Genomic DNA, 51,094 nt, shown 5'->3' with positions numbered 1-51,094 from the left:
ATCCGAAATACCTCGGCCAGCGCCCACACGAATTACTTGGTTAACTTTTTAAAGAGCGTTTGAGCTGCTGCTCAATCAAGGCCGCGTATTCTACATCGATCCGCCACCTTGTCAACCACTTTGTTTCGAAACACTTAAAAACCAAATTTTCGAAACTTATCAAGCGGTTAAAACCTTCAGAACCCGGCGTTGTCTGCCTTGTCCCTCAGAAGTGGTGCGCATTCTACAGCCCTCAGGAAAACTGTCAACGGCCAATTTGAACTTTTTTGAAAAAAGTTCCGGAACAGCCCTCAGGCCGTAATGACCACACGCGCTATCTTCTTCTTGCCCGCCTGAATCACTGCCTCATCGCCGGCAACAAACATACGCTCACCTTCAAACTGGGCTCCATCTACATAGACAGCACCGCGACCGAGCACATCCTTGGCCGCCGCACCATTCTTAACCAACCCGGACAGACGCAATACAGCAGGCATCGGCAGCTGGCCCTGCCCCTCCAGCGAAACCTCAACAACAGGCACATTCTCGGGGATGTCGCCCAGCGCCACCCTGTTACCCGCAGAATTGTGCGCAGAGGCCGCCGCCTCGGCACTGTGAAAACGGGTAATCAGCTCTTCAGCCAACAATTTCTTGTAGTCCTGCGGGTTGCCACCCTTCTCGACTTCCTGCCGGAACCCCTCAATTTCAGCCATCGGCCGGAAGCTGAGCAATTCGAAATAGCGCCACAGCAACTCATCAGGCATTGATAACAGCTTGGTGTACATCTCGCCGGGGGCATCGCTTACACCCACATAGTTGCCGAGTGACTTCGACATCTTCTGAACACCGTCCAATCCCTCCAGGATAGGGACGGTAAGAATCGCTTGCGGCTTCTGGCCATAGTGCTTCTGGACAATGCGCCCCATCAGCAGGTTGAATTTCTGGTCAGTTCCGCCCAACTCGACGTCAGCCTCCAACGCAACCGAGTCATAGCCCTGAACCAGCGGATAGAGGAATTCATGAATGGCGATCGGCTGCTCTGAACGGTACCGCTTGGTAAAGTCGTCGCGCTCCAGCATCCGTGCAACTGTGTATTGGCCAGCAAGGCGTATCATGTCGGCGGCACCCAGCTTCTTCATCCATTCGGAGTTGAAAACAACGCGGGTCTTTTCCTTGTCCAGAATCTTGAACACCTGCTCTTTATAAGTCATGGCGTTTTCGAGCACCTGCTCTTCACTGAGCGGAGGGCGGGTAACGCTCTTACCAGAGGGGTCACCGATCATGCCGGTGAAATCTCCGATCAGAAAGATAACCTCATGCCCCAGATCCTGAAACTGGCGCAACTTGTTGATCAGCACAGTATGGCCAAGGTGCAGATCCGGTGCGGTCGGGTCGAAACCGGCCTTAACTCTGAGCGGGCGCCCCTCTTTCAGCTTCGCGACCAGATCCTCTTCCGGGATCAGCTCATCAATACCCCGCTTGATTATCGCCAACGCCTCATCAACAGATGCCATGAAACCCTTACCTCACTTGTAACATTAAAAGAAGAGACCGGTTACAGAGCTCTACAAAACAACTCTGTGCGTTACCGGCGCCCCTGATACAGTAGCCTTGTACAAAAACCAACCAATCAAGAGCGGGAAAAGCGCGAATTATACCAGCGGCAGGCTCAATTGTGCGATCAGGCAAACCCCTCATCGTAATGTTGGACACTGTTGCATTTCTGTTCTATGCGTTAATCTGTAGGACTACTCCTGATCTGGCGCATGAACAAGCCGGTACAAATCGCTGGACTACCGATCAAAACGGGTGAGCCAAGTGCTGAAAACAATCCCCAAAACACACATTACTCTGGCCGCAGCTGCCACAGTAATCTTCTCCGCCGCCGCATTGATGAGCCCAAGTGCCGATGTTGAGGCGAAGCGCATGAGTTATGCAGTAGACCTGGAACAGGGCCTGGTGACTGACGAAAAACCCGCTTTCACCACCAGTCCGACCACGACCACCCCTGCCCATGAAGAAACTGCCCCGAACCTCGCATCAATCGCAAGCTCCGAAGTTGCTGCCTCCGGGGAGGCTGCACCGGAACCTGTCAAAGCCGAGCCAAGCCTTGAGTGGCAGAACTTCACCATTAAAGCCGGTGACACTCTTTCCACCTTGTTTCGAAAAGCGGGCTTTAATGATGGGCTGATGCTCTCGGTCATCCACGGCGAAGGTGAAGCAACCAAGCTTCAGCGGCTGTATGCCGGTGAAGACATTCGCTTTGCTGTCGATACCGATGGCCAACTGGCAGGCATTGAACTCCAGCGAAGTCTTCTGGAAACACTGAAAATCACGAAAACCGATGACGGCTTCAAGGGTGAGACAGTGGTTCGGGAGCCTGAAGCCCGGCCTGCTTTTGCGACCGGCGAAATAGATGGTTCGCTATATCTGGCCGCCAGAGACGCAGGGCTGGACGACCGGCTGACCATGGAGTTGGCAGGCATATTCGGCTGGGATATCGATTTTGTCTATGACGTCCGGAAAGGCGACAGATTTGAACTGGTTTATGAAGAGCTTTACCTGGATGGCGAGAAATTCGACACCGGGCGCATTCTTTCCGCTCGATTCGTAAATCGGGGGGAGGAAAACGTCGCACTCCTTTACACCGACTCCAGCGGCGATACCGACTATTATTCGCCGGACGGTAAAAGTATGCGCAAGGCATTCCTGCGGGTACCGATCAACGCCCGCGTATCGTCACCGTTCAACCTTCAGCGCCGCCATCCGGTGCTGGATGTTGTCCGCCCACATGAGGGTACCGACTACGCCGCACCCCCAGGCACGCCAATCAAGGCGGCTGGCAGTGGCAGGGTCAAGTTTGCGGGCTGGAAAGGCGGTTATGGCCGGACGGTTGTTTTGCAACACGGTGATAACATCACCACGCTCTACGCTCACATGAGCCGACTGGGCAAAGGCATGAAAAACGGCAAACGGGTCAAGCAGGGTGAAACCATTGGTTATGTGGGTTCTTCAGGTATGGTCACCGGCCCTCATCTACATTATGAATTCAGGGTCAATGGCTCGCCAAGGAACTCCCGCACAGTGAAGCTGCCCGATGCCAAGCCTGTGCCAGCGGCAGAAATGGCCCGTTTTCGCAAACATACCGAGCAAATGATGGCGCAATTCAGCACCTTCCAAGAGAGCAGTCAACACCTGGCACTGGCAACAGGCAACTAAGCATGGCCTACTGGTTAGGGATGATGTCAGGCACCAGCATGGACGCTGTTGATGCGGCTCTGGTGTCCTTTCAGGATCAGTCCATTACGCTGCATGCAAGCCACTCCCTTGCGTATCCGGAACAGCTTCGGCACAGGCTGTCACTTGCAGTCCGAAACCATGCAACCCCGGATGAAATGGGCGAACTCGACAGCCTCGTAGGCCAGCATTTCGCCAGCACAGCCAGCGGCCTTATCGAAAAGAGCGGCATTGCTGCGTGCGATATCAAAGCCATCGGAAGCCATGGGCAAACCATCCGCCACCAGCCATCCGGCAGCGCTCCATTCTCCATGCAGATCGGCAACGGCGCCTGGCTGGCAGAACAAACACGGATAGTCACGGTTTCTGATTTCCGAAGCCGGGATATTGCAGCAGGCGGCCAGGGTGCCCCCCTGGTTCCTGCGTTCCACCGCTGGCTTTTTGGCTCGGAATCCCAGGATCGGTGTATTCTTAACCTTGGTGGCATTGCCAATATCACCTGGCTACCGGCCGCAAACAGGCTGCCGATCACCGGCTTCGATACCGGCCCCGCCAATGCCCTTATGGACGCCTGGTGCCTGGATCAGACCGGCCGCCACTTTGATGAAAATGGCAACCTTGCCCGCGAAGGCGTCGTGGATCAGGCGTTGCTGACCAGCATGCTTTCCGATGCCTATTTCGACAGGCCAGCCCCGAAAAGTACCGGTAAGGAGCGCTTCAATATCGATTGGCTGCGAACACACTTGCAGCGCTGCGACGTACCGCCATCCGCCGAAGATGTACAACGTACGCTGCTACAGCTGACTGTGGTTTCGATTCTTCGCCAACTTCCGCAAGATTCACCGGATATGGCCGTTTTTGCCTGTGGTGGCGGCACCATGAACAAGCTACTGATGAGCGAGCTGCGTAATGGGCTGGGCACCATTTCGCTGCACACAACGGAAGACCTTGGTTTGGATCCGCAATGGGTAGAGCCCGTTGCTTTTGCCTGGCTCGCCCGTCAGGCGCTGGAGGGTGCATCTGGAAATGTGCCCGAGGTAACAGGTGCCTCGGGCGAGAGGATACTCGGCGCGATTTATCCGGCCTGATTCAGATAGAGAAGGAGCTCCCGCAACCACAGGTTGAACTGGCATTCGGGTTCTGCACCACAAACTGAGACCCCTGAAGCCCTTCCTGATAATCAATGGTAGCACCCACGAGATACTGGTAACTCATTGAGTCGACCAGCAGCTTCACGCCGTCACGCTCGATCACCGTGTCGTCTTCCTCCTGATTTTCATCAAAAGAAAAACCGTACTGGAAGCCTGAGCAACCACCTCCGGTTACGAACACGCGCAGTTTGAGGTCGGTGTTTTCCTCTTCCTCAACCAGTTCACGTACTTTTGCCACAGCGTTGTCGCTGAAGAACAACGGCGTGGCCATTTGTTGCTGAACTACACTCAAGGTCTGCCTCCGGCCTGAAGATACTATCGGGATTATGGTATTCCCGACTAAAACAATCAACTATTCGGACTTGTCCTCATCCTCAGCCCCGGCCGTTGCGCCGCTTTCACCTCGCTCGTGTGTCAACAAACCACTGCTTACATCACGGCGCACAAGATTACCGTTAACCGTGGCGCCAATGGCCATTTCAATCAACTGATAATAAACATTACCCGTAACAACCGCTTTCTCGGCTAATTCCAGATGAGCGGAAGCCTGGACATCCCCCTTCACCTTACCGTTAATGATAATATGCGGCGCAATCACATCACCGACAATTTCACCCACCTCAGAGAGTCGCACAACCGCATCAGAGCCCTCTTCCGCCACCACACGGCCACGGATCTTTCCGTCAACGTGCAGACCACCTGAAAAACGAACATCGCCTTCCACCGTGGTGTGTCCCGAAATCAGGGTATCGAAGTGGCCGACCGAACGACGCGACTTCTGCTTTTTCTTTCCAAGCATTTCAGCTCTCCGTTAATGCTTTCCAGTCAAAGGTTCGCTCTGCCTGAGACGCCTTGCGCCCCTGGGCCTGAGCAACGACCTGTATTTCGAAGGGTTCGAAACCCTGCGGGAGGCGAAGACTGCCCTCCACATCCTGGAAATAACGGAACCGGAACTTCACCCCCAGATCGTCAATTTCTTCAGAAAGATCCCGCAAAGCTATCACTTCTTTTTCACCGTCGAGGCTGCCTATCACATTCACTGCGACCAGCCCTGTTATGTAGTTCTTGTTATTACCAACCTGAGTCAGCACCATCTTGAAGCCATATTCGCCGTTGTGCCGGCGCGGCACCAGAGTGAAACTGTCCACTTGCAGGCCCTTGCTGGTTTCAGATGGCGCCATGATGTTCCGATAGAACGTCAGATCTGCCTCAAGCTCTGAAATTCGCGTTTCCAGTTCAACAATGTTGTAGCGCGCCGCTTTCAGTGCCTGCTCATCAACCGCCCGGCCGCGCTCGAGGTTCACCAGTTCCTGCCGGGTTTCGCGATACTGGGCACGGAGTGTCTCAAGTTCCTCTGACCGGGGATCAGCCGCCGCCTCCTCGCGGGTCAACTGAAACCCGCCCTGCGCCAGCCCCCCGGCATATCCGGCAGCAGCCGCTACGGCAATGCAAAACACCAGCAGCAGGCCACGTTTAAAGCCTTGGCCCGGCTGGCGGCGGACAACCACATACTCGCCCGCAGGCCTGGATGACTCGCTCACCATGACCTCAGGGCATCAGGGCAGGAGCACTCATGCCCATGCGCTCATCAAGGCCGAACATGATATTCATGTTCTGGACAGCCTGACCAGCCGCCCCTTTTACAAGATTATCAATCACCGACGATACAATCACGATGTTGCTGTCTTCCTGACGATGCAATGCCATCCGGCAATAGTTGACCCCGCGCACACTGCGGGTTTCCGGGTGACTACCAAACGGCATAACATCCACAAAAGGCTCATCGCAATAACGATCTTCAAACAGTGCCTGCAAACGGTCAAAGTCCTTTACATCGTTCAGTTCGGCGTAAAGTGTCGCCTCTATCCCACGGATCATAGGCACCAGATGAGGTACAAACGTTAATCCCACCTGCGCTCCGGAGACGAATTGCAGCCCCTCGCGAATTTCCGGCAGATGGCGATGGCCAGATGCACCGTAGGCCTTGAAGCTCTCGCCAACCTCACCGTGCAGCATTCCGATTTTGCCCTGGCGACCACCGCCACTGGCACCGGACTTGGCGTCGGCAATCAATCTCGAGGCATCAACCAGCCCCTCTTCAAGCAGTGGCAGAAAACCCAGTTGAACCGCTGTCGGGTAGCACCCGGGGTTGGCCACAAGGCGCGCATCGCGAATGGCATCCCGGGCGACTTCCGGCAAGCCGTAAACGGCCTGTTCCGCCCATTTCACACTCTCGTGGGGCATGCCATACCACTTCGCCCAGGTGTCGAGGTCTTTCAACCGGAAGTCAGCCGACAAGTCGACCACTCTGACTCCGGTTTTCATCAATTCGGGCACCATCCGCATGGCGACGCCGTGCGGCGTGGCAAAAAACACCAGATCACACCCCGCCAGCACATCAACATCCGGCTCGGAGAAGGTCAGATCAAAGTGGCCTCGCAGGCTGGTATACATTTCGGCGACAGGCATCCCCACCTCTGATCGCGAAGTGATACAAACCACCTCTGCTTCCGGGTGCTCTGCAAGAATTCTCAGTAGCTCTACACCGGTGTACCCGGTACCGCCAACGATGCCTATTTTAATCACTCGACTCTCCAATGTGATCCGAACAAACTTAATAGAAAGCGGGTAGTCTAGCACGATAAACCAACGACTTATTGCAGCACCTGACGTAGTCGCTAAAATACAGACAACATCAGAATTCCGTTTGTCCCAACTCGCCAATAACAACTGAGCCAGGCCAATGCGCAACCCTTTACGTGTAACCTTTGAGCGGCTGATTCCCTCGTTCCGGCGTCGCCTCTCAGACGTAGACGCACTGCCGCAACTGGCCGTTCTGGGATTACTCTCCGGAATCATCACCGGTGCCGTTATCCTGCTGTTCCGGTTTGCCATCGAGTGGCCCCTGGCCAATCTGCTACCCGGCGGTAACTCTGAAGCCTTCGAAAGTCTGGCACCGCTTACCCGCGGCATGCTGCCATTAGCGGGCGCCGTTGCCCTCGCGTTTTTCGTCTATCACCTGCCCGCCCAATTCCGCAAAGTGGGTGTGGTCTACATCATGGAACGGCTCAATTATCACCAGGGATACGTGTCTTTCAAAAGTGTCCTCATCCAGTTCATATCCGGCGTAGCCACTGTGGTATCGGGCCAGTCTGCCGGCCGGGAGGGCCCCGCCATCCATCTGGGTTCCGGCTGTTCAAGCCTGCTGGGGCAATGGCTGAAGCTCCCCAATAACAGCATTCGAACCCTGGTGGCCTGTGGCTGCGCCGCCGCTATCTCTGCCTCGTTTAACACCCCGGTTTCCGGCGTTATCTTTGCCATGGAAGCCATCATGATGGAGTACACCATCGCCGGATTTACGCCCATCATTCTCGCCGCCGTCAGTTCTGCCATTGTGATGCAACTGGTGTACGGGCCGGAACCGGCATTCACCGTGCCACCCGTAACCATGTCATCCCTGGCTGAGATTCCCTGGATTCTGGTTATGGCCATTATTTGTGGTATCGCCGCCACCCTGTTCATTCGCCTGGTGTCGGCCATGGCCCGCTTTCACCACCGCCCGTTACCCGCCCGAATTATCGCAGCTGGCATTCTGATGATTCCTTTCGCGATACTGGTACCGGAAACCATGGGCATCAGCTACGACACAGTTAACGACGCCATCAGTGGCCAGCTTGGGCTGTCGCTGCTGATTGTGATCGGCCTGGCTAAACTGGTCATCACCTCTACCACCATCGGTTTGGGCATGCCGAGCGGGGTGATCGGGCCCACCATCGTGATCGGTGCCTCTCTGGGCGGTGCTATGGGGTTAATTGGGGCGGCTATCATGCCGGAAATGGCCTCATCGGTGAGTTTCTACAGCATGCTCGGCATGGGCGCGATGATGGGGGCCATTCTGCAAACGCCACTGGCCGCCCTGATGACGCTGCTGGAACTGACTCACAATCCGAACATCATGCTCCCGGGCATGCTTATTATCACCATTGCCAGCCTGATTACCTCGGAAGTCTTCGGAGAAAAACCGCTGTTTCTGACCATCCTGAAAAATCAGGGGCTGAGTTACCAGAACTCGCCGGTGGTACAGGCACTGCGCCGGGTGTCGGTGGGCGCGATCATGGAACGCAGCCTACTGCGCATGGAACGCCACCTGAGTCTGGCCGAGGCAAAAAAGGCCCTCAAGTCTGAACCTAAATGGTTGCTGGTTGATGGCAGCAACGGCCCCACCGCACTGCTACCGGCGGCAGATCTGGCTCGCTACCTGGAAGATGCTGAAAAGGGCAATCATGAAGAGGGCACTGCATTGCCCGACTTGATTGATCTGATGGAAATCCCCGCAAACCGCCGGGACGTAGCCCCGGTGCAATACCAGGCCACCCTCGAGGAAGCACTGAATCAGTTCGACAGCACCCAGGCCGAAGCGCTATACGTACAACGCCATGTGGCCCCGATGATTCAACGGGTTTATGGTGTTGTGTTGCACTCAGACATCGAAAGTTATTACCAATACCGACGGAGTTAATGAATGCTGTGGGTCAAGGCCTTCCATATTATTTCCCTGGTCTGCTGGTTTGCCGGCATTTTTTACTTACCCAGGCTGTTTGTTTACCACGCGGCCTGCGAGGATGAGCCTGGCCGCGAGCGATTCAAGATCATGGAACGCAAACTGTACCGCGGCATTACCACGCCTTCCATGGTGGCCACGGTTGTGTTCGGGGTCTGGTTGCTAAGCTACAACTGGGCGGGCTATTTCAGTCAAGGCTGGCTTCATGCCAAGCTTGCTCTTGTTACACTGCTGATTCTTTACCATTTTTACTGCGGCCATTTGGTGAAGGTATTCCGGGATGACCAGAATACCCGCAGCCATGTATTTTACCGCTGGTTCAATGAACTGCCGGTCTTCATACTGCTCGCCGTGGTTATTCTGGTTGTCGTAAAACCTTTCTAAGGAGGCAGGCCATCAATCATTTCTCTCGCCCCCAGGTACTTGTGCTTTCCGGGCTGGATCCGTCCGGCGGCGCGGGCATACAGGCTGACATTCAGGCCATCACCTCTCTTGGCGCCCACCCCCTGCCCGTGCTGACCTGCCTGACCGTGCAGGATACCCGCAATGTTTACGGCGCTGAGGCGGTCAATGCGGACCTGATCCGGCAACAGCTGGCCTGCCTTACTGAAGACACCCCAATTCACGCCATCAAGACTGGTGCCTTGGGCAACGCGGCTGTGGTCGACGCTCTGGTCGAGTTTCTGGAATCCCACCCGGGTATTCCGGTGATCACCGATCCGGTCATCAAAGCTGCAGGCGGTGGCGACCTGGCAGATGAAGAACTGGTTGCCGCCATGAAAGAAAAGCTGTTCCCGAAAGCCGAAATGATCACGCCGAACGGCGTGGAACTGGCTCTGCTCGGCGGTAGCGATGACCTCGATCAGGCCGCCCGCAATTTAATGGAGGCTGGCTGTGAATCCGTGCTCGCCACCGGCGGCCACGGCACCGGCGTCCATATCATTAACACCCTGTATAACCATGCACCAGAGCCCATGACCTGGGAAGTGGAGCGTATTGGTGAGAACGAATACCATGGCACCGGCTGCACCCTGGCAGCGGCAATTGCCGCCGGGCGCGCCATGGGGTTATCACCCAGGGCCGCCATCGCCCAGGCGCAGAATTATGTGCATCGGGCGTTGTTGCATGCACTGACTGTCGGCAAAGGGCAACGGGTACCGGACAGGGGTATTCTGTGGGAACGCTAAACCACCCCCTGCGCCCTGGGCTTTACGCCATTACCGACAACCGGCTGACGCCACCGGACACTCTGGTAGCGTCTGTTGAAGCCGCACTGGCGGGCGGCACCTGCCTGGTGCAGTACCGGGACAAACAGTCCACCAGTGCCGAACGCTTGCGCCAGGCAACAGACCTGAACGCGTTGTGCCAGCGTGCCAAGGTGCCTCTGCTGATCAATGACGACCCGGAACTGGCCCTGCGGATAGGCGCGGCCGGCGTACATCTGGGGCAGGACGACGTTACCCTGGCAGAGGCCCGGGCCTTGTTGGGGCCAGATGCGCTGATTGGCATTACCTGCCACCAAAGCCTGAACCTGGCAGAGGCCGCCGCTGCCGGCGGTGCCAGCTATCTGGCCTTTGGCCGGTTCTATAGCTCACAAACCAAACCCGGCGCCCCGGCCGCTGGGCCGGAGGTACTTACCGATGCCCGCCAACTGGGCTTGCCGGTAACGGCCATCGGCGGCATTACCCTCAGCAATGCCCTGCCCCTGATTCTGGCAGGTGCTGATCTTTTGGCCGTGGTGGGCGGCCTGTTCGGCGGCAGCCCGAACGACATCGAACAACGGGCGCGCCAGTTCAGCCGCCTGTTTGCCAGCCACCACCCGCTCTTTACGACCCCCGAGTAACAGGAGATAACCGTGACTCACTCAGAAACCCTTTTTGAACAGGCCCAGAAATACATTCCCGGTGGTGTGAATTCGCCGGTTCGGGCCTTCCGCGGTGTTGGCGGTACTCCGGTGTTTTTCAAGCACGCCGAAGGCGCTTATCTGTTCGATGAGGATGACCGTCGTTATGTCGACTTCATTGGCTCCTGGGGGCCAATGATCCTTGGCCATTCCGATCCCCGCATCAAGGCCGCCCTGCATACTCAGGTCGACTTGGGCGTAGGCTACGGCGCACCGACCGCCATCGAAACCGAGATGGCCAAGAAAGTCTGCGAACTGGTGCCCTCAATTGAACTGGTTCGCATGGTCAACTCCGGCACAGAAGCCACCATGAGCGCCATTCGCCTGGCGCGGGGCTACACCGGCCGAGATAAAATTGTAAAGTTCGAAGGCTGCTATCACGGCCACGTAGATTCTCTGCTGGTGAAAGCGGGCTCTGGCGCCCTGACACTTGGCGTTCCCAACTCTCCGGGTATCCCGGCCAGCCTCGCCGAGCACACCCTGACCCTGACTTTCAACGACATTGACGAAGTGCGCAAAACCTTTGCCGAAATGGGCGACCAGATTGCGGCCATCATCGTCGAGCCGGTAGCGGGCAACATGAACTGCATCCCACCGGTACTGGGATTTCTGGAAGGTCTGCGCGAAGTGTGTGATGAACACGGCTCGGTACTGATCTTCGATGAAGTGATGACCGGCTTTCGGGTCTCTTTGGGCGGCGCACAGGGGTTCTATGGTATTACCCCGGATCTGACCGCACTGGGCAAGGTGATCGGCGGTGGCCTGCCGGTCGGCGCCTTTGGCGGCAAGCGGGAAATCATGGAGCACATCTCACCACTGGGGCCGGTGTATCAGGCCGGAACCCTGAGCGGCAACCCCCTGGCCATGACCGCAGGCCTGACCACCCTGAACGCGATTTCAGAGCCTGGCTTCCACGATCGCCTGACCGAAAAAACCAACCGCATCCGCGACGGTTTCAAAGCCGCGGCCGACGAAGCAGGCATCCCCCTGGCGGTACAGTCTGCAGGTGCCATGTTCGGTTTCTTCTTTACCGACGAAACCTCAATTACCCGCTTCGATCAGGTCATGGCCTGCGACATAGAACGCTTCAAGGCGTTTTTCCAGGGCATGCTGAAAGAAGGCGTGTACCTGGCACCGTCAGCGTTCGAAGCCGGTTTTACCACCGCCGCATTGTCGGACGACGACATTGAGTTCACTCTGGCAGCCGCCCGCAAGGTGATGAAAACGCTCTGATTGAGGGTTGCCCCCGGTGCCTGGGCCGGGGGCCATTGCTACGTTCAGTTATAAAGCACGGGCCCGCGATTCCGCCTGATCCGCACCGGCCACATTCCCTCTGGCCCGGCGAATATCCGCCAGCAACAACCAACCGGACCGCTGCTTGCGTTCATCCTTACCCGCCAGCGACAGCCCTTTCAGGGTGAACTGTTCCGCCGCCCCGAGATTATTACCTGCCACATAGGCTTCCGCCAGCTTGAAATAGACTTCCGCCGAGCGCGGCGCAATGCGCTGGGCACGTTCCAGCCGCGCAATGGCTGCGGCAGAGTCACCCTGCCGCAGCAACTGATCGGCATCACGCACCAGCGTCAGCGCGGCGGCTGGCAACTGATCACCGGTTTCACTGTAACTGGGAGCACGGGTATCGGCAGGCTCCGGAGTGCGCTCTGCAGGCTGTTCACTCTTGCGCCAGACCCGCTCACCGCCGTTTTCCGCCTTGGGGGGCTCCGGTACCCGGGAGCGACTGTCACTGCCCGCCGGCACATAAATGGAGCCACCGCCCGGGCCAGAGGCACAGCCCGCCAAAGTGACAACCGCGGCCAGTGCGGCCAACCGAAAACCTGTTACTTTCTTCATTGAAACAACCCTTTGAACCAACCTCGGATTTGCCCGCCCAGGCTGCCATTGCAGCCGGTGTGCTGCTCGGGCTCACTGCCGGCAATGAACGGAATCAGCCGGGCATTGTCACAGTTTTCACCGGTCAGTGCCTGGGCTTCAGGGTTCACCCAGCGATACTGCACTCCATCGGGCACCACCGGCGAAAAGCCATGTTGCGGAACCTGCGCCATCAAGGCCGCCCATACCGGTAACGCGCCGGTTGCTCCGGACAAGGATGTGGCGCCGTTATCGTCCCGCCCCACCCAGGCCACCGCCAGCAAGTCACCGCTGAAACCGGCAAACCACGAATCCCGCCCCTCATCGGTAGTGCCGGTTTTTCCGGCCAGCGTCAACGAATCCGGCAAGGTGTAATACGCTGAGCGCCCCGTACCCTCTTGCATGGTTTCCTGCATGACATACTGAACCAGGTGCACCACCGCGGAATCCGCCACCCGATCCACCTTCAGGCTATAACGCGACAGAGGCTCGTTGTCGGCGTTGGTAACCTCACGAATCGTACGCAGAGGCGTATTGAACCCGGAGGTGGCCAGCCCCTGATACAACTGGGCCACATCGACGGGCGACAGCGATACCGACCCCAGCAGCATTGAAGGATATCCAGACACCGGAGAAGAAACGCCGAAGGCCTTCAGGGTGTTCTGTACGGCAGGAATACCAACATCCAGCCCTACTCGCACCACCGGCAGATTGTAAGACCGGGACAACGCCTGATGCAGAGGCACCAGGCCACGTTCTTTGCGATCGTAATTCCGGGGCTGCCACCGGCGGCCATCCTCAAATTCCAGAGTAAAGCTTTTGTCTTCCACCGGAGTAATCAGGGTGTAACGCTCTGGCTGGGCAAGCGCGGTCAGGTAAACAAAAGGCTTGACCAGAGAACCGATCGGGCGCCGGGCATCCACGGCCCGGTTAAACCCGGCAAAATCCGTATCCTTTCCACCCACCAGCGCCAGCACTTCACCGGTATCCTTGCCGGTCACCACCATGGCCGCTTCCAGTGCCTTTGCCGCCTCACCTTTCGCCAGGCGGGGCAAGGTGCTGCTGGTGGCATTCTCTGCAGCCTGCTGCACCTCCGGATTGAGCGTGGTAAAAATCCTGAGCCCCTCGCTCTGCAGATCTTCCTCCCGGTAATCCCGGGCCAGGTGACGACGCACCAGATCGATATAGGCGGGATAGCGGTTGTCGGTAAACGATGGCCGGGTGCTGAGATCCAGCGGGCGCGCGCTGGCCGCCCTGGCCTGCTGATCAGAGATCACACCCGCCTCGGCCATTTCACTGATCACCAGGTTGCGCCGGGTCAACGCCCGCTCCGGGTGTCGGCGGGGATTGTAATAACTGGGGCCTTTCACCATGCCCACCAGCAGCGCCACCTGATGAATATCGAGCTCCTTCAGCGAGGCTCCGAAAAAGAACTGACTGGCCAGGCCGACCCCGTGTATCCCACGGGTGCCTGCCTGACCAAGGTAGACCTCATTCAGATAGGTTTCGAGAATGTCGTTTTTGTCGTAGTGCCACTCCAGCAGAATCGACATCAAGGCCTCGTTGGCCTTGCGAACCAGAGTCTGATCCCGGGTCAGGAAAAAGTTTTTCACCAGCTGCTGGGTGAGCGTACTTCCCCCCTGAACAATACGGCCCGCCTTGATATTGGCGATCATGGCCCGCGCGATCGACAGAGGTGCAATGCCGAAATGGTCGTAGAACTGCCGGTCTTCCACCGCCAGCAGTCCACCAATCAGGGCCGGCGGCACATCCGCCAGCTCAATCAAAATCCGGTCTTCACGGTGGGCCGGATAGATACCGCCAATCTGCGCTGGCTCCAGCCGAACAATCGGTGAAACATCACCGGCAGTTACCGAAAACCCCGTTACCCGATCCCCGCGAATGGCAAAGGCCAGTTGCCGTGCGGGCTCGGCACCATCCGGAAAATCAAATCCGCGGGTATTGATGATGAACCTGGTGCCCGAGCGCTGATAACTGCCCGGGCGGTTGCCGCCACGAACCCGGTACCCTGCGAGCTCAAGCTCCCGAACCAGGGCGCCCGCGCTGATTCCCGCACCATCGTACAGCTCCAACGGCCGGGCATACACCCGCGAAGGAACCTCAAAGCGACGCCCTTCAAAACGCGACGTGACCACCGCATCGAGATAGATCATCCAGCAGGCCAGCAATACCAGCCCCAGCGTGGTCAGCCTGAGCATCAGGCGCCAGAATCGACGGCCTTGTTGGCGGGGGGATGGCTTCGGAGACTTTCTGCGGGAGGACGTTTTTTTACTCATGGCGGGATTATACCGAACGGCCAACACCGATCGGCAGGGCTCTTGTGTGTTATTTCTGTAATCTGGCCGTTATAGTGAAGCAGTCCATTAATCTGAAAATCAACAACTTCAAGGATGCCAGGAGCAACACGTGAGCACCAACGCCCCGGATACACTGATCACGGCTTTGCAGAATCCCGACCGCTTCGACCACCCGGTCAGCGAATTCCGGGTGATCGAAACTCATATTTCTCAGGTACTGCTAACCGGTGACTACGCCTACAAAATCAAAAAGCCCATGGATTTCGGCTTTCTTGATTTTTCGACACTGGCACGCCGCAAGCACTTTTGCGAGGAAGAGCTGCGCCTGAACCGTCGCCTGGCGGAGGAGCTCTATCTGGAGGTGGTGCCCATCACCGGCTCACCAGAGGCCCCGAAACTGGGAGGCGATGGCGAACCTTTCGAATACGCCATCCGCATGCGCCAGTTCAACCAGGGCGAACTTTTCGATGTGCGCCAGGAACAAGGGCGTCTGGAGCCGGAACTTCTCTCCGATCTCGCTCGTCAGGTCGCGGAATTTCACACCTCGCTGCCGCCGGTCGGCGAAGGCAAACCCCTCGGCACTCCGGATGCCGTGTTTGCAGCCATGCAGGAAAATTTCGATCAGATCCGCCCTATGCTGGATGACCCTGAGCTGCTCGCCCAGCTCACCAATCTTGAAGCCTGGACACGCACCACGTTCGAACGCCACCGCGAACTGATCGGCCGCCGGTATACCGGCGGCCTGGTTCGTGAATGCCATGGCGACCTGCATTTGGCCAACATCACCCAGTTCAACGGCAAAGTCACCGTTTTCGACTGCATCGAATTCAACGAACCTTTCCGCTGGATCGACGTCATCAACGACCTTGCCTTCCTGCTGATGGATCTGGAGTCGCGCCAGGAGCCAGCCCTCGCCAACTTGGTACTGAACACCTACCTTGAGCACCGGGGTGATTTCGAGGGCCTGGTGCTGCTGCCACTGTATAAAGCCTACCGGGCCATGGTTCGCGCCAAGATCGCGCTATTCACACTGGGCAATCCCGGGCTGAACGACGACGAAAAAGCCAGACTGATGCAGAGCTATCGCACCTATGCCCAGCTGGCAGAAGAATACAGCGCTATCCCCAACCACTTTCTGCTGACCACCACAGGGCTCTCCGCCAGCGGCAAAACCTGTGTCAGCGCTGCCATGGCAGGCGAACTGGGCCTGATTAGGCTACGCTCGGATGTAGAGCGTAAACGGCTGCATGGCCTGGGGCCGCTGGAGGACAGCAAATCCGGGCTGGGCACCGACCTGTACAGCCCCGAGGCAACCACAAAAACCTATCAGCACCTGGCCAGCCTCGCTGCCCGGTTGCTGGCCTCCGGCCTGCCAGTGATTGTCGATGCCGCTTGCCTGAAAGTAGAGGAGCGAACCCTGTTCGCCGAAGTCGCTGAAAACCAGGGCCTGCCCTTTGCCTTACTGCACTGTGAAGCCCCGGAGGCACAGCGCAGGGAGTGGGTGCGCAACCGTAAAGGCGATGCCTCGGAAGCCACCGAAGAGCTGCTTGACGCCCAACAAAGCTGGCTGGAGCCGCTGACTGAGGAAGAAAAAACGTTCACCATCCACCTGCTGACCGAACAGGAGCACGTAGCAGAAGCGGTTGCCGACCGCATTCGCCAACATTTGGGTATAGCCGATAACGGCCGCTGAGGTATCACATGGATGACGTTTACGAAAAAGATCCCAAACAAATAGACCATCCGCTTTACGAACTGTTGCGGAACGAGGACATCGACGCGTTCAATGCAGAAAAGACAAGGCACAGCGAGCTGCCGAGTTTCGCCCATGGCGACTTCCGGGGTCTAGACCTGAGAGGTCTGGATGCCCAAGGTCTCGATTTTCGCCACGGCTATTTCCGGGGTGCGGACTTGCGGGGCATCGATTTCTCCAAATCGCGAATGGAAGGCGCAAGTATCGCCAGTGCCAAGATTTCCGGCTGCTACTTCCCACATCGCCTGGCAGCCGACGAAATCGTGATGTCACTGAACCACGGCACCCGAATGCGCTACACGATTCTGCCCAAATGACCAGAGCAGAGGTGCCCTGGCAGACGATTGCCAGGGCAAACGATCTGGTGCCGGGGGTGTTTCTGGAGTTTCGCCTGAAGGCTGATGAAGACCCCGATACACTTCCGCGCACCGGCTTCCTGTTTCTGCACGGACACCGCCCGAAGGCTTACCTGAACCGGTGCCCGCACCTGGGCATCGAGCTAAATTGGATGCCCGGCCGATTCATGGATGCCGACAGCCTGTTCATCCAGTGCTCCACCCACGGTGCCCTGTTCAAGCCGGGCACCGGAGAGTGTATTGCCGGGCCCTGCCAGGGCGATGCACTTACACCGCTGGAGTTACGCGAACACAAAGGCAGTCTGCAGGTCAGGGCTCCAGGCTGACCGGCACCGAATCCACCAGTGTCAGATGGCCGGAAGGTTCACCATCATCTCCCGCCAGCGCGGCACGATAAGCGATCACTTCCACCCCTGCCTCACAGGCTTCACGCAGCAGCTGACCATAGCGCGGGTCGATATGATCCGCAGGCCTCACCTGCTCAATAGCCGTGTGATTCACCACAAAGAAAAGAACCGCCCGGTCGCCGCCAACCACCTGTGCCGTCAATTCTCTCAAATGCTTTTGCCCGCGTTCAGTTACCGCATCCGGGAAAAAGCCTTCGCCACCCTCCGCCAGGGTCACGTTTTTCACCTCAACCCAGGCATCCGGCTGGCTGTCATGGCCGGACAACAGCAGATCAATACGGCTGTTCTCTGCGCCGTAGCGCACCTCCGCCCGACACTGGCGATAACCTTCCAGCTCTGTCACCACACCGGCCTCAATGGCCATACGGGCCTGAGCGTTGGGCCTGGCGGTATTCACGCAAGCCAGCACACCCGGCAAGGGTTCCACCAATTCCCAGGTATACTTCAACTTACGTTTGGGATTGTTACTGGGGCTCAGCCAAACCCGGGCATCATCAGGCTGGCAACCCAACATGGACCCCGTGTTCGGGCAATGGGCCGTCACTTCCGTTCCATCCGGCAATCGGACATCCGCCAGGAAGCGTTTATAGCGACGAATCAGTCGCCCCTCTACCAAAGCATCAGGAAACTTCATATGCTCTCCGGGATAAGTCGGTGTCACAAGGCTGGCACCCCTGGGGGTAATCTGCTATTTTCCGCAGATTCCCGTTTCAGGACGAATGCTAACCAGGGTAAAACCGCTCAGACTTGCTGATGCGGAGGGAAGCAAAGCGTTCTTGTGAAGTACTAACAAGAGGCCGGGTTCATGCCAAATACTGCAGAGCAATCACGCGAACGTTTTACTAACTTCACCCCTTACGAAATGAAGAAGGGTGAAGACTACATGAGTGCAGAGATGCTCCAGCACTTCAAGGGTCTGCTTCTTAACTGGAAGCAGGAATTGATGGAAGAAGTGGATCGCACCATGCATCACATGCAGGAAGATGCAGCAAACTACGCAGATCCGAGTGATCGCGCAACCCAGGAGGAGGAATTCAGCCTGGAACTTCGCACCCGGGATCGCGAGCGCAAACTGATCAAGAAAATCGATCAGACCGTCGACCGTATCGACAAAGACGATTACGGTTTTTGCGACCAGTGCGGCGTGGAAATCGGCATCCGTCGCCTGGAAGCCCGGCCCACCGCCACTCTTTGCATCGACTGCAAGACTCTGGCGGAAATCCGCGAACGCCAGACCGGCATCTGACGCCCCATCGGGCTGGCACCGCTCCGGCCGCCAGCCCGTAAACGCCTATGGCACCATCAGGTTACCGCGGGCGTTTTGCCCCCTCTCCCACCGGCCCTCTGCATTTCGGTTCACTGGTTACCGCGCTGGCCAGTTGGCTTGAAGCCAGATCCGCAAACGGCTGCTGGCTGGTTCGAATCGAAGATCTGGATCCCCTCAGGGAACCACCCGAGGCCACCGGCCAGATCCTGCGCTCACTCGAGAGCCACGGCCTGCATTCCGACGAGCCCATCCGGTTCCAGTCAGACCGGCATGCAGCTTACCAGCACGCCATACAGCAGCTGCTGGCGCAGGGAAACGCTTACCGGTGCCGCTGCTCCCGCAAGCAACTGCAGGCCAACCAGGGCAGGCACCCGAATCATTGCCGGAACCAGCCCCACGCCGTCGTGCAGGAAGAGCACGCCATTCGCTTTGCACTGAACTCCGGGCAGCGAATCTGGCAGGATCAGCTTCTTGGAAGGCAATGCCAACAGGTAGAAGCCGAACTGGACGACCCGGTGCTTCTGCGTAAAGAAGGCTTTTTCGCCTACCAGCTGGCGGTGGTTGTCGACGATATAGACCAAGGCATTACCCACGTTGTGCGGGGCTCGGATCTGCTCGCCATGACCGCCCAGCAAGAGCAGATATACCAGGCTCTGGGCGCACCACCGCCTCAATGGCTGCACATACCCGTCATCACCAATGCCCAGGGCCAGAAGCTCAGCAAACAAAGCCATGCTCCGGCCCTTGATGACCAGCAACCGGTGGCCAATCTGATGAACGCACTCTACGCGCTCGGCCAGGCGCCCGGGCGGAACCTGGCCCGCGCCCGGGTGAACGACATACTGGACTGGGCCGTCGCCCACTGGCAGCGGGGCTCCCTGCCCCTGACATCAAGACAGGCCCATGGTATAACCGACCAGACACTCTCTGCTCCGGATCCATAAACCGATGTATATATACCGCCTGGTATTTTTGCTGGTGCTGGCGCTGTACATTTTTTCGCCCAACATTCTGGATTGGTGGACAGCACCGGAAAACGCCTGGTACAGCCCCTACCTGATCTGGGGTGGCTTGATTGTCATCGGCTTCTGGCTGGAATGGCGCAGGGATCCCAATGAGTTTTAGCGCAAGCAACCTGCTGGCTGTCAGCCTGGCCTATCTGCTGGTACTCTTCGGCATTGCCTGGGGCACAGAACAGGGCACCCAGCTCCGGCAATGGGTACGACACCCTCTGGTCTACACCCTTAGCCTGGGTGTTTACGCCGGTATCTGGGCCGTCTATGGCGCTATCGGTATGGCGGCAGAAACCGGCTACGGCTTTCTTGCCTACTATCTGGGCATCAGCGGAGCCTTTTTGCTGGCGCCGGTTCTTCTCAACCCGATCTTGCGCATCGCGCGGGCCTACCAGCTCACATCACTGGCTGACCTCTTCGCCTATCGCTACCGCAGCCAGTGGGCGGGCACGCTGGTTACCCTGTGCTCCGCTGCGGCCATTCTCGCTCTCCTGAGCATGCAGATACAGGCAGTTTCTCGTTCTGCCAGCCTGCTGGCTCCGGAAACTCCGGTAAAGGCCATCAGCGTGATGTTCAGCCTGATGGTGTTACTGTTCGCCATCCTGTTTGGCGCCCGGCGCCATCAAACCTCCGGCAATCACCCCGGGCTGGTGCTGGCAATTGCGTTTGATTCGGTCATAAAGGTGGTCGCACTTCTGGTGCTCGGTGGCGTGGTTTTGTTCACCGTTTTTGGCGGCAGTGACGGCCTTGAAAACTGGCTGGCACAAAAAGACCATGCCAGCGCCAGTATGACCATGACAATCAATGACGGCAGCTGGCGGGCCTTGCTGCTGATGAGTTTTGCGGCGGCGCTCGTGCTGCCACACATGTACCACATGACCTTCAGCGAGAACCCATCTCCCCGGGCGCTGGCCAAGGCCAGCTGGGGGCTGCCGCTGTACCTGTTATTGATCGGCCTCCCCGTCCCCCTGATTCTCTGGGGCGCCCAGGCGCTTGCGGTAGATGCACCACCGGCATTTTTCAGCATTGCCCTGGCTCAGGCCCTGGACAGCCAGGCCCTCACCCTGCTGATGTATATCGCTGGCCTGTCGGCCGCCAGCGGCCTGATGATTGTCAGCACCCTGGCACTCTCGGGAATGGTGCTCAACCATGTTGTGCTGCCACTGAAAACACCCCGGGATCATGGTGACATCTATGGCTGGCTGCAGTGGGTAAAACGCCTGCTGATCGCCGCCATTCTGATGCTGGCACTGATGTTCCACGAGACCATAGGCCAGCACCTCGACCTTTCCATTCTTGGCGCCATTTCCTTGTCTGGCACCCTGCAACTGCTACCCGGAGCTCTGGGTGTCATCTACTGGCCGGAGGGCAACCGGCGCGGCCTGGTTGCAGGCCTGCTGGCGGGGCTGGCGATCTGGTTCACAACCCTGGTATTACCGTTCTCCCTGGCTGACAACGGCCTGGAGTGGTTGTCTCTGCCGGTGGTTCCCGGCTACGACAACTGGCACCTGTTTACCTTTATCAGCCTGACCGCCAACCTGACGGTCTTTGCACTGGTATCCATTATCAGCCCCGCCTCGCCTGAGGAAGCCAGCGCCGCTCAAGCCTGCTCGCTGGGCGCGCTTTCCCGCCCCCAGCGCCGGGAATTACTGGCCGGTTCCTCAACCGAATTCGTCCAGCAACTGGCCAAGCCCCTGGGCCAGAGCGTGGCCCGACGGGAGGTAGAGCGCGCCCTGCACCAGCTCAAATTGCCCAATGCCGAGTTCCGGCCCTATCAGTTGCGGCGGCTGAGAGATCAGGTTGAAATCAACCTGTCCGGCCTGCTTGGCCCTTCGGTGGCCCGAGACATCGTAAAACAGCATCTGGGTTTCAAGCCGCTCACCCGGGGCGGCATGGGCCAGGACATACGTTATGTCGAGCGTGCACTCGGGGACTACCAGAACCAGCTGACGGGGCTGGCCGGTGAACTCGACAATCTTCGGCGCCACTATCGCCAAACACTGCAGAATCTACCAATTCCCGCCTGCTCAGTGGGTGAGGACGGCGAGATTCTGATGTGGAACCACGCCATGCAAACCCTCACCGGAATTTCTGCAGAAGAGGTGGTTGGTGCGCGCCTGGTCACCCTGCCCGAGCACTGGTACGCATTGCTTGATGACTTCAACAGCGGCGACGAACTGCACCGTTACAAACACCGGCTGGACCTGCGGGGCAAACCCCATTGGCTGAACCTGCACAAAGCCGCCCTGAACGGGCCCGATCACCCGGAGGGCGGGTCGATTATCCTGGTGGAAGACCAGACCGAGACCCGGCTGTTGGAAGACGAGCTGATTCACAGCGAGCGCCTGGCCTCGGTTGGTCGCCTGGCTGCGGGGGTTGCCCACGAAATCGGCAACCCGGTCACCGGTATTTCCTCACTGGCTCAGAATCTGAAACTGGAAACGGACGACCCGGCCATTCTGGAAACAGCCAACCAGATCCAGCAACAAACCAGACGGGTGTCGAATATTCTGCAAACGCTGATGAACTTTGCCCGCTCCGGCAATCATGCCCAGGCTAACCGCTATGAGCCTGTCAGCCTGCACCGCTGCGTCGAAGAATCCATGAACCTGCTCTCACTTGCCGATGAGGGCACACGCATCCGGTTTGTGAACGAATGCCCGGAGGATCTTCTGGTTCTTGGCGATGAGCAACGCCTGGTGCAGGTATTCCTTAACCTGTTAGGCAACGCCCGCGATGCCTCAAGTCAGGGGGGAACGGTGCGGGTAACTGGAAACGGCGACGGCTACTCCGCTATCATCGAGGTGATTGATGAAGGCTCCGGTATAGCCAGTGAGGAGCTGGATCATATCTTCGAGCCCTTCTACACCACTAAAGCCCCGAATAAAGGCACCGGTCTTGGCCTGTCGCTGGTATACAGCATTGTTGAAGAGCACTACGGCAATATTCAGGTAGAGAGCCCTGCCTGCGAGGAAACCGGCACCGGCACCTGTGTAAGACTTCGCCTGCCAGCTTACGAGCCTGACACTACCACCGGCGACACCCGCATGAACCAAAGGTCTTGAGTACGCTATGCCCCGCATCCTGATTGTTGAAGATGAAGATATTATTCGTTCTGCCGTTCGCAAGCTGTTGCAACACGCCGGTTACGAGGTGGCTGACGCGGTATCTGTGGAGGAAGCCGAAGGCCTGGATCCCGACAGCTTTGATCTCATCATTACCGATCTCCGGCTACCGGGCGCCGCCGGAACCGAAATGATCAACCGTGCACCGAACACGCCGGTGCTGATCATGACCAGCTATGCCAGCCTGCGCTCTGCAGTGGATTCCATGAAAATGGGCGCCGTGGATTACATTGCCAAACCCTTTGATCACGATGAAATGCTGGCGGCGGTTGCCAGTATTCTGGCCCGCAACCCCGCACTCGCAGAAGACACAGACGAGCCCGGCGCCCACAGCGATAGCAGTAATGTAGAAGCCGACCCCTCTGCCATCATGTATGGCCAGTGCGATGCCATGCAGCGGGTATTCACACTGATCCGAAAAGTCGCACCGACCGAAACCACCACCCTGATTCGGGGCGAATCCGGTACCGGTAAAGAGCTGGCCGCACGGGCGTTGCACCTGCTTAGCCCCAGGGCAAAAAAGCCACTGATCTCAGTAAACTGTGCCGCCATTCCCGAAAGCCTGATTGAATCCGAACTGTTCGGCCACGAAAAGGGCGCATTTACCGGTGCCGTCTCTGCCCGTACTGGCCTGATAGAAGCGGCCGATGGCGGCAGCCTGTTTCTGGATGAAATTGGCGAACTGCCGCCGGAAGCGCAGGCCCGCCTGCTGAGAGTATTGCAGGAAAGCGAGATTCGCCGGGTGGGCTCAACCGAGAGCCGCAAGGTAGATGTGCGGATGATAGCCGCCACCCACCGCAACCTGAAAGCCATGACCCGCACCGGAGAGTTCCGGGAAGATCTGTATTACCGCTTGAACGTCATGCAAATCCGAATTCCACCGCTTCGGGAGCGCCGCGCAGACATTCTGGGCCTGGCGAGGCGGTTCCTGGCCCGCCAGGCAAACAAACTGGGCCGCCCCGAACTTTCCCTCAGCCCCGAAGCCATGCGCACACTGGAACGCTATCGCTGGCCAGGCAACGTGCGAGAGCTGGAGAATGCAATAGAGCGGGCCTCCATCCTGTCTGATGGTGACATCATCCATCCGTCGTCACTGGATCTGGATAACGACCCAACAGACGATCACATCCCCGAAACCCTGGTTGAAGGTAACAATGAACAGGTGCCCGCCCGGGAAGCAGACGACTCCAGTGATCTGTCACTGGAGGATTATTTCCAGCACTTTGTGCTGGAAAACGAAGACCGAATGAGCGAGACCGAACTTGCTCAGAAACTGGGCATCAGCCGTAAATCCTTATGGGAGCGCCGCCAGCGATTGGGCATTCCGAGAAAAAAAACCTGAGGTCAGAACGCCCGGGCGACTCCTGTTACCTTCCTGTTCCCCTCGGTAACACTTATCCGTGAAAGTCTGTAAATAAGGTAACACTCACCCCGGATACGCAGTAACACTTACCCACCCTGAAATCCTAAGCCTTTGTTTATTATAGACTTATTAAAACTGGCACGGGCTCTGCAATCTATTTAGCGCACAACAACAAAAACAATTGTGGCATCGCAGCGTTAAAAACAAACACAAAAAGCTGCAGAAACGTCCGCCAACAAAAACAAGACAGGACGTAAGCGAATTGAGCGTTTTGGGTACTATGCTTTTTAGTGGTTCCGCCGCATGCGCGAGTTGTAGATGTAGAAAAGAATCGTCCTCCAGGCGACCCTACAAATACTTCAGAACCCGCTTCATGCCCCTGGCCGCTCTGTGTATTCAAAGCTTTCCGTTTGTGAAGCTTTGGTTCTCGGTTTGAGAACACCAAGTTGGGGCAAAAGATTAAAAAGAATCCCGGTAAAAACAAAAACAATGCAGATCGTCAACGCTTTCAGGGCGGATTCGTGAGAACGAATCCGCCTTTTGATTATTCGGGTTTTGAAATTTACCCCCTTCGTTCCCGGCGAATTGCCATCAGTTTATTCCCCTGCTTTGCACCTAAACGTGTGCATTTCCTGCCCAAATCGTTAAACTCTCCGTTTTTGCGCACTGCAAGCACGGAATTCCATGCCTAAACGACTTGTTGAAAAACTCCGCTCCTTCATTCCCGGCCACGGAAAGAAGCAGACTCCCCGGTATCAGCGTCAGGACATTCCGCGAGACCAGCACAATGTGTCCCGCTCAATGATCAGCGAACCGGCGAAAAAAGTACTGCACCGACTGAACAAGGCGGGCTATGAAGCCTACCTGGTCGGCGGAGGCGTACGCGACATTCTGCTGGGCGGCCAACCCAAAGACTTTGATATCGCCACTGATGCGACACCGGAAGAAGTCCATGACTTGTTTCGTAATTCCCGGCTGATCGGGCGGCGATTCCGTATCGTCCACGTTGTGTTCGGGCGTGAAATCATCGAGGTAACCACCTTTCGCGGCAACGCCAACGATACCGCCAGTGATGTCGCCGACGATGAGCACAAAACCAGTGAGCACGGTCTGCTGTTGCGAGACAACGTTTACGGCGACCTGGAACAGGACGCCCTGCGCCGTGACTTCACCATTAACGCCCTTTATTACTGTATCCGGAATTTCAGCATCGTCGACTTTGCCCAGGGCGTGAGAGATCTGGAAAACCGGCAGATTCGGCTTATCGGTGATCCGGAAACCCGCTACCGGGAAGACCCTGTACGGATGCTCCGCGCCATCCGCTTTGCGGGTAAGCTCGGGTTCGATATCGAGGCTGGCACCGAAGCCCCCATCCGGGAGCTGGCACCACTGCTGACCCACATTCCTCCGGCCCGGCTGTTTGAAGAAGTATTAAAACTCTTCTCCGCGGGCCATGGCGAAGTAACCTATCAATTGTTACGGCACTACGGCCTGCTCGCGCCACTGTTCCCGGAAACCACCCGGGCTCTGGAGCAGGGAGAATCGGACGAATTGATCCTGCAGGCACTGCGCAACACCGATGCCCGCATAGCCCGCGGAAAATCCGTCACACCCTACTTCCTGTTTGGCGCCATGCTCTGGCCTGCCCTGCAAGCCGAGTGGCGCAAGCGCCAGGACAACGGTGATCCGGTTCAACCGGCCCTGCACGGCGCTATCGGCAAAGTGATCGGCCGCCAGGTGCAGGCCACCGCCATTCCCAAACGTTTCTCCGGCCCCATGAAGGAAGTCTGGGAGCTTCAGATGCGCCTGCCTCGCAGACAGGGTAAGCGCGCTTTTGCGACCATGGCCCACCCCCGCTTCCGGGCGGCTTATGACTTCCTGCTGCTGCGAGAAGCGGCTGGAGAGCTGGAACCAGGGCTGGGCCAGTGGTGGACAGATTTTCAGGCTACCGACGAACGAGGGCAGGAAAAGTTGCTTTCACAGCTTGGCGCACCGGCTGGCCGAAAACGGCGACGCGGTCGTAAGCCCGCGCCGCGGGCAAACAAGCCATGAGTGTTCAGGCTTTTATCGGGCTGGGCAGCAACCAACAGGAACCCGCAGCCCAATTGGCCCGCGCTGTTACCGAACTGGCTGCGTTACCGCACACGGTGCTGGTTGCCCAATCGCCCTTTTACGCCAGCCGCCCGATGGGCCCGCAGGATCAGCCTGACTTCGTCAATGGTGCTGTACAACTGCGCACAGGCCTGAGCGCCCATCAACTGCTCGATCACCTGCAGGCCATCGAACAGGCACACGGTCGTGAACGTCTGCGGCACTGGGGGCCACGCACCCTGGATCTCGACTTGCTACTGTTCGGCAGTGACGTGATTTCCGATGAACGCCTGACCGTTCCCCACGCAGAGCTGTGCAACCGGGACTTTGTGCTACAGCCGTTGCTCGATCTTGAGCCGGAACTGCAATTGCCAGACGGGCGCGCGGTTGCTGCAGTGCGCCTGCAGTGCACCGACAACCAGCTCCGCAAGCTGCCACCCCTGGCAAGCTGACATGTGCGGCTGGCCATACATGCCCAGATTACCCTTGTTTATGACCTACCCGGGATTTACATTAACGCTCTGAGAACCGGCAGACCCCGGTCCGGAAACAGCCCATTCACCCAAAAGGCGAGGCTCTTATGGCAGTTACCATCAACACCCTGCGGGAATACAAACAAAAAGGCGAAGCCTTCTCTGCGCTGACCTCTTACGACGCCACCTTCGCACAGGTGGTCAGTGAAGCGGGTGTCGACGTTATTCTGATTGGAGACTCCCTGGGCATGGTACTGCAGGGCAACGACAGCACTCTGCCGGTGACCATGGAGCACATGATCTACCACACTTCCTGCGTCGCCAAAGGTAACCGCGGGTCGCTGATCATGGCCGATATGCCCTTTATGTCTTACGGCACGGTAGCCGACGCTCTGGATAACGCTGCGGAGCTGATGCGTGCAGGTGCCCACATGGTAAAACTCGAGGGCACCGACTGGATGCGCGATACCATCGAGGCGCTGAGTGAGCGCGGGGTTCCTGTGTGTGCACACCTGGGCCTGACGCCCCAGTTCGTAAACAAGTTTGGTGGCTACAAAGTCCAGGGTCGTGACGAGAAGGCTGCTGAAGCCATGATTGAGCACGCCTGCGAGCTGGAAAGGGCCGGTGCCGATGTGATTTTGCTGGAATGCGTACCGGCCACCCTGGCTGCCCGGATTACCCAGGCGGTAAAAGCGCCGGTCATCGGCATTGGTGCGGGCTCAGACACAGACGGCCAGGTGCTGGTACTGCATGATATGCTTGGAGTCACCGTCGGCCGAAAGCCCCGGTTCGTCAAAAACTTTCTGGCGGAAAACGACTCTGTATCCGATGCGGTGGCTGCCTACGCCAAAGCCGTCAAAGATCGTTCGTTTCCAGCCGAGGAGCATACGTTCAAAGCATGAGAACCGTAAACTCGCTGAAAGAACTGCGCACCATGCTGAGGTCGTATCGCCAGCAGGACAAGACCATCGGCCTGGTGCCAACCATGGGCAACCTGCATGAGGGGCATATTTCCCTGGTGCGCAAGGCTGCCGAGGCCGCCGACATTGTGGTTACCAGTATTTTTGTGAACCCCATGCAGTTTGGTGCGGGCGAAGACCTGGATAGCTACCCGAGAACGCTGGCCGAGGATCAGAACAAGCTGGCCGAAGCGGGCAATACCCTGGTGTTTGCCCCTTCCGTACAGGAAATTTACCCCGAAGGCCTGGTTAACCAGACCAAGGTGGTGGTGCCGGATGTCAGTGAAGGTCATTGTGGCGCCAGTCGGCCCGGCCATTTCGAGGGCGTGGCAACCGTTGTTACCATGCTTCTCAATATGGTGCAGCCTGATATTGCGGTTTTTGGCGAGAAAGACTTCCAGCAGCTGGCCGTTATCCGCAAGCTGGCACGAGACCTGATGTTGCCGGTTGAAATTATCAGCGCCCCGACCATCCGCGAAGACGACGGTCTGGCAAAAAGCTCGCGTAATGGCTACCTTTCGGAAGAAGAGCGAGCCATTGCCCCGGTGGTGTACCGCACCTTGTGCGACATCGCCGATCAGCTGAGTGGTGGCCAGAGCGATTTCAGGGCGCTTGAAGAACAAGCACGCTCTGCTCTGGCGGACGCTGGCCTGCGGCCCGATTACTTCAATATTGTCAGCAGCGCCACGCTACGGCCCGCCACGGCCGATGATAAGGAACTGACACTGCTGGTGGCAGCCTTTCTGGGCACCACCCGGCTGATTGACAACCTGTCCATCACCCGCTGACAAGCGCCACCGCCCTGGCCAGACAAAGGAACGGACACCATGCCGGAGAAAACCGCCAGCGTCACTGACACTCCCGAGTGGCAGGTGCTGTTGCGCGCCCGCCAGGGCATGGCACAGACCCACATGCGGGATCTCTTTAACCGAGATCCCGGCCGGGCCCAGCGCTATCTTCTTGAGGCGGCCGGGCTGACACTGGACTTTTCCCGCAACCGCTTGACCGATGACATCCTCCGCGCTCTGATGAACCTGGCCCGGAGCTGCAACCTCGACGGCCGCATCACAGCGTTGCTGGAGGGTGCCAAGGTTAACCGAACAGAGCATCGCCCCGCCCTGCACTCTGCCCTGCGACAGCCAGCCACGCAAGCCATTGAGGTTGACGGCACAAATATTCTGGTGGAAATACACCAAACCCTGAACCGTATGGAATCTCTGGTCGAACAGGTTCACGACGGCAGGTTTACCGGCCATACCGGCAAACGCTTTACCGATGTAGTCAGCATCGGTATTGGCGGCTCCTTTCTGGGCCCCAAGCTGGTGGTCGAAGCGCTTCGCCCCTACTGGCACCAAAGCATCAACTGCCATTTTATTGCCAACATCGATGGCACCGACATTACCGAAACCCTGGCGCCGCTGAACCCGGACACTACCCTGTTTCTGGTGCAGTCGAAATCGTTTCGCACCCAGGAAACCCTTGAGAACAGCCTGCTGGCCCGCCAGTGGTTTCTTGACCACGGCGGCTCCGAAAACAAGGTCGCCTGTCACTTTCTTGCGGTTACCGCGAACGCAGGCGAAGCCATTCGCTTTGGGATCACGCCCGACAACATATTTCCAATGTGGGATTGGGTAGGGGGCCGTTACTCCCTCTGGTCTGCCATTGGCCTGCCCATCGCTATAACGCTGGGCATGGATCATTTCCGGGCGCTTCTGGCGGGCGCCCACCAGATGGATCAGCACTTCCGCAATGCGCCGTTTGAGCAGAACATGCCCGTGGTTATGGCCATGCTCAGCGTCTGGTACAACAACTTCTGGGGCGCCCAGAGCCACGCGGTTCTACCCTACGACGAGTACCTCAAGTTCCTTCCGGAACACCTTCAGCAACTGGATATGGAAAGCAACGGCAAGCGCGTTACCGCGCAAGGGGTAGCTGTCAGTCACGATACCGGCCCGGTGCTCTGGGGAGGTGTTGGCGCCAACGGCCAGCACGCGTACCACCAACTCATCCACCAGGGCACCCGGCTGGTTCCTGCAGACTTTATTATGCCGCTACAGTCACACAATCCGGTTGCCCGCCACCACACCTCCCTCTTCGCCAATTGCCTGAGTCAGGCGCGTGCCATGATGACCGGCAAAACCGAAGCCGAGGCGTTTGAAGAGCTGCTGGCGTCAGGTATGGAAGCCGGGGCCGCCAGGCAGCTTGCGCCCCACCGGGCCATACCCGGCAATCAGCCCTGCAATATTCTGATGATGCCTCGTCTGTCACCGCAGACACTCGGCGCTCTGGTCGCACTGTATGAGCACCGCACTTACGTGCAGAGCGTTATCTGGAACATCGATTGCTTCGATCAGTGGGGGGTGGAGCTGGGCAAGCAGATCGGCAGTGAAATTCTGCCCATGCTATCCGGCGACCACACAGATGGCAGCGCCGGAGACAGCGCTACCGATAACCTTATTCGCCTGTTCCGGTCAGCCACCGGCGCTTGAGATCCGGCGCCCCTGCCAGGTAAAGTCCACCGGCCAGAGTTTCTGGTTCCGGCTGTAGTTTTGCCACAGAGACAGGTAAGTTTCTCCGCATACCGGGTGTGCCTGCTCAGGAGCAATATCCGCCAGCGGGCGAAGCACAAAAGCGTTTTTGAGAATCTCGGCCCTCGGCAGCTCGACACCCTCGATCATACCCGTAGCATCGCCCCAAGTCAGAATATCCAGATCGAGCGTTCTGGGGCTGAACTTCGGCGCCGTGGGTTTTCGCCCATTCTCGGCTTCCAGCTGCTTGAACCGTTTTGACAGTTCACCCACCGACCAGTCGGTATCCACGCCCACCACCAGATTCAAAAAATCTGATCCGTCAAAACCGACAGACACACTTTCATAGACCGGCGAAATCTCAAGCTCACCAAACCACTGCGCCAGAGCATCGAGTGCCGCCGTAACGCGCTGATAACGATCAATATTGCTGCCGATACTGATGTACACTCGGTTCATGTTCGGCTGCCCCGCTCTATTCTGACACCCACGGAGCGAGCAGAGGGTACAGCCCCCGGCTTGTTCAACGTCAGTTTCAGCCAGCGCACTCCAAACTCAGACTGCAACAGGTTTGCAATGGCCTCGGCCCCGGTTTCCAGCAGTTGCGGCTCCAGCGTCTTCAGGCAGGCGCTAACCCGCTCGCTCACTGCAGCATAATCCAGGGCATCTGCCACGTCGTCGCTGCCACCGGGTATCGAGTTATTCCAGGCCATTTCCAGATCCACCAGAACACGCTGGGTAATTTTCCGTTCCCAGTCATACACACCGATCACGGTTTCCACCGCCAGCCCCTCAATCAGGACTGTGTCCCACACACCGTTTGCCAAACCGGACTCCCGAGCCTTCCACTCTTGGCTGATTGAATATCACACAGACAGGCGATAGTGTTGCTGTTTAGCGCCTTACCCCGCATCAACTAGGCGGGCATTTTCTCACAAATTAGCGGGCACCGTCTCTGCCCTTCCGGTTACACCATGGATGCCAACAGCCAACCGATTCTGATTGTCCTGCTTTGTGCGGGCGCCTATCTGGCGGGCTCACTGCTGTTCGCACTGCCGGTGTGCCGGTGGTGGAAGCTGCCAGACCCAAGGGCGCTGGGCTCCGGCAACCCCGGGGCCACCAACGTCTACCGAGCCGGCGGCTGGCAGCCTGCGCTGGCAACTCTGGTACTCGACGCACTAAAAGGCTGGTTGCCGGTCTGGCTGGCACACTCACTCGGCATGTCTATCCTGGTGCAGGCCATCGTCGCGCTCTGCGCCGTCACCGGCCACATGATCCCGGTCTTTTATCATTTCAAAGGCGGCAAGGGTGTTGCTACAGCACTGGGGGCGGGCCTTGCGCTGGCACCACTGACCACGTTTTTGATGGCTGGCTTATGGCTCGGCGTAATGTGGCGCTGGCGCATATCGGCCCTCGCCTCTCTGGTCGCGATCATCAGCGGCCCGGTCATCAGTGCCCTGCTGGAGCCCGCCACCCTGCCACTGTTCGGGCTGCTGGCCCTGCTGATTGTGGTGCGCCACCGCAACAACCTGATCCGTCTGGCGCAGGGGCGGGAGACCGGCTTTTAGTCCACCAGTCCGTTCGACCTGGGTTCCGCCACGGGCGGCAAGGTGTTCATTGGCCAACGTGGAACCGCCACAATCCGTTCACCATCCCGCTGACCATGCTTCAGACGCTGAGCTCCGGCGTAGGCAATCATGGCTCCGTTGTCAGTGCAGAATTCCGGCCGCGCGTAAAAAACCGTGCTGCCGAGTTTTCCCGCCATCGCTTCCAAAGCCGCGCGAAGGCGCTTGTTGGCACTTACGCCACCGGCCATCACCAGGCGTTTGCAACCGGTATGTTCCAGCGCCCGACGGCATTTGATCACCAGCGTATCAACCACCGCAGCCTCAAAGGCCAAAGCAATATCAGCCCGCACCTGGTCATCAAGTTGCCCCTTGTCCGCAGCGTCGTTCACTGTATTCAGTGTAAAGGTTTTCAGGCCGCTGAAAGAAAAGTCGAGCCCTGGCCGGTCGGTCATCGGTCGCGGGAAGCGATACTGGCCAGCCCTGCCCTGCTCAGCCAGTGCTGCCACACGAGGCCCCCCGGGATAATCCAGCCCGAGCATCTTGGCGGTTTTATCGAAGGCTTCCCCTGCAGCATCGTCCACCGACTCGCCAAGCAGTTGGTATTCGCCAATGCCGTCTACCCGAACCAACTGGGTATGGCCTCCGGATACCAGCAAGGCAACGAACGGAAAGGCCGGGGGGTTATCCTCCAGCATCGGTGCCAGCAAGTGCCCTTCCATATGATGCACCCCAAGTACAGGCACCCCCAGGGCATACCCCAGCGCATGGGCTACCGAGCCCCCCACCATCAGAGCGCCCACCAGGCCCGGACCGGCGGTATAGGCAATGCCTTCGATGTCGGAACGCTGCCTGCCTGCCTGCGCCAGCACCTGTTCGCACAGTGGCAGCAGCTTTCGCACATGATCCCGGGACGCCAACTCCGGCACCACACCGCCGTAATCCGCGTGCATATCGATCTGGCTAAACAATGCATGGGCCAGCAGCCCCTGCTGGTCGTCAAACAGGGCAACGCCTGTCTCATCGCAAGACGTTTCAATACCGAGAGTCAGCATAACGAGTACAAAGTCCGAGGGGTGTCTGAATCAATGCCCGGCAGTTTAGCAGAAACAGGAAAGCATCCGGCAGTTTCATTGAACAATGATTGACCTCGACCGACGCAGCCGTTATCATTGCCGCCCTAAATTATGCACTGGTCGAGTTTTAGCCAATCTGACCAGGACTAGAGCCGCAAACCGAGATCTTGCGGAGCAAACTGAAACCGAATCTATCAGGTAGGTGATTTTCGAATGCCAGCTGTTAAAGTGAAAGAGAATGAGCCGTTTGACGTAGCACTGCGTCGCTTCAAGCGTTCCTGCGAAAAAGCCGGTGTACTGTCTGAAGTACGTCGTCGCGAGCACTACGAGAAGCCGACTGCGGTTCGTAAGCGTAAAGCTGCTGCTGCCGTTAAGCGTCATCTCAAGAAGCTTCAGCGGGAACAGCGCAAGTTCGAACGTCTGTACTGAGTTCAAGCGCCCATCGACAGCACGCGTTATTACCGCACCGGCTTCGGTTCGTCGCGGTAAAATGAAAATGCCGCCGAGGCCTGGCTTCGGCGGCATTTTTGGCTTTGGCAAAACGGATTAGAAACGGACGCCCCGGCCGATGTGGAGCCACCATGAGCGGATTGATCCCTCAACGCTTTGTTGAAGACCTGCTGGATCGGATCGACCTGGCAGAGCTGATTGGATCCCGCATCACTCTGAAGAAAGCTGGCGCCAACTACAAAGCCTGCTGTCCGTTTCACGACGAGAAAACTCCGTCATTCAACGTACGGCCAGACAAAGGTTTCTATCACTGCTTTGGCTGTGGTGCCCATGGCGACGCTATCAGCTTCATCCGAGAGCTGGAAGGGCTAGGCTTTACCGAAGCCGTGGAAGAGTTGGCCAAACGGGCTGGTCTTGAAGTGCCCTATGACCAGGCGGCGAAACAGGAAATCCAGCAGGCCAGAACCTTTACCGACGCCCTGGACTTTGCCTGCCGCTATTACCATGGCAGCCTTGGCAGCCAGCAGGGCACGCACGCACGCGACTACCTGCAGCAGCGGGGGCTGGATTCCCGGATTATCGAGGAATACCAGATCGGGTTTGCTCCCGGCACGGGTACGGCGCTTTACGACGCAGCGCCAAAAGACCTGAAAGAGCCGCTGCTCGAAACCAGAACCGTCTCGGACAAATACGGCCGCCCACGAGATCTGTTCCGCAACAGGATCATGTTCCCGATCCGAAACACGCGGGGCAAAACCGTCGCCTTTGGCGGGCGGACGCTGGGCGACGATAAGGCGAAGTACATTAACTCGCCGGAATCCGACGTTTTCCATAAAAGTCGGGAAGTTTACGGCCTTTTCGAAGCCAGACAAGCCATCCGGCAACTGGATCGACTGCTGGTGGTTGAAGGCTATATGGACGTTATTGCCCTGGCCCAGCATGGCATCCGGTATGCCGTTGCCACATTGGGCACGGCGACCAACCAGGACAACCTGACCGCACTGTTAAAGCAGGTGCGGCATCTTGTTTTCTGTTTTGATGGCGACCAGGCAGGCTTCCGGGCCGCCGACCGGGCGATGGAAAATGCCCTTGAACTTATGGCTGACGGGCTGCATGTGCAGTTTCTTATGCTGCCTGAGGGCGAAGATCCGGACACCCTGGTTCGAAAAGAAGGTGCTACCGAGTTCCAGCAACGCATTGATGGCGCCACTCCTTTCTCGCGATACCTGTTTGATCGCCAGTCAGAGGGGCTGAACCTCGATTTGCCGGAGCATCGGGGAGAGCTGAGAGCTCGAGTTGAGCCTCTGCTTAACAAGATGCCCCGCAGTACGCTGCGGGACGCCATGTGGCAGGAAATGCTGCGCCTGTGCGGTGGCCGCAATCAGTGGCAGAAGCGGCAACCGGGCAAAGATTACAAGGCCCGGGGCTGGCGCGGCGAAAGCCGTAACCGCACAACAGAAGAACGCATTGACGTAAAGCTCAGCAAAGACAGCACACTGTGCCTGGCTTTGCTGGAAACACCGGAACTGGCAACCGAAGTAAAAAGCCTGTCCGACAGCACCAGACAGCTGGAACAGGCAGGCCGCTTCGCCCGCTGGCTATTGGAACAGAACATTCAGACCCGCAAGGAACTGGTAGCGGGCCTGGCAACCGACAAGCAGGCCAGAGACAGGTTCTACAACCTGTTTGATGGACTGGAGCACATTCCGGCCCGGGAACGCACACTGGCAGCCGCCAGAGAACTGCTTAGCCCGAACGAAGAGGCCGCGCGCCAGCAAAGGCTGGCATCTCTGCTCCGGAATCTGGCCTCGCTCTCCCCGGAAGAGCGGGAAGAGCTCCGGTCTCTCAGCACCGGTACGTTAAAACCGAAAGCTGAAGGCTGATACTTGAAACCAGTTGCGTTGATCACCATCTAACCATTCGGTGGCAGCGCAACCGAGCGACAGCTATAATGGCTGTTTAACTTTTTTCCGTTTAAAAGCGAGTTCACAGGGTGTCTATGTCAGGCAATTCGCAGAAATCACGTTTGAAAGACCTCATCGCACGAGGCAAGGAACAAGGTTACCTGACTTACGCCGAGGTAAATGACCACCTGCCGGAAGATATCGCAGATCCGGATCAGGTGGAAGACATTATCCGGATGATAAACGACATGGGTATCCAGGTGTGCGAAGAAACACCCGACGCCGATACCCTGTTGATGACCGAAGGCGACTCCACCGCAGACGAAGCCGCTGCCGCAGAAGCTGCTGCCGCACTGGCAGCCGTAGAAACCGACGCTGGCCGCACCACAGACCCTGTCCGCATGTACATGCGTGAAATGGGTACCGTAGAGCTGCTGACCCGCGAAGGCGAGATCGTTATTGCCAAGCGGATCGAAGAAGGCATCCGCGATGTGATGGCCGCGGTTGCGCACTTCCCGGGCACCGCAGGTACCGTTATTCAGGCCTACGATCGCATCATCGAAAACGAAGGCCGCATCAGCGATATCGTGACCGGATTTCTCGATCCTGACGATGCCGAGCCGTTCATGGGCGAAGATAACAGTGCCGACGCCAAACCCTCCGAGGATGCAGAAGGCGACGTCGACGACGAAAGCGAAGACGACGACAACTCCGAAGACGACAACGACAATGGCCCGGATCCCGAGGAGACCCGCCTGCGGTTTGAGCTGCTGAAAGAAAAGCTTGAGATCGCAGACAAAGCGCTGGCCAAGCACGGCCGTGGCCACGCCAAAACCCAGGAAGCATTGAACGACCTGGGCCAGGTGTTTGCCCCCTTCAAGCTCGCCAACAAAGCCTTTGACGAACTCGTAAACGTGGTTCGCTCCACCAACTCCATGGTGCGGGAAAATGAGCGGGCCATCATGCAGATCTGCGTACGCGACTGCAAAATGCCCCGTAAGGATTTCATCAAATGGTTCCCGGGCAACGAAGTCGATCTTGAGTGGGCTGGCGAAATCGCCGCCACCAAGAAACCCTATGCCGCCGCCATTGGTGAGCGCGTCGACGAAATCGTTCGCCTGCAGAAGCGCATCCAGAACGTTCAGACCGAAGTGGATCTGGACGTGGCCGACGTGAAAGAGATCAACCGCCGCGTGTCTATCGGCGAAGCCAAGGCCCGTCGCGCCAAGAAGGAAATGGTGGAGGCCAACCTGCGTCTGGTTATCTCCATCGCCAAGAAGTACACCAACCGCGGCCTGCAGTTCCTGGATCTGATTCAGGAAGGCAACATCGGCCTGATGAAGGCCGTCGACAAGTTCGAATACCGTCGTGGTTACAAGTTCTCGACCTACGCCACCTGGTGGATTCGTCAGGCCATCACCCGCTCCATTGCGGATCAGGCTCGTACAATCCGGATTCCGGTGCACATGATCGAGACCATAAACAAACTCAACCGTATTTCCCGCCAGATGCTGCAGGAAATGGGTCGCGAACCGACCCCGGAAGAACTGGGCGAACGCATGGAAATGCCGGAAGACAAGATCCGCAAGGTGCTGAAGATCGCCAAAGAGCCGATTTCCATGGAAACCCCCATTGGCGATGACGAAGACAGCCATCTGGGCGATTTCATCGAGGACATCCAGGCCCTCTCACCGGTCGACTCGGCCACCGCCGAAGGCCTGCGGGAAGCCACTCGCTCAGTATTGGCGGGCCTGACAGCGCGGGAGTCCAAGGTTCTCCGGATGCGCTTTGGTATCGAAATGAACACCGACCACACTCTGGAAGAAGTCGGCAAACAGTTCGACGTTACCCGGGAACGGATCCGCCAGATCGAAGCCAAGGCGTTGCGCAAACTGCGCCACCCTTCCCGCTCCGACCACCTGCGCGGCTTCATCGACGACCAGGGCAACCAGGGATAATTTCCCAAACAGTAGCGGGCGCCACCCCTCGCGGGTATAATGGCGCCCGCTTTTCTCTTAGGGCCTATAGCTCAGTTGGTTAGAGCAGGGGACTCATAATCCCTTGGTCCCAGGTTCAAGTCCTGGTGGGCCCACCAATAATTTCAACAACTTAGCCTGCTTTCGAGCGGGCTTTGTTGTTTCTAGGCCACCTCATGGGGGAGCTATGGGGGAGTGCCAGAAAAAATAGCACAACAAATCACCGCACAACTCCCCCACACTCCCCCACAAAAGAAGCACGCCCCAACCAGACGACCACCACCCAAAAACAGCGAAATTCGAGCAGAACTCCCCCATTACTCCCCCATAAAGGGGCCGCGAAAATCATTTTTTCACTCTATTCAAAGAGATAGGTTTTGTTTCAAGGGGATTAGCTATCCCTTGCTTGCTTTTGTGTCGTGTTGCGGGCTACAGTGAAAGGAAGTTGCCGGGCCAGTGCGCCAACACCAGCCCGGCCATCACCGGCAAACCTGAAGGGAGGTTCAGCCAATGACCGAACCAGTATACCACCGCCAGCCGTTCAGCTATGGGAGGGGCTAGCCGTGGCCTATATCGAAAAGCGCACCAACCGGAGCGGCAAGACCAGCTACCGGGTACAAATCCGCCTGAAGGGCCGCCAGCCTGAAACCGCAAGCTTTGACCGCCTGACGGATGCCAAACGCTGGGCAACCCAGACAGAGGCCGCAATCAGAGAGGGCCGCTATTTCCACGCCGCAGCCGGTAAGGGCAAAACGCTGGCGGATGCAATCGACCGATACAGCCGGGACATTCTGCCAAGCCTCAAAGACCAGGCACACCGGGCAACCCACCTGGCGTGGTGGCGGGACAAGCTGGGCAAGACTGCAATCAAAGACATTACCCCCGCCCTGATTACGGAATACCGGGACGAACTGAAGGCCACGCCCTACAAATCAGGCAAGACCGAAAAGCAGCGCACGGATGCAACCGTTAACCGTTACGTGGCTTCACTTAGCCCGGTAATGGCAGCGGCAACCAATGACTGGGGCTGGATTGCTGATAATCCCTGCCTGAAGGTTCGCCGGGGCACCGAAAGCCGGGGCCGGACTCGCTTTCTAACCAATGACGAACGCAAGCGCCTGCTAGATGCGTGCGACAAGGCCACCGAAACACCGGAACTGAAAACCATAGTCCTGCTGGCTATCACGACTGGCGGACGCCGTGGGGAAATATCCGGCCTTCGCTGGCGGGACGTGGACTTGAAGCGGAAGCGAATCACGTTTGAAGACACAAAGAACGGGGACACCAGGGCCGCACCATTATCCGGGCCAGCCCTTCAGGCCATGCAGGACTGGGCCAAGGTTCGACCGTTGGACGAATCCGCCTTTGTCTTCCCTGGCAGAACCGATAAAACCAAGGGCAAACCGCTGGATTTTGAACGCCCGTGGCAAACCGCCCTGAAGCGGGCAGAACTGACGGACTTCAGGTTTCACGACCTACGCCACACCGCCGCCAGTTACCTTGCCATGCACGGGGCCGGGCTCCGGGAGATCGCCGACATTCTGGGCCACAAAACCCTGGCCATGGTTCAGCGGTATAGCCACCTGACGCAAGACCACCGGGCCGCCGTAGTTGACCGGATGACGGACGCCATTTTTCAAGACGACAACACCGCCAGCAAGTAACGGAGAACCAAGCGATGCACAGAACGCCCGACTTCCTGACAGCCCTAGACGAGCTAGATCAGACCACCGACCAGACCGGGGCCATGCTGTCCCTGTTAATGCACCACCTGGCTGAAGCCGTCCAAAGTGACGGGGAATGCCTGTCTGAAGAAACCCTTCTGAATTACGTCTGGGCACTGAACGCACAGAACGAACGCATGGCGCGGGCCATTCAAGTTATCAGTAATGAAACGGCGCCCGCCGCCGCATAACCACCATCGGAGCAATCGCCATGCAATACATCAAGCCGCACATACCAAGCCCACGGAAGCCCGCCCGCAATCGGCAAGGCCCGCCCGTTCACATGCCGCAATTCTGTGTTTTCTACGCCAAGGACGGACAGGAACACAAAACGGCATGGATGAGCCGAGAGCGCGCCCACCAGGCCGCCGCGATGATGCGGGCCAAGTACGGCGAACAGAACGCAATCGTTTACATGGATTGACCAGTTTAGGCCATGCCTAGCCCGACGGGGCGAAAAGCGGGCACCCTACCCGCCTGGCGTGGCCTTCCCAAATAGGGGCGCTGAAGGGGGCGCAATGAAGCCACTGATTCGTAAGTCTTGGTACACCCTGACGGAAACCGCCGACTACCTGGCCCGCAGCACCGAGGGCGGGCCGATTACTGTTTCTGACATCCTGCAACTTGCCATGGAAGGAACTATTACCCTTTCTGTTAAGGTGGCTGAAACTCAAGGTTCAATATGGCCGGTTGGAGAGGTTTATCCTTTTCGCCATCTGACACAAAACGAAAAAGAAGCCATGTCGAAAGCGCTGAAAAAAGACAATGCCTTAGGCGCGATCCCTCCGGCTCTTTACTTCGAAGACGAAGTTTATGGAACCGTTGAGCATCGATACGAGCCCCTTGCTGTGGGCCTATGGGATTTTTATTTGGATGAACCGGCAAAAGAATTAATCACTAGGATTTGGGGTTACTCCAAAAAAGAAGATGCACCGAATATGGAGCGTTTCCGACTACCGAAAGGAGGGGCAGCGTGGACTAAAGCTTTCATTACCCTAGTCGATGACACCCGTCTTACTGTATATCGCATACCCGCCAGACATATTTTTAACGGCAATTATCTTGCAGTAAAGCGGAGCGAACTATCTAAATTGCTTGTGGAGCCGAGTAACACCACATCCAGAACCCCGCAACAACCAAAAACCAGCCGCGCCGCCAACGAGCAACAAGACCCAGACCGCCAGCACTACCCGCCGCAGACAGGAGCCGAAGGGATAACAGAGACCGCAGAGCTGCGCCGCACACAGCGCACCCTTGCCGCCTTGGCTATCGGGCTGGCGGATAAGCACGGCACCTACTCCCACGGTAACAAGCCCAACATTAAAGCCCTGGCGGAAATCGCTACAGGCCATTTACGGGACGCCAACGGCAGAACGCCCCACGGCTTCAGCGACAGAACCGCACGGGATGCCATTACCGCAGCCCTGAAAGCCTGCCCCGACCTGCTAAACGATTCCGACAAAACGGGCTGACACCGGCCCGACTTTTGGCAACTGCCAATTACTTTTGGCAACTGCCACCCCTTGCCCGCCTAAATTGGTTTCATGCCCTCAGCCGCACAACGCGGCACTACTCAACAAACGAGGGCAAAACCATGACCGCAACCGCTAACGCCGAAACAAGCTACCAACCCGACAACCAGGGCCCAACCCTGCTGACCATCACTCAGCTATGCCAGGCAGAACCGGCAATCACCAAGGGAGGCATTCGGCACCTGCTATTCACCAAGGGCCATGACCTGCCGGGAGTCTATCGGTTTGGCCGCAAGCTGCTTTTTGACCGCGTGGAATTCATGGAGGGGATAAAGCAGGGGCACACCGCGCAAATCAGCGGGAGGGGCCAGGCATGAAAACGGCACCCGCCCCCGAAGGGGCAAGGCACCAGACCCGGAGCCAGTATAGCACCCCCGCCAGCTATGCAGACCGGCTGGACGCCATACGCGCCGCCCTGCTGGAGCACGGCATAGAACCGGCCAACCCTGACGCCCTGCTGTCCCGCCTGGCTGATGCAGAAGGCAAGCCGGTACGCTTTGGCACCGCCAGCAAGCCCCGCAGTAAAAACGGCTGGCTGATTGCCTACCATGAGCGGGGCCTGCCGTTCGCCGTAGTGGCCGGAGACTGGGCCACCGGGGCAGAAATGAAGTGGATAGCCGGGAACGTGGACGCCATGACACCGGCAGAGCGCCGGGAACTGAAACGCCGGATGGCGGAAGCCAAACGAGCCAGGGAGGAAGAGCAGGCCCGGCAGTGGGAAGCCAGAGCCGCCGCAGCCGCCCGCCGCTGGCATTCATGCAGCCCGGCAGACCCATTGCACCCGTATCTGCAAAACAAGGGCATACAGCCCCACAGAGCCCGCCAGCAAGGCCGGGAGCTTGTGTTACTGCTAACCGACTTCAGCGGCAAAGCATGGAGCCTGCAAACCATCGACGAGGCCGGGGACAAGCGGCTGATGGCTGGCGGAAAGAAGGCCGGTAATTTCATCGTCGTGAATGGCCCCGACTACCCCGCCCGCGTGCTTATCTGTGAAGGCTGGGCCACCGGCTGCACCCTGGCAGAGATAGACCCCGCCGCCCTGGTATTGGCCGCCGTGGATTGCGGCAACCTTCAAGCCGTAGCAACCGGAGCCCGCAACCGCTGGCCTGATGCTGACCTGATTGTGTGCGGAGATGATGACCGGCAGACACCAGGCAACCCCGGAGCCGCCGCTGCACGAGCCGCCGCACTGGCAGCCGGGGCACGGTTTGCCCTGCCTGAATGGCCGCCAGCCGCACCTGTTCACCTTTCCGACTTCAACGACCTGCACCAGTGGCAAAGGGGGCCGCAATGACCCAGTACCTACCGATTACCGCAACAGACCCGCGCTCCGGATTAAGCGCCCCGCTGCCAGGTATCGACACCAAGCCGCTGCCACTGGCTGAGAAAAGCGCACCACCACCCTACCCCGTGGAAGCCCTGGGGGAACTGCTGGGCAACGCGGCAAAGGCCCTGGCCTATTACGTTCAGGCGCCACTGGGCATGGCGGGACAATCCGTTCTGGCGGTAACGTCACTGGCGGTTCAAGGCCACGTGAACGTGAAAAAGGGCAACGTAGGCACCAGCCCCACAACCTTGTACTGCCTGACCATAGCCGCCAGCGGGGAGCGCAAATCTACGCTTGATGGCCGCACTGTAAAGCCAATACACGATTACCAGGCAGACCGCCGGGCAGAGCATGAAACCTTGATGGCGGAATACCGGGCAGACCTGGAAGCCCACGAACTGCGGTACAAAAGCATTATTGCTAGCTATAAGGGGAGCGGGAAGAAACCCAAGCCCTTGAGCTATGACGACCAGCAAGCCTTAGCCGCAGAGCTGGCGGAGCTGGAAAACAACCGGCCCACGCCACCGCCGCGCCCCCACATCCTGATGGAAGAACCCACGGCAGAAGGTATCTATAAACACTTGCAGGAAGGGCTGCCGATAGCTGGCCTGTTTTCGGATGAAGGCGGGGCATTCTTTAGCGGGCACGGCATGGCAGACGAGGCCAAGGGCCGCAGCATCACCATGCTTTCCCAACTATGGGACGGAAAACCAATCACCCGCACCAGGGCAGGGGCCGGGGAGTCTGGCGTACTGGCAGGCCGCCGCCTGGCTGCCCACCTGATGATACAGCCCGTTATCGCGGACAAAGTGTTAGCCGACCCGCTAATGCTGGGGCAAGGCTTTCTGGCCCGCTTTCTGGTTTGCAGTGACTATTCACTGATTGGCAGCCGGTTCTTATCAAACCGCCCAAGCGATGAAAGCGCCACCCGTGACCCTGCCGTTAACCGATTCTGGGACGCCCTGGGAGAGCTTATCCGCCAGCCCTTGCCAATGAATGACGCCGGGGAGCTGGAGCCCGAAACGCTGGAAATCACCGGGGCCGCCTTTGACGCCTGGGTAATGGTGCATGATGCGATAGAGGAACAGCTATCACCCGCTGGCGAGCTGGCAGAGGTTCAAGCCTTCGCCGCCAAAGCTGCCGATAACGCCGCCCGTATTGCTGCCATTCTGGCGTATATCGAAACCCGCGCAGAGCCAACCCCGGAGCATATCAACCGGGCCGCTGAACTGATGCAGTATTACCTGCTGACGATGATTCAGCGCACACAGGAGGCCGCACAGAACACCGCAGAGCATGAGGCCCGAGAGCTGGCGGATTGGATGCGACAAAACGGGGGAGAGCTGCACGCGGACAACTTCAACAAGCTGCCCGCTGCCTACCGCAAGGCAAGGAAAGCCCGCGCCCTGCTGGCCCTGCTAGTGGATTACGGGCACGCCCTTGTCACTGCCACAGGCCCCAACAACAAACCCCGCGCCTGGAAGCTACGGGAGGGCTCGGACAATGTTTGACCTGATGGGGGCCATACGCCGCAAACAACAAGCACAAACGCCACCCCCTGCGGAAACTGCGGATTCTGCGGAAACCGCACAGCCACGCGGGTTAGAGCTTGCGGAAATTTTGCGGAAACCTGCGGATTTTTCAGCGGGGGAAGTTTTTTCCGCAACTATCCGCAAAAATCCGCAAACCCAAAAAACGGGCAACCCCGCGCCAACACTGGGCTTCAGCGGTTCTTCCGCAAATCCGCAGAATCCGCAGACCCCTGCCGATAAGAAAGGGCAGAACCCTGACACCCTGCTATTGGAAATAGCCCAAACCCTTCAGGCCAGCCCCGCCCGTTTGCGTGGCCTGCTGGATTCTGACGACCTTCAGGACATAGCCGAAGGGGCAACCAGCCGGGCCCACCTGCTGGCGTACTTCAGGCTGATGCGTTCGGACGGGCACCCGCTGGCGGACGATACACCAGAGCCCACCAGGCAGCCCCAGAGCCGCCCCGGACACGTTGAACTGATGCAGGCATGGAAGCCTGCCCACGATGACCTGATTAACCACCTGATGGCTTGTAGCGCCTGCTACGCACCCCGCGCCCGGTACTGTACCGAAGGGGCAGACCTTCGCCGGGCATACCTTCAGGCATACGCCGCCCATGTTGAGAAATGTTGAAACGAGGCCGCAGACCATGACCAACGTAACACCGCTGCACCCTACCCCCACCTACAAGTACAAGCGAGGCGACATTACCCGCGCCCTGGCTGAAGGTTTGAAACATGAGGTCGTAGCCGCCGATATTGAACAGGTTTTGCATGATGTTCTGTTCTTCCCGGAGCACGACCCAGACGAGCAATACGGGGCGCTATGCGCCGCCAGCAACGTTATCTATAACCTGCTGTACGCCAACGGCGCCGCGCCATAACCTCAGACCATGGGGCGGTTTCTATTCGCCCCTACTTCAGAAACCCGCCAGCGATTTTCCCGACTATAAAAACCTGAGAGCAGGATAAGAGCAGGGCCAGCAATTCCAGGCACTCAGGGAATTGTACGCACTTGGTACGCAGCAAAGGTACGCGCCATGTTGACAAAAGTTGACATCGAACGCCCCCGATTTAAATGTGGTTCTCTGACACAATTGAATGATTGCAGCCACTTATAGCCCTGGAACCTGATAAAACCTGAAATCGAATCTATGCCGCCAGCACCTGACTCACGCGCAGGTAATCACCAGTTTCGTGACCAGTACGCGCGTGCAAGAGAGTAGCCGTTCCACTCGCGCAGGTAATCGCCAGAGTTTTCGGAGCCCCTAAAAGCGCCCTGGGAGGGGGTACGCTCAATTGAGGCAGGCGCGACCAAACGACCGCCCGCCCAATGCTGGAATATCGCTAACTCACCTGAGCAAGAACCTGTCAAAACCTAACATCGGCAAAACGATAATGTCGGGAAACCCGGCGTTTCTTTAGTCCCTAAAGGGAGCCGCGCATCATGTGACCCGAAGTCACCTGTTAGCAAAAGTTAACATTTCATCGGGCAAGAAAAGGTAAGTGTGCCGGGCCCTGCTGGCGGACAAAACCCGAAAGGTACTGCCGGACAACAACTCACCACGGGGGCGCGGAACCGCAGACACCGGGAGCTTTTCACCTTGCCTTGTGGTTGTTGTTGTCTGACCGCCAGCGAACGCGCCGGGCCCCCACACAAACCCGCCCGGTACGGGTATCGCGGAGCGCACTTTATGGCAAATTATCGGGGGCCTATGGCCCCACCACCGCAGACCGCAAGGCCCCGCCCTGCCTGCCTGAAGCCCTGGCGAACATGGCGAAGGGCTACCCCAATAGGGCAGAGAAAGGCAGAACACAACGCGCACCGAGTCGGGGCCGATGGGCCACCACCAGCACCGCACACAAACCCGCGCCATTACTGGATTCACTGCTGACGATGCTGCCGGTTTGCCTGTACAGAAAAGGTACTCCCAGACCGAGGGCCGCCGTGGGTAACGTGGAGCGTGAGCGCTCACCAGATACGAAACCAGACACCGCCCGGTTGTTGTTTGGTAGTCCGCCACGCTGCACGAGATCGCACCCAGACCAAAGCAACGCAGCAACCTACCCACCGGGGGCGGGTAAAATCCCTGACGCTCCCAAAGCATCGACCGCGTGCCCTAGCCAGATTTTTACGCGGGGGAAATAAGGAACTTTTTTCGAGAGGGTACGCAGCCGGATTTTGCCCGTATGAGTTCCGGACAATTCCAATAGCAGCGCCCCGCTTTTGTGGGTAAGAGTGTGGGTATTTTCAGGAAATATGAAGGGGGAACCGTGGGGGAGTAGTGGGGGAGTGACCCGCAAGAAATGACGAATTCTGACAAAAGAGCCCAAAACAGAAATTCCATAACCATCTGATTTATATGCCAATACGTTTTGCCGCGTATTGTCTGAAGTTGCTGCAATGGGCCTCATAATCCCTTGGTCGCTGGTTCGAGTCCAGCTGGGCCCACCATTTATTAAATCCCCATAATATTCTTCCCGCTTTTCCCGGCCTTCACCGGAACACAAAACACCCCGTAAAGCCCGTCCTTTACTCCGAAACGAGCGAAGCCCACGACAAGGCCAATCCGTTCCTTTTCTACGACACACCCTGTCGCTCCACTGTGCTATCCAGTAAGTTTCAGAGTTTGCCCCGCTTTGTAGTGGCATAGTGAATCTGGCGACCAAAAACTTAACATCTGCAAATACAGGAATAGTCATAGCTTCAGTTTGGTTGGACATCGGATTGTCCACCCCACCATGACAAGGAACGTGCAATGACACTCGATGCCACACAACGATACGTAACTGCTGATTTTAACAACGCTCCCCGTCTGGCCCTCGCTGACCTGATGGGGCTCAAGCACTACCGGGATCAGATCGGAGCTGCCCCCGGAAACGTTTACGAACAGACTAAATGGAATAGCCGTTGTACGGCACCTGACCGCTTCAGACAGAACCCACGTCCTTCGGTCAGCCCATCAACACGTCTCCAGCGGCCCCTTGCTTGCCAAACGGGTTAACCAGGTCGCGGATCAGAGTGTGCAACAGCGGGTATACACTAAACCCCGTCGCAAGAAGCGGCTTGGAAAGAAATGGAATTGTCCGCCGCAATAACGTTCGTTCTGGACGGTACGAACGCTCTTCTCGTACAGAACCCTGGCTCTTGAGAAGTGTTTCAACTCCCGAACTTTGCGCCTGATCGCTGCGAAAAGCGACTGCGTACTGCAAGATATCTAACGAAGCTTCCCTCTACTCCCCTCAAGTACTAATGCAATTACAGCCCAGAAGTCGTCAATTTTTTTACACCTCAAGAGAAACAGATGTCGCCACAGCCGACATATCCATTGATCTGAAAGCCTTTTTACATCTTGGCCGCGTTCTTGCTCATAAAATATAAACCCGAGACGGTGTATTAATCGGGGTTCTGCACTACTTTGCGAGGGCTATTGCCATGGCCATTAAAATCCTAGCCGCAATCACCACAGGAATGCTAATTGCCCAATCGGCAGTTGCACTACCCATTCTGCAACTGGATATTGACGGTGGAACATACCTGGGTGGCTCGGAAGAAAGTACAGTAACTGACACTTCCTCATTCTCCCTCTGGGCATTGGGCAAGACGTCCGAGATTGACCTTTCGGTCGATTACTATCTGTCTGTCGCCCTGCTGCCAGCAACAACAGACCACGTGACAGACATCGCTAACTTCGGCGAGGTTATGATTAACGGCACGAAACTGTCCAGCTTTGCCAGCACATTCGAATACGGCCAGCCGCCTATTGAAAGTATTGACGGTGAACTGGCCCCTCATGGAGTTTTTGATACCATTTATTATGAACTGGCATTTAAGTTCGATACCCTCGGGAATGTTTCCGCCTATAACGTAGCGGACGACTCAGCGGCCCCCGGGGAGTTGTACCGAGAGATCTTCGATATCGACGCATCGGCGCTCAACACAGGCTATGGACTGCATTTTGACCTGTACACATACGGAGATAGTAAGGGCGATAAGATAAGAGTCACTGACTTTGCGCCTTTTTCTCATGACGCAGCCTATTGCATTGGACTTGATTGCGAGCCTCACGAAGTAACAGAGCCATCAACCCTCGCTCTTCTGGGCCTTGGCCTGATAAGCATTCTGGGCATAAGACGCCGCAGCAGTACCTAGCAGCACTTACCTCCACCAGAAAACTATCCTTCCCATACCAGGGCCCCGGAAACGGAGCCCTGGTGTTTTAATGATGTCATTCTACTAAATCATGAAAACAACACCTTACAAGAAGTAAGCACCAGTTAGCCCGACCTTTCGCAGACACACAAGGATCCTAAAACTGGTCATATTGCCAATGCGTCATGGTCTTACCCGAGTTGCCTGCTACGCTTCAAATGATACGGGCTCGGCACACAGCGGCCTGCAGGCCGTTAGTCATCTGCATTCTGCCGGTCCCGATGGGGTTGAGATGTGTAGCCCCGCGTTACTATCACGCATGTATACCGCTGAAAGGAGATCGTGCATGAACAAGCATAATCCTAAGTTATACACCGCAGGAGTCACCGCCATAGCGCTTGCTATGAGTGGCTGCGCCAGTAAGGGTGAGCGACCCGACTCGGCTCTTCAGGCGGCCGAGAATTCGATTCAGCAAGCTGTTGCGGCCGACGCCCGGGATATGGAGCCAATCCTGCTCAACGATGCCCGCAACAAGGTAGCCGATGCAAAGGACTTGATGGAGCGGGAAAAATATTACGCCGCCGAACGCCTTCTAGAGCAAGCCACCGTGGATGCGCAGTTAGCCGCTGCCCGCGCTGAAACTGCCAAGGCACAGCGAGCTGTAGAAGAGATCAACCGTAATATTGAGTCGCTACGCAAACAAATTAACTCTGTTCAGTAATTGCCTTTTCCAGACAGGAGACTGTTATGAATAAACAACAGATTGCATTGGGAATGGCGGTTGGCTTGTCGATGTTGGTGGCCGGTTGTGCCTCCACACCGCCCGAGAATGCGAAAGTAGCTGAAGCCCGTGCGGCTTACCAGAAAATCGAAAACGATCCTGAAGTGGCACGTAGCGGGGATCGCCAGCTACGCAGTGCCAGAGACCAGCTGAATCGTGCGGAATCCCTGCTGAAAGACGGCGAAGACACCGTGCGCATTGAGCACGCTGCCTACCTGGCCAATCGTCACGCCGAGATAGCCAGTCAGCAGGCGCAACGCGCCAGACTGCAACAACAAATTGATTCGGCAGAAGAACGGCGGCGCCAACTGATGCTGGAACAGCGCGAAAGCGAGGCCGAAAAAGCCCGGAGAGAAGCTGAAATGCTACGCCAAAGAATGGAGGAGCTGCAGGCTGAGCGTACTGACCGTGGCATGGTGCTCACCCTGGGCGACGTGCTTTTTGACCTTGGCAAGGCAGATCTGAAAACCTCGGGGCAACAAACCGTGGCCCGCCTGGCGCAGTTCATGAAGGAGTATGAGGATCGTCGGGTGCGGGTAGAGGGTTATACTGACAGCACCGGAGAAGCCTCTTACAACCAGACTCTTTCCGAGCGCAGAGCGCTGGCTGTTCAGGATGCACTGATCGCTCAGGGCATAGAGCGCCGCCGTGTCGAAATCCGCGGCTTTGGCGAGCAATACCCCGTAGCCAGCAATGACACAGCGGCCGGTCGCCAGCAGAACCGCCGCGTGGAAATCGTTATTTCCGACAAGGACGGAAATATCGACTCCCGGTAACCCCCCACTGCAGCTCTGACCGCCTGCCCTGTCCCGGCCAGCCTTCCGGCTGGCCGATTGCCTACTGGCTACAGTCATCCATGACAAGCACCCGGCTGCAAAGTCTGGCACACTACGGCACATCTGATATTCCAGAAACAACACAACAGAACCGGGAGACTTAACATGCCCAGAGGGCTGCAACTGGCATTCATTGCCATCGGCTTGGTAATCATTGGTGCCCTGCTGTTTTACATCTGGCGCCAATCAAAGCTACTGAACCAACAGCGCCTGGCTCAGAAGAAGACCGAGGAGTTCCAGGCGCAGCGCCGGGACAAGATGGTTGAGAGCATCCGCATCATTGCGCTGGCCGTCGAAGAAAAGCAGGTTGAATATTCCGAAGCCTGCCTTCGTCTGAAAGGCCTCCTGGATTACGTAGACCCATCACTACTGAACAAGGCTCCTTTCGAGGTGTTCCAAACGGTACACGACAAGATCCAACATATGCCGACCCACGAAGCGAGGAAGAACACCGACAGCCGCACGATCAGGAAGTTGGACAAGGAACGGCTGGCCGTTGAGCAGACTCACGCCACTGAAATACGAGAAGCCGCATCGGCTCTGAAACATCACCGGTTTGACGACTGACGGGTGAATGTTACTGGCGAAATGTACGAAGCCGAAAAGAATATCACAAAGTAAATCAATAGCTTTGCAGAAAGATGAGCCGGAAGAACTGTTGTTGTGAAATTTTGCCGGGAAATGCTCTTTCTTTTTTTCGAAGATTGTCTAAATTTACTTCAGGAGCCTACACATTAACCAACAGCGTGTGAGCTCCTTCGTTGTTTCTCCTGAACAGTCTGGACGACTCTGCAACAAGCGGGTGAGCTTGCCAGCCCAACGGGCTGGCTCTTTTTATTTGGCCGGGTTCATCATACCGGCCATCACCATGATGTCGTCCTTGCGCGCAACCAGCTCGTCGAACTGCTCCTCCACGGATGCGCGCTCCAACCCCAGCTCATCATAGATAGGCTGGGGTACCTCCCCGCCAGCACCGAGGGCAATACCACGCTCCGTCAAGAGCTGGCGCCCCAGCCATAGTAAACGGGCATACACGCTGTGCGTTCCGCCGTAAGCCGCATTCTTCTGGTAGCGAATCGCCAGGGTGACTTCGTCAGGCATCCCCCAGTTTTCCATCAACTGGGCCGCTATCTGCTCCCGGGTTACACCCAGCAGGTAATGCTCAATCACACTGGAGTCGATATGAGGGTTTACCTCCAGCGAACGACACACCAGCCGGAAGTGCGGAGGAAACACCTGGGCCAGAACCAGGTGGCCAAAGTTGTGCAACAGACCACCGAGGTAGGCCAGACCAAACATCGGCCGCTGGCCCCGGGGCATCATGCTGGCCAGAATACCGGCGGATTGAGCCTGCCAGATGGCCTGCTGCCAATAATCAACGTAACCTTCCGGGTGGTCTTTCGGATGGGTAAGCGCCCGCCCCAGCGATAAACCCATGGCCAGGTTCATCACCAGATCAAACCCCAACACCCGCGACACCGCATCATGAACGGATCGAACCTGCCCGGCGGCTGCATAAAATGAAGACGATGCCCAGCTGACCACCTGGGCTGCCAGGCTGGGGTCACTCTCGACAATATCGACAAGATCCCCCATCACGGCATTGGGGTTTACCCGCAGATGAATGATCCGCTGCGCGGTTTCTGGCAGGGGTGGCAATTCCAGGGTATCTTCAAGCCTCTGCTGGATTCTCCGGCCTGTAAATTTGCTGATGGCCGAGTGCAGTTGCTCGCGATCTGTTGACTGATCGTTCAGATTCACCGGTATCAGCGCGCCATCCACAGCAAAATCATGGCGCTCGGCCTTGGCGGTAAGCTGCCGGAAATCCTCGCCAGGCATCACGATACCCAGCTTTTCATCGGCCAGTTCCAGAGCAATGGCTTCCAGC

At 57.6% G+C, this 51,094-nt stretch carries 49 protein-coding genes and 1 tRNA gene (1 of these 50 running past the window's edge); 38 read left to right on the top strand and 12 right to left on the bottom strand.

The window, feature by feature from the left end; translation table 11 throughout:
- Window positions 1-290: 290 nt before the first annotated feature.
- A complete protein-coding gene (gene tyrS / locus C7H09_RS04075) occupies window positions 291-1,493 on the bottom strand; it encodes a tyrosine--tRNA ligase (protein ID WP_106761349.1) in 1,203 nt (400 codons plus the stop codon).
- 304 nt (window positions 1,494-1,797) lie between these two features.
- Between tyrS and C7H09_RS04070 the strand changes: the two genes are divergently transcribed.
- Both C7H09_RS04070 and C7H09_RS04065 read left to right on the top strand, forming a co-directional pair.
- Complete coding sequence (locus C7H09_RS04070) at window positions 1,798-3,198, top strand: OapA family protein (protein ID WP_106761348.1); 1,401 nt, start codon at window positions 1,798-1,800, stop codon at window positions 3,196-3,198.
- 2 nt (window positions 3,199-3,200) lie between these two features.
- Window positions 3,201-4,304, top strand: coding sequence for an anhydro-N-acetylmuramic acid kinase (locus tag C7H09_RS04065; RefSeq protein ID WP_106761347.1), 1,104 nt, complete (start codon window positions 3,201-3,203; stop codon window positions 4,302-4,304).
- A 1-nt stretch (window position 4,305) separates the two neighbouring features.
- Here C7H09_RS04065 and erpA read toward each other — a convergent pair whose 3' ends face one another.
- The 4 genes from erpA to argC all read right to left on the bottom strand — a co-directional run bounded on the left by erpA (window position 4,306) and on the right by argC (window position 6,953).
- Complete coding sequence (gene erpA / locus C7H09_RS04060) at window positions 4,306-4,638, bottom strand: iron-sulfur cluster insertion protein ErpA (protein WP_206074261.1); 333 nt, start codon at window positions 4,636-4,638, stop codon at window positions 4,306-4,308.
- 81 nt (window positions 4,639-4,719) lie between these two features.
- Window positions 4,720-5,166: a bactofilin family protein gene (locus tag C7H09_RS04055; protein WP_106761345.1), complete on the bottom strand. Its 447-nt coding sequence runs from the start codon at window positions 5,164-5,166 to the stop codon at window positions 4,720-4,722.
- A gap of 1 nt (window position 5,167) precedes the next feature.
- Complete coding sequence (locus C7H09_RS04050; RefSeq protein ID WP_338064019.1) at window positions 5,168-5,911, bottom strand: DUF6776 family protein; 744 nt, start codon at window positions 5,909-5,911, stop codon at window positions 5,168-5,170.
- A gap of 4 nt (window positions 5,912-5,915) precedes the next feature.
- Window positions 5,916-6,953 carry an N-acetyl-gamma-glutamyl-phosphate reductase gene (argC, locus tag C7H09_RS04045; RefSeq protein WP_106761344.1) on the bottom strand — a complete coding sequence of 346 codons (1,038 nt, stop codon included), beginning with the start codon at window positions 6,951-6,953 and terminating at the stop codon, window positions 5,916-5,918.
- A gap of 157 nt (window positions 6,954-7,110) precedes the next feature.
- Between argC and C7H09_RS04040 the strand changes: the two genes are divergently transcribed.
- The 5 genes from C7H09_RS04040 to hemL are packed head-to-tail and all read left to right on the top strand — an operon-like array spanning window position 7,111 to window position 12,064.
- Window positions 7,111-8,886: a chloride channel protein gene (locus C7H09_RS04040; protein WP_106761343.1), complete on the top strand. Its 1,776-nt coding sequence runs from the start codon at window positions 7,111-7,113 to the stop codon at window positions 8,884-8,886.
- Window positions 8,887-8,889: 3 nt separating this feature from the next.
- Window positions 8,890-9,312 (top strand): protoporphyrinogen oxidase HemJ, encoded by a 423-nt coding sequence (hemJ, locus tag C7H09_RS04035; RefSeq protein ID WP_106761342.1) that lies wholly within the window; start codon window positions 8,890-8,892, stop codon window positions 9,310-9,312.
- A gap of 41 nt (window positions 9,313-9,353) precedes the next feature.
- Window positions 9,354-10,115, top strand: coding sequence for a bifunctional hydroxymethylpyrimidine kinase/phosphomethylpyrimidine kinase (gene thiD, locus C7H09_RS04030; RefSeq protein WP_106761341.1), 762 nt, complete (start codon window positions 9,354-9,356; stop codon window positions 10,113-10,115).
- On the top strand, window positions 10,103-10,771 hold the full coding sequence (thiE, locus tag C7H09_RS04025) for a thiamine phosphate synthase (protein WP_106761340.1): 669 nt from the start codon (window positions 10,103-10,105) through the stop codon (window positions 10,769-10,771). Before thiD ends, thiE begins: the two co-directional genes overlap by 13 nt.
- Before the next feature lie 12 nt (window positions 10,772-10,783).
- On the top strand, window positions 10,784-12,064 hold the full coding sequence (hemL, locus tag C7H09_RS04020) for a glutamate-1-semialdehyde 2,1-aminomutase (RefSeq protein WP_106761339.1): 1,281 nt from the start codon (window positions 10,784-10,786) through the stop codon (window positions 12,062-12,064).
- Between the two features lie 48 nt (window positions 12,065-12,112).
- On the opposite strand, the gene C7H09_RS04015 is transcribed toward hemL, so the two are convergent.
- Window positions 12,113-12,682: a tetratricopeptide repeat protein gene (locus C7H09_RS04015; RefSeq protein ID WP_106761338.1), complete on the bottom strand. Its 570-nt coding sequence runs from the start codon at window positions 12,680-12,682 to the stop codon at window positions 12,113-12,115.
- Window positions 12,679-14,997, bottom strand: coding sequence for a penicillin-binding protein 1B (gene mrcB, locus C7H09_RS04010; RefSeq protein ID WP_106761360.1), 2,319 nt, complete (start codon window positions 14,995-14,997; stop codon window positions 12,679-12,681). The genes C7H09_RS04015 and mrcB overlap by 4 nt, the downstream gene beginning before the upstream one ends.
- Before the next feature lie 130 nt (window positions 14,998-15,127).
- Between mrcB and C7H09_RS04005 the strand changes: the two genes are divergently transcribed.
- Genes C7H09_RS04005 through C7H09_RS03995 form a run of 3 tightly spaced genes read left to right on the top strand, consistent with a single transcriptional unit; the run spans window position 15,128 to window position 17,453 of the window.
- A complete protein-coding gene (locus C7H09_RS04005; protein ID WP_106761337.1) occupies window positions 15,128-16,711 on the top strand; it encodes a bifunctional aminoglycoside phosphotransferase/ATP-binding protein in 1,584 nt (527 codons plus the stop codon).
- Window positions 16,712-16,719: 8 nt separating this feature from the next.
- On the top strand, window positions 16,720-17,088 hold the full coding sequence (locus C7H09_RS04000; protein WP_106761336.1) for a pentapeptide repeat-containing protein: 369 nt from the start codon (window positions 16,720-16,722) through the stop codon (window positions 17,086-17,088).
- Entirely contained in the window at window positions 17,085-17,453 is a 369-nt protein-coding gene (locus C7H09_RS03995; RefSeq protein ID WP_106761335.1) for a Rieske (2Fe-2S) protein, read from the top strand. The genes C7H09_RS04000 and C7H09_RS03995 overlap by 4 nt, the downstream gene beginning before the upstream one ends.
- Here the strand turns inward: C7H09_RS03995 and sfsA are convergent.
- The gene (gene sfsA, locus C7H09_RS03990) at window positions 17,437-18,168 is read right to left on the bottom strand and encodes a DNA/RNA nuclease SfsA (protein WP_106761334.1); all 732 of its coding nucleotides are present in this window, start codon (window positions 18,166-18,168) and stop codon (window positions 17,437-17,439) included. The two genes, C7H09_RS03995 and sfsA, sit on opposite strands and share 17 nt — an antisense overlap.
- 171 nt (window positions 18,169-18,339) lie before the next feature.
- Between sfsA and dksA the strand changes: the two genes are divergently transcribed.
- The 10 genes from dksA (at window position 18,340) to pgi (ending at window position 30,314) form a co-directional block, all read left to right on the top strand.
- Window positions 18,340-18,780 (top strand): RNA polymerase-binding protein DksA, encoded by a 441-nt coding sequence (dksA, locus tag C7H09_RS03985; protein WP_106761333.1) that lies wholly within the window; start codon window positions 18,340-18,342, stop codon window positions 18,778-18,780.
- A 47-nt stretch (window positions 18,781-18,827) separates the two neighbouring features.
- Window positions 18,828-19,745, top strand: coding sequence for a tRNA glutamyl-Q(34) synthetase GluQRS (gluQRS, locus tag C7H09_RS03980; protein ID WP_106761332.1), 918 nt, complete (start codon window positions 18,828-18,830; stop codon window positions 19,743-19,745).
- Between the two features lie 4 nt (window positions 19,746-19,749).
- Window positions 19,750-19,926: an Asp23/Gls24 family envelope stress response protein gene (locus C7H09_RS19835; RefSeq protein WP_165794779.1), complete on the top strand. Its 177-nt coding sequence runs from the start codon at window positions 19,750-19,752 to the stop codon at window positions 19,924-19,926.
- Window positions 19,916-22,879, top strand: a complete 2,964-nt coding sequence (locus C7H09_RS03975) for an ATP-binding protein (RefSeq protein WP_106761331.1) — start codon at window positions 19,916-19,918, stop codon at window positions 22,877-22,879. The genes C7H09_RS19835 and C7H09_RS03975 overlap by 11 nt, the downstream gene beginning before the upstream one ends.
- A gap of 7 nt (window positions 22,880-22,886) precedes the next feature.
- Entirely contained in the window at window positions 22,887-24,281 is a 1,395-nt protein-coding gene (locus C7H09_RS03970) for a sigma-54-dependent transcriptional regulator (protein WP_106761330.1), read from the top strand.
- A gap of 705 nt (window positions 24,282-24,986) precedes the next feature.
- Complete coding sequence (pcnB, locus tag C7H09_RS03960) at window positions 24,987-26,354, top strand: polynucleotide adenylyltransferase PcnB (protein WP_106761328.1); 1,368 nt, start codon at window positions 24,987-24,989, stop codon at window positions 26,352-26,354.
- Window positions 26,351-26,845 (top strand): 2-amino-4-hydroxy-6-hydroxymethyldihydropteridine diphosphokinase, encoded by a 495-nt coding sequence (folK, locus tag C7H09_RS03955; protein ID WP_106761327.1) that lies wholly within the window; start codon window positions 26,351-26,353, stop codon window positions 26,843-26,845. Before pcnB ends, folK (C7H09_RS03955) begins: the two co-directional genes overlap by 4 nt.
- A gap of 128 nt (window positions 26,846-26,973) precedes the next feature.
- Window positions 26,974-27,768, top strand: a complete 795-nt coding sequence (gene panB / locus C7H09_RS03950; RefSeq protein ID WP_106761326.1) for a 3-methyl-2-oxobutanoate hydroxymethyltransferase — start codon at window positions 26,974-26,976, stop codon at window positions 27,766-27,768.
- Entirely contained in the window at window positions 27,765-28,613 is an 849-nt protein-coding gene (panC, locus tag C7H09_RS03945) for a pantoate--beta-alanine ligase (RefSeq protein ID WP_106761325.1), read from the top strand. Before panB ends, panC begins: the two co-directional genes overlap by 4 nt.
- 39 nt (window positions 28,614-28,652) lie before the next feature.
- Complete coding sequence (pgi, locus tag C7H09_RS03940) at window positions 28,653-30,314, top strand: glucose-6-phosphate isomerase (RefSeq protein WP_106761324.1); 1,662 nt, start codon at window positions 28,653-28,655, stop codon at window positions 30,312-30,314.
- On the opposite strand, the gene folK (C7H09_RS03935) is transcribed toward pgi, so the two are convergent.
- Window positions 30,297-30,812: a 2-amino-4-hydroxy-6-hydroxymethyldihydropteridine diphosphokinase gene (folK, locus tag C7H09_RS03935; RefSeq protein WP_106761323.1), complete on the bottom strand. Its 516-nt coding sequence runs from the start codon at window positions 30,810-30,812 to the stop codon at window positions 30,297-30,299. The genes pgi and folK (C7H09_RS03935) overlap by 18 nt on opposite strands.
- Window positions 30,809-31,180, bottom strand: coding sequence for a dihydroneopterin aldolase (gene folB / locus C7H09_RS03930; RefSeq protein ID WP_106761322.1), 372 nt, complete (start codon window positions 31,178-31,180; stop codon window positions 30,809-30,811). The genes folK (C7H09_RS03935) and folB overlap by 4 nt, the downstream gene beginning before the upstream one ends.
- A 147-nt stretch (window positions 31,181-31,327) precedes the next feature.
- Here folB and plsY point away from each other — a divergent pair, with 147 nt between their 5' ends.
- The gene (gene plsY, locus C7H09_RS03925) at window positions 31,328-31,921 is read left to right on the top strand and encodes a glycerol-3-phosphate 1-O-acyltransferase PlsY (RefSeq protein ID WP_106761321.1); all 594 of its coding nucleotides are present in this window, start codon (window positions 31,328-31,330) and stop codon (window positions 31,919-31,921) included.
- Here the strand turns inward: plsY and tsaD are convergent.
- On the bottom strand, window positions 31,918-32,973 hold the full coding sequence (tsaD, locus tag C7H09_RS03920; protein ID WP_106761320.1) for a tRNA (adenosine(37)-N6)-threonylcarbamoyltransferase complex transferase subunit TsaD: 1,056 nt from the start codon (window positions 32,971-32,973) through the stop codon (window positions 31,918-31,920). The two genes, plsY and tsaD, sit on opposite strands and share 4 nt — an antisense overlap.
- 234 nt (window positions 32,974-33,207) lie before the next feature.
- Here tsaD and rpsU point away from each other — a divergent pair, with 234 nt between their 5' ends.
- From rpsU to C7H09_RS03840, 17 genes are all read left to right on the top strand, one after another.
- On the top strand, window positions 33,208-33,423 hold the full coding sequence (rpsU, locus tag C7H09_RS03915) for a 30S ribosomal protein S21 (RefSeq protein WP_007153483.1): 216 nt from the start codon (window positions 33,208-33,210) through the stop codon (window positions 33,421-33,423).
- A gap of 152 nt (window positions 33,424-33,575) precedes the next feature.
- Window positions 33,576-35,327 (top strand): DNA primase, encoded by a 1,752-nt coding sequence (gene dnaG, locus C7H09_RS03910; protein ID WP_106761319.1) that lies wholly within the window; start codon window positions 33,576-33,578, stop codon window positions 35,325-35,327.
- Window positions 35,328-35,443: 116 nt separating this feature from the next.
- Window positions 35,444-37,306, top strand: coding sequence for an RNA polymerase sigma factor RpoD (gene rpoD / locus C7H09_RS03905; protein WP_106761318.1), 1,863 nt, complete (start codon window positions 35,444-35,446; stop codon window positions 37,304-37,306).
- A 60-nt stretch (window positions 37,307-37,366) separates the two neighbouring features.
- A tRNA-Ile gene (locus C7H09_RS03900) sits at window positions 37,367-37,443 on the top strand.
- A gap of 444 nt (window positions 37,444-37,887) precedes the next feature.
- Window positions 37,888-38,988, top strand: a complete 1,101-nt coding sequence (locus C7H09_RS03895; RefSeq protein WP_106761317.1) for a tyrosine-type recombinase/integrase — start codon at window positions 37,888-37,890, stop codon at window positions 38,986-38,988.
- Between the two features lie 14 nt (window positions 38,989-39,002).
- Window positions 39,003-39,239 carry a hypothetical protein gene (locus C7H09_RS03890; protein WP_106761316.1) on the top strand — a complete coding sequence of 79 codons (237 nt, stop codon included), beginning with the start codon at window positions 39,003-39,005 and terminating at the stop codon, window positions 39,237-39,239.
- Between the two features lie 20 nt (window positions 39,240-39,259).
- On the top strand, window positions 39,260-39,472 hold the full coding sequence (locus tag C7H09_RS19705; RefSeq protein WP_133166201.1) for a hypothetical protein: 213 nt from the start codon (window positions 39,260-39,262) through the stop codon (window positions 39,470-39,472).
- A gap of 94 nt (window positions 39,473-39,566) precedes the next feature.
- Window positions 39,567-40,520 carry a hypothetical protein gene (locus tag C7H09_RS03885; protein WP_106761315.1) on the top strand — a complete coding sequence of 318 codons (954 nt, stop codon included), beginning with the start codon at window positions 39,567-39,569 and terminating at the stop codon, window positions 40,518-40,520.
- A gap of 122 nt (window positions 40,521-40,642) precedes the next feature.
- Window positions 40,643-40,897 carry a hypothetical protein gene (locus C7H09_RS03880; RefSeq protein ID WP_106761314.1) on the top strand — a complete coding sequence of 85 codons (255 nt, stop codon included), beginning with the start codon at window positions 40,643-40,645 and terminating at the stop codon, window positions 40,895-40,897.
- The gene (locus C7H09_RS03875) at window positions 40,894-41,874 is read left to right on the top strand and encodes a toprim domain-containing protein (RefSeq protein WP_106761313.1); all 981 of its coding nucleotides are present in this window, start codon (window positions 40,894-40,896) and stop codon (window positions 41,872-41,874) included. Before C7H09_RS03880 ends, C7H09_RS03875 begins: the two co-directional genes overlap by 4 nt.
- Entirely contained in the window at window positions 41,871-43,418 is a 1,548-nt protein-coding gene (locus tag C7H09_RS03870) for a YfjI family protein (protein ID WP_165794778.1), read from the top strand. The genes C7H09_RS03875 and C7H09_RS03870 overlap by 4 nt, the downstream gene beginning before the upstream one ends.
- Complete coding sequence (locus C7H09_RS03865; RefSeq protein ID WP_106761311.1) at window positions 43,411-44,070, top strand: hypothetical protein; 660 nt, start codon at window positions 43,411-43,413, stop codon at window positions 44,068-44,070. Before C7H09_RS03870 ends, C7H09_RS03865 begins: the two co-directional genes overlap by 8 nt.
- A 16-nt stretch (window positions 44,071-44,086) precedes the next feature.
- On the top strand, window positions 44,087-44,320 hold the full coding sequence (locus C7H09_RS03860; RefSeq protein WP_106761359.1) for a hypothetical protein: 234 nt from the start codon (window positions 44,087-44,089) through the stop codon (window positions 44,318-44,320).
- 2,552 nt (window positions 44,321-46,872) lie between these two features.
- On the top strand, window positions 46,873-47,589 hold the full coding sequence (locus C7H09_RS03855; protein WP_106761310.1) for a choice-of-anchor N protein: 717 nt from the start codon (window positions 46,873-46,875) through the stop codon (window positions 47,587-47,589).
- 346 nt (window positions 47,590-47,935) lie between these two features.
- Window positions 47,936-48,310, top strand: coding sequence for a DUF4398 domain-containing protein (locus C7H09_RS03850; RefSeq protein WP_106761309.1), 375 nt, complete (start codon window positions 47,936-47,938; stop codon window positions 48,308-48,310).
- A gap of 26 nt (window positions 48,311-48,336) precedes the next feature.
- Window positions 48,337-49,146 carry an OmpA family protein gene (locus C7H09_RS03845; RefSeq protein WP_106761308.1) on the top strand — a complete coding sequence of 270 codons (810 nt, stop codon included), beginning with the start codon at window positions 48,337-48,339 and terminating at the stop codon, window positions 49,144-49,146.
- 165 nt (window positions 49,147-49,311) lie between these two features.
- Window positions 49,312-49,773, top strand: a complete 462-nt coding sequence (locus tag C7H09_RS03840) for a DUF2489 domain-containing protein (protein WP_106761307.1) — start codon at window positions 49,312-49,314, stop codon at window positions 49,771-49,773.
- Between the two features lie 267 nt (window positions 49,774-50,040).
- Here C7H09_RS03840 and C7H09_RS03835 read toward each other — a convergent pair whose 3' ends face one another.
- Window positions 50,041-51,094, bottom strand: the 3' portion of a protein-coding gene (locus tag C7H09_RS03835) for an aminoacyl-tRNA deacylase and HDOD domain-containing protein (RefSeq protein ID WP_106761306.1). Its footprint extends 317 nt past the window's final position; the window shows 1,054 of its 1,371 coding nt (coding positions 318-1,371); the start codon falls outside the window, past its right edge; its stop codon occupies window positions 50,041-50,043.

It is taken from the genome of Marinobacter fuscus, assembly GCF_003007675.1.
In the GTDB taxonomy this organism is placed as follows: Bacteria; Pseudomonadota; Gammaproteobacteria; order Pseudomonadales; family Oleiphilaceae; genus Marinobacter; species Marinobacter fuscus.
The sequence above is the reverse complement of the archived record's forward strand: the minus strand, read 5'-3'. Positions and strand labels throughout refer to the sequence as shown.

Coding starts and splice junctions, on each gene's coding strand:
- C7H09_RS19835 (WP_165794779.1), top strand. CDS start 19,750: ATGTATATATACCGCCTGGTATTTTTGCTGGTGCTGGCGCTGTACATT.
- C7H09_RS19705 (WP_133166201.1), top strand. CDS start 39,260: ATGCAATACATCAAGCCGCACATACCAAGCCCACGGAAGCCCGCCCGC.
- erpA (WP_206074261.1), bottom strand. CDS start 4,638: ATGGCCACGCCGTTGTTCTTCAGCGACAACGCTGTGGCAAAAGTACGT.
- rpoD (WP_106761318.1), top strand. CDS start 35,444: ATGTCAGGCAATTCGCAGAAATCACGTTTGAAAGACCTCATCGCACGA.
- C7H09_RS03865 (WP_106761311.1), top strand. CDS start 43,411: ATGTTTGACCTGATGGGGGCCATACGCCGCAAACAACAAGCACAAACG.
- C7H09_RS03855 (WP_106761310.1), top strand. CDS start 46,873: ATGGCCATTAAAATCCTAGCCGCAATCACCACAGGAATGCTAATTGCC.
- C7H09_RS03970 (WP_106761330.1), top strand. CDS start 22,887: ATGCCCCGCATCCTGATTGTTGAAGATGAAGATATTATTCGTTCTGCC.
- C7H09_RS03875 (WP_106761313.1), top strand. CDS start 40,894: ATGAAAACGGCACCCGCCCCCGAAGGGGCAAGGCACCAGACCCGGAGC.
- panB (WP_106761326.1), top strand. CDS start 26,974: ATGGCAGTTACCATCAACACCCTGCGGGAATACAAACAAAAAGGCGAA.
- pcnB (WP_106761328.1), top strand. CDS start 24,987: ATGCCTAAACGACTTGTTGAAAAACTCCGCTCCTTCATTCCCGGCCAC.
- folK (WP_106761323.1), bottom strand. CDS start 30,812: ATGAACCGAGTGTACATCAGTATCGGCAGCAATATTGATCGTTATCAG.
- tyrS (WP_106761349.1), bottom strand. CDS start 1,493: ATGGCATCTGTTGATGAGGCGTTGGCGATAATCAAGCGGGGTATTGAT.
- C7H09_RS03890 (WP_106761316.1), top strand. CDS start 39,003: ATGCACAGAACGCCCGACTTCCTGACAGCCCTAGACGAGCTAGATCAG.
- plsY (WP_106761321.1), top strand. CDS start 31,328: ATGGATGCCAACAGCCAACCGATTCTGATTGTCCTGCTTTGTGCGGGC.
- panC (WP_106761325.1), top strand. CDS start 27,765: ATGAGAACCGTAAACTCGCTGAAAGAACTGCGCACCATGCTGAGGTCG.
- C7H09_RS03860 (WP_106761359.1), top strand. CDS start 44,087: ATGACCAACGTAACACCGCTGCACCCTACCCCCACCTACAAGTACAAG.
- C7H09_RS04055 (WP_106761345.1), bottom strand. CDS start 5,166: ATGCTTGGAAAGAAAAAGCAGAAGTCGCGTCGTTCGGTCGGCCACTTC.
- C7H09_RS03845 (WP_106761308.1), top strand. CDS start 48,337: ATGAATAAACAACAGATTGCATTGGGAATGGCGGTTGGCTTGTCGATG.
- folK (WP_106761327.1), top strand. CDS start 26,351: ATGAGTGTTCAGGCTTTTATCGGGCTGGGCAGCAACCAACAGGAACCC.
- C7H09_RS03870 (WP_165794778.1), top strand. CDS start 41,871: ATGACCCAGTACCTACCGATTACCGCAACAGACCCGCGCTCCGGATTA.
- C7H09_RS03850 (WP_106761309.1), top strand. CDS start 47,936: ATGAACAAGCATAATCCTAAGTTATACACCGCAGGAGTCACCGCCATA.
- dksA (WP_106761333.1), top strand. CDS start 18,340: ATGCCAAATACTGCAGAGCAATCACGCGAACGTTTTACTAACTTCACC.
- C7H09_RS03840 (WP_106761307.1), top strand. CDS start 49,312: ATGCCCAGAGGGCTGCAACTGGCATTCATTGCCATCGGCTTGGTAATC.
- rpsU (WP_007153483.1), top strand. CDS start 33,208: ATGCCAGCTGTTAAAGTGAAAGAGAATGAGCCGTTTGACGTAGCACTG.
- C7H09_RS04065 (WP_106761347.1), top strand. CDS start 3,201: ATGGCCTACTGGTTAGGGATGATGTCAGGCACCAGCATGGACGCTGTT.
- mrcB (WP_106761360.1), bottom strand. CDS start 14,997: ATGAGTAAAAAAACGTCCTCCCGCAGAAAGTCTCCGAAGCCATCCCCC.
- sfsA (WP_106761334.1), bottom strand. CDS start 18,168: ATGAAGTTTCCTGATGCTTTGGTAGAGGGGCGACTGATTCGTCGCTAT.
- C7H09_RS03880 (WP_106761314.1), top strand. CDS start 40,643: ATGACCGCAACCGCTAACGCCGAAACAAGCTACCAACCCGACAACCAG.
- C7H09_RS04000 (WP_106761336.1), top strand. CDS start 16,720: ATGGATGACGTTTACGAAAAAGATCCCAAACAAATAGACCATCCGCTT.
- C7H09_RS04050 (WP_338064019.1), bottom strand. CDS start 5,911: ATGGTGAGCGAGTCATCCAGGCCTGCGGGCGAGTATGTGGTTGTCCGC.
- hemJ (WP_106761342.1), top strand. CDS start 8,890: ATGCTGTGGGTCAAGGCCTTCCATATTATTTCCCTGGTCTGCTGGTTT.
- C7H09_RS04015 (WP_106761338.1), bottom strand. CDS start 12,682: ATGAAGAAAGTAACAGGTTTTCGGTTGGCCGCACTGGCCGCGGTTGTC.
- pgi (WP_106761324.1), top strand. CDS start 28,653: ATGCCGGAGAAAACCGCCAGCGTCACTGACACTCCCGAGTGGCAGGTG.
- gluQRS (WP_106761332.1), top strand. CDS start 18,828: ATGGCACCATCAGGTTACCGCGGGCGTTTTGCCCCCTCTCCCACCGGC.
- tsaD (WP_106761320.1), bottom strand. CDS start 32,973: ATGCTGACTCTCGGTATTGAAACGTCTTGCGATGAGACAGGCGTTGCC.
- C7H09_RS03975 (WP_106761331.1), top strand. CDS start 19,916: ATGAGTTTTAGCGCAAGCAACCTGCTGGCTGTCAGCCTGGCCTATCTG.
- C7H09_RS03995 (WP_106761335.1), top strand. CDS start 17,085: ATGACCAGAGCAGAGGTGCCCTGGCAGACGATTGCCAGGGCAAACGAT.
- C7H09_RS03885 (WP_106761315.1), top strand. CDS start 39,567: ATGAAGCCACTGATTCGTAAGTCTTGGTACACCCTGACGGAAACCGCC.
- C7H09_RS04040 (WP_106761343.1), top strand. CDS start 7,111: ATGCGCAACCCTTTACGTGTAACCTTTGAGCGGCTGATTCCCTCGTTC.
- dnaG (WP_106761319.1), top strand. CDS start 33,576: ATGAGCGGATTGATCCCTCAACGCTTTGTTGAAGACCTGCTGGATCGG.